Origin of the sequence: Bacillus cereus group sp. BceL062, assembly GCF_051780025.1 — a bacterium.
Lineage (GTDB): Bacteria > Bacillota > Bacilli > Bacillales > Bacillaceae_G > Bacillus_A > Bacillus_A toyonensis.
Map to the genome: position 1 here is coordinate 57672 of NZ_JBPWGY010000013.1, position 57671 is coordinate 115342.

Sequence of the window (57671 nt, forward strand, 5' to 3'; positions counted from 1 at the left end):
TATAAGTCTTAGATAATATGTTATGCTCTTTTTTATTCAACTAACGCACCCGTTAACATAATAAAACCACTACGTCTATTACTTCAAATCAGAGGATAACATTCCATATACAAGACTATCTGTCCATTCATTTTTACTCCAAAAATCTTGTATAAAATGGGCTTCTTGTCTCATGCCTATTCGTTCACACAATTTTTGTGAAGCTGTATTACGTGCATCAAGATTAGCTTGTATACGATGTACATTAAATTCATCAAATAATTTAAATACCAAACTACTTACTGCTTCTGTTGCCAAACCTCTCCCAGCTACTTCATTTGAAAAACTATAACCAATCTCAACAGTGTCTTTCATATCTGTGTACCATACTGATAGATCACCAACTACTTTAGTCCTGTATATGACTGCCAAACTTAATATTGATTCTGTAGTGAGTACATTGTTTGCTAGCTTCTGATCGAATCTTTTCTGCATATCTTCATGAGTCCACTTATTATGTAAAAGGTACTTACATGTGTCATCTTTATTATAAATAGCAAATACATCCTGTAAATCAGTACCCTTAAACGGTCTAATTATTAATCTTTCTGTTGTGATTTCCAAGTTAGCTTTCCTCCCTTACATTCATTCTACAAAACATTTTTTATAGTATTGAAACCTCCTTCTCAGATTTCATCTAGATTACATATTTCATCATAGTAAATTAAAATCCTTCTTCCACTAACTGCACCGTTAGCTGGATAAGAAAAAGAGCTACAATCGTAGCTCTTAAATTACTATTGCATCAATGTGCTTATACTCAATAATCAACAATAATGTAACTTAATTTGGACTCCATACCTTCTATCTATTGGTAATAAGAAGGTAGTAATACTGTATTAATCCTCATGTCTTTCATGCATCTCTATTTTTTTATTTAGTAAATCTTTACCCCAAACTTGCATTGCTTCTAATACAGGTATAAACTTTTTACCTTGCTCTGTTAGTGAATATTCTACTTTGGGTGGAACAACATTATAAACTTCTGTGAGTACTAGCTCGTCCTCTTCAAGCTCTCTTAATTGTCTAGTTAAGATTCCTTTTGAGATACCAGGTAACATCCTTAATAATTCATTAAACCTAATAACTCCATTCTTGCTTAAGTACCACAAAGTCACAATTTTCCATCTGCATGCAATTGCATTTTGGGTAACTATTAATGGACAAATCTCTTGCTGTATTTCTTTAGAAATCAATTCATCTTGATAACGAAAGTTTGCTAACTTCACTCGAAACGTATCACCGTCGATATGATCCAGTATCGTAGCTTTGATGATTCTATTAGCATTTTGTTTCTTACTCTCCCCAGGTACTGGGTTCATTGCCTGCTCGACCAATTCTGGTTACTGCAGTTTACCCGTAAACTCTTCTTTTTTACAGGTACGGACGCTGCTGCCTCATAACTATCCTCTTCTTTCTTATTTTGCTTTGTTTCGCTTCCTTTCTGCTGGTCTTTCTCCGCTACATTTCTTGTAACGGAAATTCCAGTATCATCTTTGCTACTACACCCTGTTACCACTCCTAAAATCATGCACAATATAGAAATGAACCATAAAATTTTTTTCATCGTATACCTCCTCTCTTCTTATTTTTCTTCCCTTACATCATAACGAGATTGGAATCCTTGTTGGAAAAACTATTGATTTCTATGATTTAGCAAAGGTTTATGTATAAATCCATTGTTTAACTCCTCTACTCTTTCAAATGGACTTTTTATGATATGTATGCAGGATTCCCCCATACATGTACCGAAACCCCAATAGGAAAACATTCCACTAATTACCATTCCTATTTCATACCATTACATTTTGGAGGTTAAACAGGATGAAAAAGATGAAAAAAAAGAAGTTACAAAAATCAGCACTTTCTTTTACTCTACTCTTTTCTTTAGGTGTTTCTTCTTTTCCGCTTACAACAACGATTCATGCGGATACACAAGTGACACAAACTGCAGAAAAGAAACCAGTCTCTTTAACGGAGCGTACGTCTTTATTTTTTGAATATCTCCAGCAAGGCAAATATGCAGAGGCACTTCAATTGACGTCTGCAGCTTTTCAAACCAAGTTTACGGCAAACATATTACAAAGCTGGTGGACACAAAGTGGCGGGAGCAGAATTACAAGCATGGGAACACCTGTTATAAAGGAACGAAACTTGGTCCATCAAACGGTTGAAATTCCAGGAGCTATCGAAGGAACTACTATTCCACTACTCATTAAATTCACGCCTGGCGGCAAAGTTGATGAAGTTGGCGTAAGGACGACGCCACAGAAATCTTATACCATCCCGCATCCTAGCTATGACCAACCTGATTCCTACCAAGAACGCGAAATCATCATTGGAAATGCTACATACCCTTTACCAGCCACATTAACGGTTCCAAAACATAAACCTGGCGAAAAAGTGCCTGTTGTTGTTCTTGTTCACGGTTCGGGTCCGCAAGATCGTGACAGTACAATTATGGGAGCTAAAATCTTTAGAGACCTTGCAGCCGGTCTTTCATCAAGCGGTATCGCAGTGTTACGTTACGAGAAACGTTCCTTAGAACACGGTTTTAAAATGAGTGCAGAATCTGCTACATTAGACCAAGATACTACAGATGATGCCATATATGCAGCGAAATCAGCAGCGCAGCAGGAAGGTATTGACCCAGGTAACATTTTCATTCTCGGACATAGCCAAGGAGCTGGCACCATGCCGCGTATACTAAGCAAAGCACCTTCATCACTTGTAAGAGGAAGTATTTTAATGGCACCTCCTGCACGTCCTTTTACTGACATGCTTCTTGATCAGTATCAGTACCTCGGGGCACCTAAGGAATTTATTGATGAACTAAAAAAACAATTCGCTTATATTAAGGATCCTACTTTTGATCCAGATCACCCACCAGCTGGTTATAATTATCCTTCTCCACATTTCATGTATGATGTGACTCGTTGGCGTCCAGTTGAGGAAGCGAAATCACGAAAAGAGCCATTACTGATTCTGCAAGGCGCACGTGATTATCAAGTAACTGTAAAAGACGAGTTTACGAGATGGCAAGAAGGGCTTTCAAGCCGCAGTAATGTTCAGTTCAAAGAATATCCGAAATTGAATCACATCTTCACGGAGGGCGACGGGGAATTCAGTCATCCTAGTGAATACGAAGTCCCTTCCAATGTTCCTACGTATGTCATCCAGGACATCGTTACATGGGTCAATGAGACAAAGAAATAAGAAAACAACAAAAGCCATCATGCAATCATCATTTCGTGATGGCTTTTATGATATTAAAACATGTCATATCAGAAATTAATCGCTTCTATGAATTGATATTTTTACAGCGCTTATTTGCTTCATATCTTGCTATTCCTGGTCCGTCAGTGCAAGAATACAAAATTTATTTCGATATGTAAGAATGCATATTATTTCTCTTGGATGTTATGATATACTCTCTTTGTGAGCTGATACAATATTTCTTTAGATTGGAAAACTAAACCTCATTAACCCAAGTTGGGGGCGCCATTTGGCGTCTTTTTTTAGTTTTGCTCCATAGGCATTTAGCTTAGATATTGAAGTAACCCCAAAACAAAAAATAAGCTGCCCATTTGGAAAACTTATGTACATCATTTTCGAATGCGGGAGTTCCATCTTTCAAAACTAACCTATTAAATATGGTTAGATGTATAAACTATATTAGTATCGGAATACTCTCGACTTGGGGTTACCGTAAATGCTTTCTCCTAATCATCCATATCGATAAATGACTTACTTCTGATCAATTTGCCTTTGTTGTTCTTCGTTTAAAAGGAGCTAGTTTTACATACGATAAAGCACTAAAAAAACTGTGCACAAAAACCTGCATGGTAACAAGTTTTTGGCACAGTTCTATTATTTAATCCCTTTCATAAGTACCTGAATCTTTGGAGCCATGAAATATAAAATAACACTTAAAACAATGGATATTCCGCCAATTACACCGAAATAAATAATCTCTGTTTCAGGATTATATAATCGAACAAGCTGCGCATTGATAGCTTGTGCAGATGCACTCGTTAAGAACCATAAACTCATTGTTTGAGCAGAGAACGCTGCTGGTGCTAGTTTTGTAGTAATAGATAAGCCGACAGGTGATAAACAAAGTTCCCCGATTACGACTAAAAGGAAGCTAATGATTAACCAAATTGGGCTAACAAGAGATTCGGTACCATGGATATATGCAGGAATAATCATCACTAAGAATGATAAACCAGCAAATAATAAACCGATGGCAAATTTATTTGCTGTACTTGGTTGGCGTGAATTCAGCTTTACCCAAAGCCAAGCAAATACTGGTGCTAGTAAAACAATATAAATAGGGTTTAAAGATTGGAACCATGAAGATTGAACCTCAAATCCTGCAAAGTTTAACTGCGTACGTTGATCAGCATAACTAGCTAAGATGATTGCTCCCTGCTCTTGAATCGCCCAAAACATTGTAGCAGCGATAAATAGTGGTATGTAAGCAATTAAGCGAGATTTTTCAACTTTTGTCGTCTTTGGACTACGGTACATAAAGACAAAGTAGCCTGTTGGAATTAGAATACCTAAGATACTTACAAGTAAAGTAAATCGATCAATCGTTAAAATACCTGTTGGAATTGTTAACACACAAACTAGTGCAATTGCGATAATACCAATACTAAACTGTATAAGAACCTTTTTTCTTTCCTTGTCTGTTAAAGGATTTGGTACTTGCGTTCCTGCTAATCCTAGATTTTTCTTTTTCGTAAGAACATACATAATTAATCCAAATAGCATACCAATTGCTGCCACACCAAAACCTAAGTGGAAGTTATACTTTTGACCAAGTGTTCCAATCACAAACGGAGATAATAGTGCTCCTAAATTAATACCCATATAGAAAATACTGAAACCTGAATCACGACGAGTATCTGTTTCACTATATAAATCACCAACAATACTAGATACATTCGGTTTTAATAACCCTGTTCCAAGTACTAAAAATACCATTGAGATAAATAGTGTACTAACCGTTCCTGGTAGAGCTAATATGAGATGACCGATCATTATTAAAACGCCACCCCAAAATATTGTTCTACTTGAACCTAATAGGCGGTCAGCAATCCACCCACCAATAATGCCTGACATGTAAACTAACGAACCATAGATAGCCATAATGGATGCAGCTGTGGCATGATCCATCCCTAAGCCACCTTTTGAAATGGAATAGTACATATAGTAAAGTAATATTGCTCTCATTCCGTAGTAAGAAAACCGCTCCCAAAATTCTGTAAAGAATAAAGTAAATAGTCCTTTTGGATGTCCAAAGAAACCATTTTGCGGAACGGTACGAATAATATCGCTTTTGTTAAGCTTCTCCATAAAAATACACTCCTAATATACAGATATAATGATTCTAATTAAGTATATAACAAAAAATAGAAAATTTATACAAATATTAATTCGTTAAATGATTAGATTTTTCAGAAAGAATAAATTATATATTGTTTTTAATGATGATTTCATTTAGATTATATAATATAGATATATTAATTCGAATGTTAATACTGTATAAATATAAATACAAATGTAGGAGGATTTATATATTGTCAATGAAAGTCGTTGCGATTGAAGATATTTATCAAGAAATATTGGATGGAAAAAGGAAACGATTCCCTCCGAATACTTGGAAAGAAGATATGGATAATAAGCTCGCCCGCAGAGTAATCACATATTTATTACACAGTATCTTAAAATGGGATAAGGAAGACATCAGAAAAAAATGGAACACTCAATTACTTGTAAAGTATAAATTACGAGGATTACTCAAACATAGATACGAAAATAGCCCTTTTAAAGCAATAAATGATTTATACCCAAGTGAATTTAAAGAATGGGAGTTTGGTATGACTCCTTTAAATTTTTGGACGAAAGAAAAGGCATTAACGATTTTGAGATGGATGATTGAAGAAAAAAAGGGTTATCGAACGAAAAGCTCTTACGCTTATACGGCAAAAAATGGTTGGAGAAAAACAAACTTAGTGCCCCTCTGGCTATGTACTGGAATAGTAGTCCGTTTGCAATGATTAACGACTTGTACCCTAGTCGTTTTAAAGAATGGGAATTTCTCATGACGCCCAATAACTTCTGGACAAAAGAAAAAGCATTAGAAGCATTGAAATGGACCATTGAAGAAAAAGAAAAATTAACGCCCGAACAAATAATGGATGTATACAGTATAAAGTGGCTAAAGACTCACAGATTAGCATCTCCATGTCAATTAATGTGAGGAAATAGTCCATTTAAAATGATAAACGACTTATATCCAGGTCGCTTTAAAGAATGGGAATTTAAAGTTACACCAGTTGGCTTTTGGTCCAAATGTAAAGCACTAGAAGCATTAAGGTGGACTATTGAAGAGAAAGAAAAACTGGATGAAAAACAGCTATTAAACGTATTTAATCAAAGATGGCTCATAAAACAAAAATTACGGACCCCCTTACAACGCTATTGGAAAGGAAGCCCCTACAGGATGCTTATTGCTTTATATCCAAACCATTTTTCTAAAGGTATGTTAAAAGGGTATTGTAATAATTAAAGTGGAAATATAAGTATGCAGAGACGCCCTTTGGTGTTTCTTTTTGAAATCCTATGTAAGTACATTTTTATGTGCCTATCCCTTTATTTATTGAAGAAAGTGAACCTGTTATATTATTTCCCGATCCATCTCGTCAAAGCCATACCAAGAAACCCAGCGCCCATCCCTATCAGCCACCCAGTTTGGGCGCTCCCAAACATAGATCCCACTCCCGCGCCAAGAAACGTACAGCCCACGAATACTAACCCCTCTATGCCCTAGTTCGGTCGTTACATACTTCATCCCCACCCTTTCTTTAAAACATATGCTATATGCAAGCTAAACTTTCTAGCTTATGAACTGTTCATTTTCTCGACTATAACTATATGTTTCATATCCATTACTTACAGGTCCAAATGTCCTTTTTACATCAATTCGTCACTTAACTTCATTGGTTACTTTTTTCATCTCATAGGAGATTATTTCTCAACACATAACACATGGAATAACATTACCATTAATGGTAATATGAAGGTACCTTCAGTTGTTAACTGTTGTTCCCTTTTTGAAAGTCCTGTCAAAATACAGGACTTTTTAAATTTACTTCCTACTAAATTGGCTTTTTCGTTAATATCCTTTCACCTTTACATTGGACAATTAAACGATATTGGTGGAGATTCATCAGATTTTCAGTTCCTCTTTCCTTATTAAACTACATGCTTAAATATGTGGTTTTCAACTTACATTCGAATAACAAAATGTTCACTTTTTCAATACATTTATGAAACATTCTTATGATATTTAATTATATTCTTTTTATAAATCGTATCGTTCAGTAGAAAAGTCCTAGTCCCCTCTAGGACTTTTTCATCTGCAAATAGCATGTTTGTCAGTTCTTTCGTACATTTCTGTATAGACAACTATACATTTAAGTTTTATAATAAAAAACGATTTTATGTAGTATCATATACGACTTTTTCTTTGCTTTTAGGACTCTTACTCAATTGTAAAAATGTTAGGTACTAAATTTCAATAACGCGTACTGAAAATAATTAAACACTTTTATAAACCAGCGGAACGTTTAAGAAATCGATTTTTCTCTTATCGAAATTTAATTAGCTTACAGTAACACAGTGGTCATATATTTTTATGAATAACGGAAGAATATATAGAAATTACTACAGAAATGTGAAGTTTAATTAATTTAGGAGGAACAGACTTGTTTAATCAGCTTGTAAAATTTATACCGAATTTATTTACGATTGGAAATTTATTATGCGGTGTTTTCTCAATCACCTTGAATATGAGTGAATATTTGGGAGTAGCCTCCATTTTCATTTTCTTTTCAGCTGTTTTAGATTTTCTTGATGGAAGAATTGCGAGAAAATTAAAAGTGAACAGTGAGTTTGGCGTAGAATTGGATTCCTTAGCTGATATTGTTAGTTTCGGCGTCGCTCCTGCGCTTTTATTTCATACGATAGCAACACCTTCTATTTTAACTTCTTTGGCATTTATCCTTTTCCCAACAATGGGTGCTTTAAGATTAGCTAAATTTAGTATTAAACCAACTATTGGATATTTTAAGGGATTACCTATTCCAGCTGCAGGATTATCATTGGCTGGTATGGGATTGTTTTCATATAGCAATGCATGGATTACATTAATCCTGGCTCTCTTAATGGTTAGTCCCATTAGATTTAAAAAATTTTAACTGAGTCACGTCCAACGTCATTAAGGAGCATTTCAAATGGATTTAACACGTCAATAAGTATAAAAAAGCGGGACAATAATATTAAATGAGGCGCCATTCGTAAAAATTAAAACCTTGTATTTATAGCTATTTCGATATGTTGTTCTGGAACGTCAATATACTATTAATAGGAGCTCCCTTTATCAAGAGAGCTCCTGTTATTATTTCTTCTTCTTTTCTGTCGGTTGGCTTTGTTTAGCAAAATTAGATGAATCATCAAAATTCGGTTGCTTTTTCCCAGCATTATTACTTCTACCTTTTCCCATATGTAATGCACCTCCCCTCCCCTTACTATTCCCAATCAAAAATTCTCTTGCATCCAAGAGAATTTTTGATTGGGTACTTATTGATAATACCCAAGTACTTCTAACACTCTCATTCGATAAAAGATGGATCCATTGTCAAATTCTTCAATGCTGAAACAAGCATTATATTTTCATGTTTAACTGGATAATCAATTAATAATCCTAATGTATTTCCGGAAACTGCAACAATTATGATTTCCTTGTCTAACACCTCATCTATTACTTCTTTTATTTATTCTTACCTAATATAATATTTTCCTGCGCATCGAGATTGCTTGTTGTATAAGGAAGCCCTTCTTTTTTCCACGCAAGAAATCCTCCCTTTAAATTCACTACTTCCTTTATACCAGCTCTTTGTAAAATACTAGCTGCTATAGCGGAACGCAATCCGGTTCGACATTGTAAAACGATTGGGCAATCTTTTGGTATGCAATCTAGCTGCTTAAATAGATTTCCTAAAGGGATATGTATTGCATCATGAAGATGTCCTTCCTCCCACTCTTTTTTACTACGCACGTCGATTACCTTAACGCTTCCATCTTTTATATGCGGATATAATTCAATTGGTGTTTTTTCTTTGTAACTTTCAAATCTATCAAGTCTTTGTATAACTTGTAAGGGTGCAAAAGCAATAATATTATCTAGCCCAATAGATTCAAAGTCTCTAATAACCTCTTCCACTCTAACCTTTTCCTCATCTAGAATGATTAAAGTTTTTGTTTTATAATCTAGTAACCATCCACACCAGGTTGTGAAGGAATTGTTATACGGTATGTTAATTGATTTCTCCATGTGACCAGAAGCAAAACTCTCTACATCCCTTATATCAACTATTTGCTGAACGCCCCTCATAACTTCTTGAAGTTCTTCTACTGTTTTAATAGCAAAAACTTCTCTTTTCTTACGAATTGGAGGACCATACTTATTTAAATTCTTCATTAAAGAAAAATACCTTGGAGGCTCTGGCTGTCCCGTCAATAAAGTCGATACAAAATCACTTTCTTCATTACACTGAAATGCCCAATTGAACATCTTTTCATAACCTAATGTAGAAGTTGGAATTGCTCCTAATGCTTTTCCACATGCGCTTCCTGCACCATGTGATGGCCATATTTGCAAATAATCAGGAAATATTTTTATTTTTTGTATAGAATTAAATAATTGTTTCGCTCCTATTTTTGAAGTATCTTTCATACCTACAGCGGTTTCTAATAAGTCCGGCCTTCCTATATCTCCGACAAAAATAAAATCACCTGTGAATATTCCTATCGGCTTATCATTCGTATAATTATTTTGACTTGTATCAGTTACTAAAAAAGAAATACTTTCAGGAGTATGCCCTGGTGTGTGAATTACATTAAATTTTATATGACCTACTTTAAACTCTGTCCCCTCTCTAACCAAATTATATCGACCTTCGTTAAGATATTGATATTTCCAATCACAATCACCTTCATCAGATACATATAAATTGGCATGATAAAGAGTAGAAAGTTCTCTAGACCCAGAAAGAAAATCTGCATGAATGTGAGTTTCAGCCGCAGCAATTACTTCCATCCCCTCTTTTTTAGCAAATTCTATATATTGTTCTATATAGCGACCAGGATCAATTACAATTGCTACGCCTTCTTTCTGACAACCGACTAAATAGGAAGCATGTGCTAATTTTTCATCATAAAAATATTTTAAAAGCATAGCTATTCCCTCCAATTAGTTATTTCAAATTGCTTTTCAATTTTTATAACCACTTTCTCTTTTCTCTTATAGGATCCCTTTCAACATAAAATTCCAATACATATAGGGCAACATATATCTTTTAAGTAAAAACATACTATATCGTTCTTTCGCTTGATTAAACGGAAACGTTTCTTGAGGCTCATGTTCATAGTTAAATTCAGCGAGTATAAGGCTTTTATAACCTGTAACAATCGGACATGATGTATATCCATCATATTTAGCCTGTAAATCTCTTCCGCTAAGTACGTCCATAATATTTTGTTTTAAGACGGGTATTTGTTTTCGAATTGCTGCTCCAGTTTTAGAGGTAGGTAAATTGGTACAATCTCCAAGTCCAAAAATATTTTTATATTGCACATGCTGCAAAGTATAAGGGTTTATATATACCCACCCCTGAGAATCACTTATTTCACTCTCTTTAATAAAATTAGGTGGCCCCATTGGTGGAACAACATGGATCATACTGTATGGTACAGTTTCTCTTTTCAGTGTTTGCGTATCTTCAAAAATTGCTTCTCTCTTTTCGGAAATAATTTCTACTAAGTTTTTATTATAATTCGTTATAATTTGCTTTCTTTCTAGTACTTGTTCCAATGTATTAGCATAACGTGGAACCTGAAATATGTTAGTGTTCGCAGTATAAAACATTACTTCACTTTTGTTTCTTACACCGCTATTAGAAAAATACTCTTCTGCTAAATACATAATCTTTTGTGGAGCACCACCGCATTTAATAGGAGTATTGGGGTGGGTAAAAACCGCATTTCCTCCTTTAAATTTTTCAATTTCTCTCCAAGTTGAATCAACATATTTATAGGAGTAATTACTACAAACGCCATTAGTCCCGATAGATTCCTTTAAACCTTTAATACCGTCCCAATTTATTTGTATACCGGCTGCTACAATAAGAATTTCATACTGAAGCAGCAGTCCATCATCTAAAAGTATCTTATTTTCAGTTGGAAATAACTTAACAACACTTTTAGGAATCCACGTTGCTCCTTTTGGAATAAGCGATTCTTGATCACGCATCGTACTTTCCTTTGAAACAATGCCTCCCCCCACTAAACTCCATAGTGGCTGAAAGTAATGTTTTTTTGACGAATCAATAATCGCTATACTTTCTTTCAATAGGGGGACATTTCGTAATAAATGTGCAGTAGAAGATAGTCCTGCAGTCCCAGCACCAATCACAATAATTTTATAACTATCTCTGGTCTTCATTATCCTCCTCCTATCTGAAATTAATTTTTAAATTAACTCATTGTTAGCCTTATTTCATTGTAGTAACAATATTATAAGTTATAAACACTATTATTTTTTCTGGTTTAAATGAATATTTCGTTAATATTACCCATTGAGATTACTATATGCGTAAATCTCTTATGTTACTTCTTTAATTTGTTTCAAACACTACAATCTTTACATTTTTCAATGTTATCCGTATACTATGTCACTTTATTAACATTAAATTTCTAAAGATAATGTTAATAAAGTGCCTATGGTATGGTTTGTCCATCCTCCTTTTCAGGGGAAGTACAAAAACAAACTTATTCCAATAGCTCTAATTTTCCGAACGGGAAAGCCCACTACGTTGCGATAGCACCCAATTTAGGGGTGGGATAAGCGTGAGGTCAAATGCGATGTACAGATAAAATATTAGAAATAGTATAATTTTCATAATAGACAAGTAAAAGTCTCTAAAACAAACTTGTTCTCTGAAAACAGAATACATATGAGGTTGGAGTAACAAATTCTTCTACTCCGTAAAATGTATTGAGTCGTCAAGCACAAGACGCTAAAACACATTTGAGAACTCACAATCTGACTCGTTTGGCAATAAAACGAGTGCCGTGTCTGCTATATGCACTGGACACGGAGTGGTGATGGCACACTGCAATCTTGCACGTCAACGATACTAGAAATAGACTTCGCCTTTGGTAGCAAGAATCCCACTGAAGTTACTCAGCTTGTGGCTTTGGCCGTGGGAGTGTCAAATATATGTGCTTTATTCTTTCATTTTGTTTACACACTTAAACGAAACGAGCATATGATATTATATACTAATCCAAAAACCATATTGTCTACTTTCTAAGAGCACTGATCTGTGTTCTTTTTTTTGTTCTCAAATTACTCTAGATTTCCATCGATACTACTAAAAACTTAAGCCTTGTATCTCATCCTACTCAAATACCATTCAGAATAGCTCCATGTACTTGTTATCTCCTACCTCATAATTCCGATCCATATCAATTGAATCTTGCAATAGCTGATCACTAGATCATACAATATCTCTGTCATATATCTCCTTACCATTTTTTATCTTTTAAACTTTTGTATCTTAGTATTTTATAATTATCATATTGATCATGAAGGGATAAAACCGGAAAGTGACTTCTATTAGTCCAAGCACTTCATATTTCAACCACATACACTATAAAATGTTTGGAGTTTAATACATTATTATAACTTAAAGTTAGGAGGGTTTAATATGGCAGCATGTAAAGGTTTAGCTTGTGTTATATTCTCTATATGGCCAGTGGGAACAATTGTTACAGTTACTACTAGATCAGGCCAAATTATTGGTCCTGCTACTTTTTCTCAATTTATTCCGAATACTTGTGCGGTGATTTTAGTTGAAGAAGATGTGATTACCCCCTCTTCTACCAATACTATATTCTTAAGTTGTGAGGATATAGAAAGTGTGACTTTAACCACTCCTTAAAATGATTCATATGGTTCTAGCTTAATCCATATTTAAGCCAATCTAATGAATGTCTTTTTTCATGAAAGATCTAATCTGTATGCTCTAAAGTGCTCCCTTCTAATGTATCTATTATTTCAATAAATTGCTTTAATTTAAATTTTTTCTCTTTTAAAGGTTACTTGTCTACACATCGTTCTACAAACTTTCATATGATATAGTATATTGTTTAAAGGAGGGATAAATTTGTTCTTATGCAATTTATTTGGTTGTTCAGGTGGAGTATGTAGTATTTTTAAAGATTTACAACCAGGCGAAGTCGTTACTGTGACTGGGAAATCTGGAAATATTATTGGACCTGCTATTTTTACAAATTTTAATCCTAATACTTGTATCGTCACATTAGAAGAGGAAAATTCAATTACTCCTCCTACCACAAGTATTACTAAGATTAGTTGTAAAGAAATAGAAAGTGTTACATTTTTCTCATAATATATTTTAAACCTAAAGCAGGGATTGAAATATGAAACTCTTATACATTACTTCTGGTTACTCAAAAATCTATCAATATTTAGATCAAAGCATACAGGGAACACTTATCGATCAAAATTTCGAATGGCTAGCAGTAGAGCCGAGTGAATTAATACAGCAATTGGATTTCATTACAACAACGTTTCATCCCGATATTGTTTTCACCTTATTAGGTAATCATCTACCACAAAAAGCAATCCAATATTTTAAAAAAAGGAAAATTAAATTAGCTGTCTGGTTAACTGAGGATCCATTTTATATAGATACCTCTCTTCTTCTATTAAATAACTTCGATTTTATATTTACTATTGACAGTGAAGCACTTAAATATTACACAGCTTTAGGATATACCAATGTATATCACTTACCTTTAGCAACTAATATAGATGTATTTAAACCTAATCTAAAAATTCCAAAATATAAAAGTGAAATATTGTTTATTGGATATCCTTATCCACTCCGGGTAAAATTGATACATTTTCTTTTGGAAAAAACCCCTTATCACTATACTATTATTGGTCAACACTGGAGAAATAAGTTATTAAAAAAATGGAAGAATCACCGAAGAATTAAGATTATAGAAGAATGGGTTCCACCTCAAGAAGTTGCACTCTATTATAATAACGCTAGTCTCATTTTAAATCCTCATCGTAGTCATCTATTTCCACAAAATAAAAATAATAATAAAGTAAAAAATAATACCATTAATAACCGTACCTTTGATATTGCCGCTTGCCAAGGCTTTCAAATTATTGAAGAAAAATATGACCTTTCATCTTTCTTCAATAAAGATGAAATTATATCCTATAACAGCTTTGAGGACTGTTTAAATAAAATATCCCTTCATTTGAATGATACGATTTTAAAAAAGTTAATGGTCGAAAAAATTTATACAAAAGTTATTACACAGCATACTTTTCATGAGAGAATCCATTTTATAACGACTATTTTACAATCACACCTTCATTAATTTAAAAAGATTCCCTTCTGCATATAGGTGCACAAGGGGATCTTTTTAAATTAATCTATTCGTTCTACAGATAATGCCCATAGATAATTAAAAAACGGTGTAAATCCACACTAACATCTATAATCATCCCCCTTTTTATCGAAAAAGAAGACCTGCATTAACGCAGGTCAAATATAAATTAGGGATTGTTCTTAGATAAAATTATTGACGATCACTTATTCTTGTGGAGACGGGAATCTTGCAGCTTCAAAATGCGTACTATTTTCTACATTTGAAATAACTCCAGCTACGCTACTTTGTGCAAAAACCTCAACTACATCCCCTGCATTCAATTGAATTATTGATGAAACCGCTACAACATTAGCAAAGTTTATTGGACCAAAAAAATCATTATCTATTGCAATTGCCGGATTTCCATTAACTCGAATTTCTACCCGCGCTCTATAGTTTGCGTTTAGATTATTGGGAATGAACGCAATTGTTCCAATAACAGAGTAAACGCCTCTTGTCTTTGGTATAAAAATGGATGTTGCAGGGTTATATTCATTTGCTAAATCAAATTGTTCATTTTGGAATAAAACTTTAACAAATGTATTTGCTGGCACATTCTGATTAACTGTGCTCACAGCTCTAAAAGCAGATGCTCTTACAAGATTGTATCCGTTATCATCAGGACAACAATTTACTTTTACATTAAACCACGGTTTTTCATCACATTTTTCATAACTCTTACTACTTCTATGACAATCATGATATTTCTTTTTGTAATCCTTGCAATGATCACTGTAGTAATAAGACATACTAGATTCCTCCTTTTAATTTATTACTACATACTATGTAAGGTAGATTAGAAAAGTTTGGACAAACTATTACTATTTTTAATAGAATTAAAAAAGCCCCACCAACAAGCGGGGCAAGGAGACAATACAACATCTAAATTAGAACAACCACATCATTTACTATCTATATCAATAGTATAAAATACTAGAATTTCATTTTCACTATTATAAAATCTATTTTTTAAAATCCAACTCTCCTAAAATCTGATTTCAACCTCCACTTGCATAAAAAATCATTTCACTTAATCATTCATTTTTCGAAAAATCATTTCAAATACCTTTATCAACTCGTTTTTGAATATTTCAACAATAAATTAATATACAAACCTTGCATAAACTATTCGTTTCTTTCTCTAAGGAAACACTTTTAAATTTTGACAACTATTTGAACGACGAATTATTATACATTATTTAAAATAATTGTATAATTTTGTCTAAACAAACGTATTTACACTTCATTATGCCAAATATAGACTGGAAAGCGTAAGGGAAAGATATATTCCTAAAAAAACATAGGGAGGCTTTATAGAATGGGAAAAATAAAAAAGTTTGCGGGAATGGCCTTAGCAGGCACAATTGGATTAAGTGGTTTAAATTTATTTGGTACAACAACTGCCAGCGCTGCAGAGTACAAGTCATCTTTAAATTCAAAGCAATTCATAAACATTTCTAGTCCCCAGTTACAAATCAACAACTTACAAGAAAACATTAATGCTCGGACTAGCGCTAAAATTGTAGGGAAAAATATTCAACTTGAAATTTATAATTTGGAAAACCCCTTTAATACACAGTTCTACAAAAAAGTGTTATGGTCTTTTGATGCGGATCATCCATTTGGATCAGGAGAATCACCTTCATACTTTCATTATGTAAATACAAAATCAAGCAGTTCAAAACTTAATTATACTAAAGCTAGCTTACCATTATGGAAGTATCCAGAAATAAAAGAAGATACAACAATTTACGGCTATGTTCAAGCAAAAAATGGACTCTATTATCCAGCTGGATCAACACAAGTTACTAAATAAAATAATGGTAACGCTAAACTAATACTCTAACATTCCTTTCCCAAAGTTAACATAGAGTAAAAGTTTAAAAAAAGACACTCTTATAGTGTCTTTTTTTATATAATACCCAAAGCTGTAACTATCAACCAAATAGTACTTTTTTTATTTTCATAGAAATTATCGCGCCTCATCATCAACCAGTTATAAACATAGGAATCTTTGATTTTCTCATTCCCCAAATACTTCAATTCAATAATCTGCTGCTGATCTTTATCAAACGCATTTTGCAATGTCCGTTCAATTTGTTTGAAACATATCACATGATTCTTATCATCTTTTATTTTAGGAAAAAGAACGATGCCCCCGCTTGAGCCTGTTCTTCTTGATTTTTCATCCGAACGCACAATGCCTTGTAGTTTTTCAGCTCCTTCACCACAAGACTACGCATTTCCTTTTCATCGATGTCCTCAAAAAATGACAATTGATTCATACGATACGGTTCCCCTCCGTTCGATCTACTTACTTGAATGGTTAGCCTTTTTCTTATCCATACTATATTTATGCATCTAGATTGTCACTTTTAGAACGAGCAGTTAGATTTTGCTAGCTGCTCGTTTATTTACACTTATTGTAAGACTTCGAATACATAATGTTTGAAGTTGCTCTGTTTTATCAAATGGCGATTCACTACGATTTCCTTTTTTATTTCTCAACATCCAAAATATGGTATCGACATTCAAGTAATGGTAATATAAAGGTACCTTCAGTTGTTAACTGTCATGCCCTTTTCAAAGGCCCTGTCTAAAAACAGGGCCTTTGAAATTTATTCTCTACTAAAATATTTTTGTTATAAGTCTCTCTATAAACACTTTAATTTTCTCAGTATCAAATTAAATCCCACGAAATAGGTGTTCCTTTTTTAATATCCTTACTCGCTTTCTTTCCGATAAATTTGGATAAGTGTTTTGATAATAAGCCATTCCCTGGTCTAATGGCTTTAACATTTTCATTTGTAAAGACTTCTCCCGCTTTTATGTTTTCTACTACATATAATGATCTTCTAAATTTTAAAGAATCTTTTTCTATATCAGTAGGGCCATAATATACATTCCCCAAAGATTCCCATGCTTTTTCAGTTTCGCTTACTAATAATTTAAATTCAGCTGGTTCCATTGAGAATTTAGCGTCAACTCCTCCATCCGATCTTGAGAGCGTTAAATGTTTCTCAATTACTGTGGCTCCCAAAGCAACACTCGCTACAGATACACCTACTCCCAGTGTATGATCAGATAAACCTACCTCACATTTAAATAACTCCTTCATATGAGGTATGGTAACTATATTTGTAGATTTTGGAGATGCAGGATACGTACTTGTACATTTTAATAGAATTAATTCTTTACACCCCGCTTCTCTCGCAGCTCTTACTGTTTCATCTAGTTCAGCAATCGAAGCCATACCTGTCGAAATGATTATTGGTTTTCCTGTTGCAGCTACTTTACGTATGAGAGGAATATCAGTATTTTCAAAAGATGCGATTTTATAACAAGAAACATTTAATGTCTCCAGAAAGTCTACAGCGGTTTCATCAAATGGCGTACTAAATGGTATCATTCCTAACTCTATGCAGCGATCAAAAATTGGTTTATGCCACTCCCATGGTGTATAAGCTTCTTTATATAAATTATAAAGTGATTTACCTTTCCATAAGCTTTTTGTATCGTGAATTAAAAAATCACCATTTTCTATATTTAAAGTCATTGTATCTGGTGTATATGTTTGAATTTTAAAACCTTGTACCCCAGCCTCCGCAGCTGCCTCTACAATTTGCAACGCCCTATCTAATGATTGATTATGATTCCCCGACATTTCTGCAATAATAAATGGTGGCGAGCTATTGCCAATCTCTCTACCTCCGATATATACATTACTCAATTTTTTCACCTTCAAGTTCTTTTTTTATAGCTTCTTTCTTTTCCATCCATTGTTCATGAGACAGGGTCATTATAATAACATCAATATAATCATTATTCCTATAAATATAGTTTTCATATCTTCCATCTTCTTGGAACCCAAGTTTCTGATGAAAGTTTAAACTAATACGGTTTGATTCTATTATTTCTGCGCACACTTTGTGTATGTCTTTCGTTTCAAAAATATAGTCTAATGCTAATAAACCTAATACAGTTCCAGCACGTTTTGCGCTTTGTTTTTCACCTATATAAAATCCCCAATAACACGTCTGATTCATTTCATCTATTTTTGTAAAATTAACAAATCCAATTGGTTTTTCTTTATATGTTAATAATCTTGCAACCTTTGTATCATCTATTATTAGTTTTTCATACCATTTTACATGCTCGTCTATTGTAATTTGATGGTCGTCATACATAACTGATCGTATTTCTTTTGTATTCCGCCACTTTAAAATAAGTTCTAAATCTTTCTTTTCTAAACTTTCCAATTGAAAATCCCCAATACCTAACATACTATCCTCCTAAAATAATTTTTTCTATTTCCTTTGAATTACTGGCACACTGTATAGAAAGAGCTTTATTAGACATTTCTTTCACTATTTTAGAATCTGATAAAAATTTGTTTAGACATTTCGTAATTGTTTTATCCGATACACTTTCAGCTGTACCGATATTCCATGTAGCTCCAGCCTTCGCTACAGCCTTGGTTACTTCAATTTGATTATCGGCAGTTGTAATTGTTATAGAAGGTAACCCAAGAAAGCAGCGTTCCCATGTGGTTGTACCCCCAGCTCCTATCCCTAAATCGGCTCGTACGAGAAACTCTTCCATGTTCTCTATTTGACAATAAAATGAAGCGTTAGAAACACTCTTGCAATAAGTTTGAATCTCCTCTTTATGCGGATTTTGGCTCCCTACGACAACGTCTATTTTTAAGTTATCTTTATTTATATTTTGTAAGGCTCTTAACGTTTTTAATGTCTCATTTGTTACATCATGTCCTCCAAAAAAAATAAAAATCCTTTCAATTTCTCCTGTTCTTTTTCGTGAAAATTTATTAGCGGCATGAAATTCTGGCCGTAATATAGCATATTTAGGTCCCAGTTTTACTAATGAATGCTCTGGTATTAAATCTTTATAGCGACCATTAAGGTTATCGTATAAATTTTGGTCTAGTAACAAATCACAGTCGTGCATTCGATTGGCAAGATCATCGATTACCATGATTTTTCTTACATTTTTTCTTAAAGCAGACTCCCACTTATTATCTAATCCATAATGATCAACAATTAACCAATCAAAGTTGGGAAGTTGTGACAAGATATCATTGGTCTGTTTTGCATCAACAAACCAATGATGTTTTAACCAGTTTAAATAACTCCCGTGTACTGTACTTAAGAAATTCGTATTTTCACCATCTGCATCTAATAAAAACACATGAAATCCTTTATTTAAAATATATTGATACAAATCACCTTGCAGCTTACGACATATGAAATAAACTTGAGCACCTTTATTCCGTAATTCATTGGCCAGTGTTAAACAACGCATAATATGACCAGTACCTATTTCAATAGATGCGTCGGCACGAAAGGCAATTTTTTTCTCAAGCAAGATACTCCCTCCTCACTAAAAGCACTACAATTTATTAATTTATAATTTTGTTTCTTTATTTAGCTCATCTACTAATGACTGTTGATTTGCCCATTTCAATTTCACATGACTATTAATTTGAATAATTTCAGGATTTCTAAGGATGTAATCTTTTATTTGATGAAAAAATAAAGGCTTAGATTTTACATTCAAACTTTTATAAAGTTCATTGAACATATCTAAATCTGGTTTTTCGTCTAATGTTAACCTCCAAGTAGGGTAACAAAATGATGGAGGGAGTTTCACTATATTGACCCGAAATAAATGTGGATTATTAATAAAATAAAACGGAAGATATTCTGCATAGGTTAAAGGTTTTGGGGTTTGTAGTAGTCGTTCGATTGCCTCTAATGTAAAAACATCGCCTGCTGTTCCGACAGGTAACGTACTTAGCTCTGCCTGTGTATAATCTGCACCGCTTTTCAGATGTTCATCTAGTAAAAAATTATTAATTTCTGGTGACACAGCGGGACAATCCCCGGTAATCCGTATGACAATGTTTGCATTTTCTTGTTTTGCAGCTTGGAACATGCGATCAGCGGTATTTTCTGAATCACCTCTAAAAATCTTAACTTTTCCATCTAAATCAAATTTTTCCAAAGGATCATCTTGTTCAATATCTGAAGTAGCAAGTATGACCTGGTGTTTTCCTGGAATAGCTAATGTATTTATAAGACATCGTTCAATGGAAGACACTCCGTGTATTGGCAATATTGCTTTTAAAGGTAACCTAGTAGATTTTAAGCGGCAAAGTACAATTATTACTACCTTAGGAGGTTCAATAACCTCTTTTGTTAATGGGGTACCTGCAGACAAATTATATACAGCTACCTGAGGTAATAATTCCTCTGCTTCAAGCTCGTTCAGCGCATTTTCTACAACATTTAATTCCATTGTTACTTTATTAGCTGTAATAATCTCTCCCTTTTTAATATCAACTTTTGTAACTGCTCTTAACAATTTCTGATTTTGCAATTTTATTAACACCCCTTTCATTTAATTTTTAGCAACACTATAAAACGAAAGAACTTTTCTCACAGCTTGTATTACATCCCACACATCAGCTTCTGTCATTTTAGGAAATAGAGGCAGTGTAATAATTTCCTCATATACGTTTTCTGCTTGCGGACAAATACCTTTTTCAAAACCTAATTTTTGATAAAACGGTTGTAAATGTACGGGTATATAGTGCACATTCACACCGATATTTTCTCTTTGTAACGCTTCGTAAACTTCTTTTCGATTACATTTTAATAACTTAGTATTTAAACGAATGATATAAAGGTGCCAGCTCGAACTGGTTTGAGGCAATTGCTTTGGTATGATGATTTCAGATAAAGAACTAAATTCTTTATTATAGATGTCTACATATTTCTTTCGAATCTTAACAAAAGAGTCTAACTTACTTAACTGTGATATACCAAGAGCAGCTTGTATATCCGTAATTCTATAGTTGTAACCTAAGAATTGCATTTCATAATACCAAGGCCCATGATTTTCAAAAAGTTTATGGGGATTCCTTTCAATTCCATGTGTACGGAATTGAACAAGTTTTTCATAAAAAAGAGGATTATTTGTGGTAATTACTCCGCCCTCTCCGGTAGTAATATGTTTTACTGGATGAAAGCTAAACATTGTCATATCACCAATTGAACCAATCTTTTTATTTTTATATGTGGCTCCTAATGCGTGGGCTGCATCTTCAATGATAATCAAATTATTTTCTTTTGCTATTTTTTGTATTGCTTCTAACTCTACAGGCTGCCCAGTAAAGTGTACGGGAATAATGGCTTTTGTTTTGTTTGTAATCATTTCCTCTATAGATTTAGGACTAATGTTATATGTTTCATTGTCAATATCGGCAAATACCGGCTGTCCTCCCTGATATAAAATACAATTTGCACTTGCTACAAATGTCATTGGAGTTGTAATTACCTCATCTCCCTCAGTTATACCAGCTGCATAGCAGGCAGCATGCAATGCAGCTGTACCATTTGAAAAGGAAACAGCGTATTTTGCTCCCACATATTTCGCTATAGCCTCCTCAAACTGTTGAACCATAGGTCCTGTTGTTAAAAAGTTCCCTTTTAATACGTCTACAACAGCCTGAATGTCATATTCATCAATTTGTTGCTGACCATATGGTAAATAAGTTTCTCTAACAGGCTTTCCTCCATGAATACCGAGAATTCCCCTTACCATTACTCTTTCTCCTTAGGGTTAATTTTTAAAGATTTAATCCACTCTTCTGTTTTAATAACTCCATCTTCTAAAGAAACTTTCGGTTCCCAGTTTAATATTGTTTTTGCTTTTTCATAGTTACATAATAATTTTTGGATTTCACTTTGCGGATGGATATGAGTTACATGTTGAATACTTACTTTATTTCCTGAAATCAATTCTGCTAATTTATTAATGGATATATCTTGTCCTGTTCCAGCGTTGATAATATGACCATTTGCTTTTTCAGAGTATCCTGCTGCCACAACAAAATCTGCACAATCTTCAACGTATAAAAGGTCTCTCGTTTGTTTTCCATCCCCATATATATTCAGTGGTACATTATCTAATTTATTATTTATAAAAATGGCAACAACCCCACCTTCCCCACCTGTTTTCTGGAATGGACCATACGTATTAAATGGGCGAATAACCACTACAGGTAGCTTATAAGCATAATAGTAAGATAAAACCATGTTTTCAGCAGCAATTTTTGATCCAGCATATGGAGAAGCTGGTTTAATTGGGTCTAATTCTGATATCCCTTGTATATTAGTAGCTTTATCATATACCATACAAGTACTCATAAAGACCATTTTGACATCATACTTAAGACATTGTTCTAACAAATTAAAAGTACCTATTGTATCATTTTCAAAAGTTGATCTAGCATCATCTATACTATCTTGAACATTAATACTCGCTGCTAAATGATAACAAAGGTCAAATGAATTATTTTTAAATAATTCAGCAACTAATTTTTTATCTTTAATATCCCCTTGAATGCATTGTTTTAAATTTAAATCGTGTACAAATTCGGTAATATTTGCAGTAGTTGAATTTGCTAAGTTGTCTAATATCCATACTTCATGCTTATCCTGCAATAATCTCTTTACAACCCACCTACCAATAAAACCTGCACCACCAGTTACTAATATTTTCATAGTTTCTCCCCTCCTGTTAATAGTTGCTGGTTTAATATTAAATTTCTAAGCTCTTCTTTTGAAATCGCATTTTGATTATCAGAACGGTAAAACCCTGCTTTCGCCCTTTTTGCATTTTCATATTGTGTACCCTTTTTTAATGGACTAGGAATGATAAACATATCTGGTAATTCAAAAGCCTGTAAAGACTCATCATGTGTCATAAGTTCTTCATACATTTTTTCACCAGGTTTTAATCCAATTTCTTCAATTTTTATATTCTTCTTAGGCAACCCATATAACTTTGTAACTTCTTCTATCATCACTTCACTTAAATCTTTTAATGAAATAACCGGCATTTTTAATATAAAAGTTTCACCACCCTTTGCTATTTTCATTGCTTCAATTGTTAACATAGTTGCTTGATTCAGTGTCATCATAAATCTACTCATACTAAGATCCGTTACAGTTATTTTTTGGTTTTCTTTAATTTGATTTTCAAATAAAGGAATGACAGAGCCTCTTGACCCCATCACATTTCCGAAACGAACACTTGCAAATATTGTTTCACTTGAACCTTTTGAATATTCCGCTGATGTAATCAATCTTTCAGCAGTTAATTTTGTTGCACCGTAATTATTTGTTGGTGAAATTGCTTTATCAGAGCTTGTAAAAACTACCTTTTTTACTTTCTGAGCAATTGCTGCTTTTATTACATTTTGTGTCCCAAAAATATTGGTCAAAACTGCTTCAAACGGATTATATTCACAAAAAGAAACATGCTTCATTGCGGCCACATGAAACACATAATCAATATTTTCCATCGCACTAAACACTCGATCATAATTGCGAACATCCCCAATTAAATAACGAATATTTTGACTCTTATCCCTGAATTCTTCTTGTAATAAAAATTGATTATATTCACTTCTACTAAAAATCCTTACCACTTTTGGCTTTTCCTGTAGAACATTAGAAAGAATACTTTTTCCAATTGTTCCTGTTCCACCAATAATTAAAACGTTTTTATCTTTAAAAAACATGAACATATATACCTCCTCATATTGAAATTACTTTTAGCTAAGAAAAACCTCTCTTCAAATTGTGTGTAGTCCCATAGGCAAGCCATTTGTCGAGAGATAAACTAGCTTGAAGGATATTGAAACATACGTTTCTATTGCAAATTTATGATACATTTTAATCATAGAAAACTTAGGAAATGATGTTGCTTTAGTAATCCTTTACTTCAAACATTAGTAAGTGGTGATTAGTTTAATCTTTTTCACTTTGAATTAATTTTATCAATCTTTTCGTGCATGCTTCTTGCGGATAGTTTTCAGTAATAAATTTTCTTCTTAATTCTTTCGCTAGATTTGATTGTAAAGAATCATTTAGAACTTTTTTAATCGTGCTAATCATATCTTCCATAGAATGATTTACAAGCCAATCTAATGTATTGTAATATTTATAATCCCTTTCCTCTAATAAAGATTTATAAACAACTACAGGTATATCTAATAACATTGCCTCTAACCCTACTGTTGAATTCGAGATAACCACAAGATTTGCATGTAAAATAACATCATACATGTTCACTTCATTTGTTATATATTTAACATTAGGATATACGTTACTTAACCTAATATATTCTCCTACTAAGTTACGCCCTTTTTCCCAAGGGTGAGGCTTTATAATAACCGTAATATTTTTGTCTTTCACTAACTTTTCTGTCAGTTCAATATAAAATGAAGTTTTAAATGGCTGGGTTGCAATAAAAACCACTTTTGTAGAGGGGTCTATTTTTAATTTATTAAAAATAGTTTTTTTATCCACATATGCTCTATTGAAGATCTCATCATATCTGGGGTGCCCTATTATCTTAATTTGAGATTCACAGCCCCCTTTTTGAAGGTACCAATCTTGCTCATATTTTCCATATACGACCTGCTTTGTTGCAAAAACCGGAAAGTATGCTTCCTCTCCCATTATTGCACCATGCTGAAGACAATAACTTGGTATCCCCTCACTTCTAGAAAGAAAAGTAAGAGCTCTACTTGTTATATCTTCCGTAGTACCAACAATCACACCAGAAATATCTTGTTCTTTAAAAATAAAATGGGTCATATTAAGTTTCTCAATCATGATAGGGAGGTCGCTGAGTAATTTTTTTTGAAAAAACATGTTTGATAATAGTGGGTGTTTATTAAACTTTAAAAAGAGTTCTTTAGCTTTTTCTATGAAAACATGTGCGGTATTAGAGGCTTTATTTATATAATCTGGTGCACAAATTGTAGGAAGACCGTAAAGTTCTGTCTTTTTTGATCTTGTTAGTATCTTTGTTTGATTTGGATTAAAGTGGGTAAAGTTACTTACTGAAAAACGGAGATAATCTGAATTTAGGAGGATTGCTCCATTTTGATTTTTTCTTTTTATTTTTGATTGAAATACAGAAATTATTTTTTCAAACTCTAACTGTAACTGAGTTTCCTCTATAGGCTCAATTGAAAGCTGCTTGTAAAAATTATGATCTTTCATTTTATTTTTTATATCTTCATCTAAATATTGATAAAAATTACTTAGTAATGGTAAAGGAATGTTATAATGCTTTAACTCTGAAAAAATATTTATATATTCTAGATTTAATAACCAGTAATTTTTCAAATAAATGTCACTCAATATTTCACCCTCTTTTTCTTCTTAAGTCTTCTCTTAATTCTTTACATGTTCTTTGTGGTGGTAATAGTTGTACAAATTCATTTTTTTCTTCGGCAAATAACTGCGCATGTATTGAATGAGGAGTAATATAATTAATATCTAAAACTTCATCTAAGGGATAAAAATCCCAATAGTGATTTAACCTCCAAAAGAAGCGTGCATCTCCTATCCGATAAAACTGTGGATCTTCATCCCAGTAAGAATTCCACCTTTTTTCAAGAATTGGTAAAACAGAGGCTCTATGCATAATAGAACAATGATCAATGGTACATGGAGCATTATTCGTAATTTTTTTTGCAGGTCTTTCAACCGTTTTAGTGGGCATATCTGATTCATCTATATGAATCGTTTTTGATGCAGAATAAATAATTTGAACATCTTTATTCTCATCAAGATAACTAGACATCTTTTTAAGGCGTTCTTCTTCATATTGATTATCATCTGTAATATAAGTTATATATTCCCCTTTAGCATGCTTAAGTGCCTCATTAATTAAAGCGGCATATCTTACTTTTTTTGTCCTTTCAGAAATATGAGCTACATTACTTTTATAAAAATGTACATTTTCCTTATTTATGAATGGTTGAATCACCTTCTGGGTCATTTCATCTGAATCATCATCCATTATAAAAAGCTCGAAATCTTGAAATGTTTGGTTTAATACACTTAATATTGATTTTTCAACAAACATAGGTTTATTGTAACTTGTCATTATAACTGAAATTTTAGGCAAATATTCCTCTCCTCCTTATCAATAAATACAAAAACAGTTACGTTATTATATAAATAGAAAGGACAAACCGTTCCGATAATTTTAAAATAAGTTTATTTATCTATAAAAAATTAATAGCAGTATTTATATTCACCCCTGTCCCTTTTTTCCTCCACAATAGTCCATACCATATCTATGAAAAGGTAATAAACTATTCAAGTATAAAAAAGAAAGTGTCGATAAAGCTTTAATTATTAGATTTCACTAGAAAAACACATTCAACATTCTAAATAGAGGTGAAAAATTTGCAACCCAAAATATCAATTATCCTTACTAGTTATAATAAGCCGTCATTAATTAATCAAGTTATTGAAAGTGTTCTAATGCAAACTTATAAAGAATGGGAACTTTTTATTATGGATGATAACTCTTGTCCAGAAACTATAAATGTCATAAAAAATTATCTAGAGGATCCTCGAATTACTTATAAGAATAGTTTTATACAAGATGAAGAACGATATAAAACTACAAGATATGCAACACTTATCAATGAGGCACTTCCATTAACATGTGGGGATTATATTTGCTATCTAACGGATGATACTATTTACCTTCCAAACAGATTAGCTGAAATGTTATCTTTCTTAGAAAAACATCCTGAAATTGATGTAGTGTACTCTTCCCAATACGTAAAACATGTTGATTATAACTTACAACCTACAAATGAATTTGTGAGAGAAGCTTCGAAAATTTTATATACAGCTGCTAATGTTGTAGATCACTGTTCAGTTATGCATACTAAAAGAATATTAGTAAAAGTCTATGAAAAGTACCGTGGATATTGGGATACAAACCCTTTATATTGGTTTGCTGGAGATGCAATGTTTTGGAAACGCCTAAATACATTCCAACCTTTTTATCCCATTAACAAAGTGCTTGATATTACTTTTAAAACACCATTCTCTTTCCAAAACTTGTACGCTAACCTCCCTTCAAAAGATTTAAATGGTATTTTGTTCAGTAATTTACAGGGTGAAGTATTTTTAATTGATAATTTTAAACGCAGGCTCATTTCAAAAGAAATGCTTTCCTATTTCAAATATAATCAAAATGAAATTGTCTTAATTCCCGATCCATTTATCTACAAATATACAGAAGGACCACCCATAAGCCTTACAACATCAATACCAAATCTACGGGTTGTGCAAAATGAAAAAGGAGAATTATTTTATATAGAAAATAATCAAAAACGTCCATTTATTAACACCATAGCATTCCGCAAATTTAAATTTTCAATTCAAGATATTATTAAAGTTTCACAACATAGTTTAGATCAATTTTTAGATGGACCACCTATTTATCCAAATTTATCCAATTATACAATCTTACCGGAAGGAAAGGTATTTATCTATCATCACAATTATTTCATCATGACAGATTATATGCTTCATCCCATAGATAAAGATATATTGCAAAAACTATATTTATTAAAGAACTGTATACCGATTTCAAAGGCTAATTTATCCTACTTTAGGATGGGCCCTCCTATTTCAACATACCCATCTTATCTAGCCGAAAAATACTTAGAATAGTACCAAGAAGGAGTATTATCAATAAAACAATAGAAAAAGGTCCTGAACTAAGTACCATGCTTGCCTACAGTATTATTAAAGGATTAAACGGATTGATAGAAAATGAACTAAATAAAAGTCCACATTTTTCTATTATTATCTCCTAATAGAGTGATAGAATTTATTTAGGTGATTAAAGATTCTTCTGAACTTGTAAAATAAATTATTATAAAAAGAGGATGCAAATAAAAATGCTTCCTCTTTTTATATCAAATCAAACTAATACATTAAAATACTTTTCATTAATCCGGATAAGTAATGTTTTTAAGCAAAATATTATCTAACATCTTAGCTGTTACAATAAGTAGATTCACATAATTCACAACTATGACAAGTATTAAATATCGCTTAAGTTTCGTTACCTTTTTCTGTATATAATGATGAAAAATTGTGAAATTTTATCGCATTACGCAAGACATTTAATATCAAATATATTACTTTTACTATGAACTAAATGTGTTTATAGGACTTTTCTAGATAAACAAGTTGCTAAATTAACTCTCAAGAAGTCATTACCATTACATTTATCTAAAAATTGAAAAAATATGTGTAGATATATATCATCTTAAATACATATATAATTAATTTTAATTCTCTGACATAATTCCACATCATTCTTAAACCCGTTTTTTGTGCATTATGAAATAAAATATTACACAATGTCAGTCTTTAAAAGATTATATATCAAAACTTTTAGAGAGGAAGAAAAACTATGAAGATGAAAAGGAAAATCATGATGACAACAGCACTTGCAGCAACATTAGCTACAGGTACACTACCTACCACATCAGTGTTTGCTGCAGAAAAAGAGGCTCCTATCCAACAAAACGAAGCACAAATGAGTATTCAACCATTAGCACAAAATAATTTAGAAACAGCTGTTAATGCTGCCTTAAATGGTCCAGAAGTCAAAAAAATAAAAGTATTTGAGCATGAATTTAACGTGAAAGAAATAGAAGTAGTAAATCTAGGTGCAGGAAAAAAATATGTTAAGGGACAAATTTCTCATCATTTAAGTTTCCGTCCAGATGATCAATTTTATTATGAGTTTACTGTGCAAGATGGAAAAGTAGTAGATAAGCCTGTATTTAGTATTGATAGAGGTGGTTGGACACCATTTGCTGCTCCACTTTTATCAATTCTTGCTGCTTATAATGGAATTCCAGTTAATCCAAATGATTTAAATGCACTTGGTCAGCAGATTGGTAAAGTTATAGATGGAAGCTGGGAACATGCAGCCCAATCAATCGCAACTGTAGTTAGTCTAAGTTTTAATGAGTAGAATTTTTCAATTTTTATTAGCATTGTAGGGATTCACTTTTTGTAATCAGCCTTGTTATAAGAGATTCTAAAACAGCTATTAATAAATTTTTACCACTCATTCACATTATCTTGATTAGTTTACCACCTTATCATTCATTATATGTCACAAAATAGAAGTCTTTTTTAGGACTTCTGTTTTGTTTGTATACAATACAATGAACAGTTGTTTTTTGGAGGCTATACTTCGATTTTTCAAGAATCCGTTTGGCTATTAGGTACAATTCATTAAAACAAATTATTAAAGTCTCAAATAACTTACTCCCCCTATTTTTAATTATTTTTAAATACAAAAATTTATTATCTTAAGAATGAAAAACAATAAATATAGGAAAAAATCATCTAGCAATTGTTTAAAGGTCAGGAGAGATAAAATGAAGAAAATAAAAATGAGAAATTTCATTAAAATTAGCATCCTCACTTGTATTACACTAGCAAGTTTAAGTACACCATCTACTATTTTAGCTGATAGTCATTCAGGTTATTCCTATGAATCCAATATAGGATATCAAAATCCAGCGTGGATGTCGAAAATAGAAGATTCTACAAAATTAAGTGAAATATCTATTCCAGGGACTCACGGTACAATGGCTTTACATGGAGCAAGCTTTCTTGATGAAAATTTGACAAGAAATCAAACTATGAGTCTATCCCAACAATTAAATTCTGGAATCCGATATGTAGATATGCGTGTTAAACGTGTAAAAGATTCTTTTGCAATGTATCATGGGATTGTAAATCAAAAAGCTGTGTTTGAAGATGTATTAAAAGAGACAATTCAATTTTTAAAAGATCATCCAACAGAAACAATATTAATGCGCCTAAAAGAAGAAACTACTCCTGAGAGTGGATCTCTATCATTTGAGGAGATATTTTTAAAATATAAAAACGTTAATGCTTCATATTTTTGGAACCCTAACTCCGTACCAACTTCAGATAGAAATAACCCTACTTTAGGAGATACCCGCGGGAAAATTGTAATCTTACAAAACTTTACATCCACTCAATTGTACGGTATTGATTACGAAGGTTTGAATATACAAGATAAATTTGAAATTGGAGGCGGACCAGACGAAATATATGCAAAATGGATTGCGATAAAAACCCATCTACAAAATGCAAATACTAACTTTAATAATGGAAAAATTTATCTCAACCATTTTAGTGGTACGGGGGGCGCAGCGGCATTTTTAAATAATGTATATCCTTGGTTTATTGCAAGCGGAAAAGAGAGCAGAAATACTGATAGTAGTCCTAAATTGATTCAAACGAATTCCACAAATGCATGGAGTGATTTCCCTCGCGATAGAAACGGACAAGTATACTATGGGGGAATGAATACACTTGGGACCGAAATCTTACAACAAGGCGTAATTAAACATTCTGGTATCATCGCAGCTGATTTTCCTGGTCCAGGTTTAATTGATAGTATCATTAAATTAAATGGTATACATTCTAATGAAAAAGAAATATTAATTTCGCAAATATCATCTGAATCTAGTCCTTTATCCGGGCAACAAAATCGATCCAGTCAAAATTTTAAAATTGATAGTTTACCTGTAGGTACCAAAGAATTAAAATGGGTTATTGAGCCTTCAGAAAAAGATTATTCTTCTACTATCTCTTTCAATGTAATGATTGATGTTTCCCTAGGAATAGATTCTACTCGTTGGAAAAACATTTCACATGGATCTAGGACTGAAGCTTACACAAATACTAAATACTATATTGCAAGTCCAACGGGTGCCACTAACAAATTCACAGTGAAAATATACGCTATTACAAATTAGAAAATAAAAAATCCCAATGAAATTCCATTGGGATTCTTTTTTAATTTCATTTCGTAAACATTAGGATGGGGTTTAAATCTTATTGATTTATCATTTAAATCATAAAATAATTCATATTTGGAACAGCCTTTAATTTTTAAAAGAAAACCCAAAAATGTTAACTACCTTTTCCCACCTGTCACTTATTCAAAACTGGCTTCCAAAGCGATAAGGCAAAAATCCAATTTGAGTCGCCATTTCCTTGATGATCTTGAACTGCTTCATACACTTTTCCCTCATGTACTACTCTATCGCCTTTAGTATATGCTTTTCTTGCATCCCATTTTTCATATGTTGAATCCTCTGACTTTGTTGTTACATTCAAAACATCACTTCTACTAGATTCATTTCCAGCTAAATCAACCGCCGTCACTACATATTTATACGATGTATTAGCCTTCAAATCTTTATCCATAAAGGATGTATTAGCCGCTGTCCCAATTTTATTCATAACCCCAGCGCTTTCTCTATATACAATATAATGGTCAACACCTACATTATCTTCAGACGGACTCCACATCAAATCAACAGTTGTCGCTGTTGTACCCATACTATGTAATCCTTTTGGTTGAGTTGGAGCCTCTATATCTGGGATTGCATGTGTTGTCTTAACCTTTAGTTTTTCACTTTCTTTTGATATGTTTCCAGCAGAGTCTAATGCCTTTATTGTATAGGTATATTCCGTATCTGCTTTTAGTTTTTTATCAATAAAAGTTGTACCTGGTACCGTATCAATTATTTCGCCATTACGTAACACTTGATATTCTTTTACACCTATATTATCAGTAGAGGCCTTCCATGTTATTTCAACACTATTGGCAGAAACTTTAGAGGCATTTAATTCAGTTGGTTGACTTGGAGCTACTGTATCAGGAGTTTCATTATTTACTAAATTTACATCAATTACATTATAAAACGCATTTGACGTATCTGCTACATCCCATACAGCTAAAATAACATGATAACCATTGCGATCAGTTGGTACATTAATTGTATGTGTTAAATTATTTGATGCGGCCGAACCGTCATGTTTCACAGTTCCAATTGGTTCTAATTCAGCACGTGTTAATGGTTTATTAGGATCCCATCCCTTTTTTGTAATGTAATAATGCCATTTACTTGTAGAATGTGCTGCTGTATATTTCCATGTAAATGTATTTGCTCCACCCTTAATTGTGTTTTTGAACCAACGATTTGTTGTTTGTTGGTCAAGAGTTCCTCCAAATAGTCCTCCTGCCGAAGCGATTTTACCATCAATCGGTCCACCTTCTGGAAACCCTTTAGGTGCTTCTAGACTTTGAGGTTCATACATTACATTCCCACAATTTAAATTTAATGCCCCATAATTCTGACTACATAAAGCAGCACGACTACTCGGTTTTTCAACAAACCCATGTGCATACGCACTTTGAGGAATCATTGTAATTGCCGTCACCCCTGCAGCCAGAACACAAGCACCAATTCCTTTTTTACTTTTTCTTAATCTTTCCAATTTAGATGTTAATTTCAAATTCATTCTTGTCCCCCCAATATATTGTTTTCGCTAATATAATAGCAATATAGGGATAAACGAACAAATCACCAATTAATATATTAATATCTCTCATAAATTGGTACATTTATTATTATTTTTAATCTCCTATAAGAATAAAGTAAATACAATTACGCTATTTTGTAACATTATGTATTTAAAGAAGAATAAAAACCTCATTTTATTTCACAAAAAATTCAAATATTAAAACGGATAATTAAATCATGTAGGAAAAATAAATTTTTTATATTACAAAAAAGCAAAAAAAGTCTGGAAGAAACCGATTATATCCGTTTCTTTCAGACATTCACTTCTTTTATATCACTCACAAATCCTTTAACCTTAAACATATACACTTGAAGTTGAAACCCACATATCTAATATAACCTATATGTTGACTAGCTTCTAAATGTTAAAATTCATAAATTAATAGTAACAGACCCATTAAAACAAGCCATTTAGCAAACACATATTATATTCTTACTAATTCAATCTAACGCTTAATTACTTATAAAATAACTTAAGGTATCTAGCTTAACTGTATTTTCTTTATTAATACCATTGTCTACCCTGCATTTCCTTACTTTAAACAGATCCTCAAGAGATTGCTAATGTTTAAGAAAAAGGAAAAGATTTGAAAACCCATTTATCATTATCATATTCTAAAAATTTATTATGTTATTTTTATCTAATAAGGCACAGAAACAAAGGGTAAACTTCAGCGTGCTTGAGAAACGTTTAAAGGGTACTTTAGTACTGAGTTTTTATTAAATGTTCCTGTACCTAATATTTAAATTAACGTATGTCAAAATATTTTACAATACGAGTGCGAAACGTTACATATTTCTATATAAAATGATACATTTCATCAGCACGCCTCTTCTAATATTTATGCTAAATATAGAAAATTCAGCCGTTAGGATTTAATTTTAGAATTCTCATAAAAGCATATGATAGATTAGTCACGTAATTGTCACAAGTTAATAGTCTATATACTTTTTAATTACCTATGAAAACTCTATTACCACTTTATTATTTACTCCTAAACTAAGGCACATCTATACCTACAATTTCTTAAAACTCTTTTAGATAATATTTCAAAAGAGTCGATAGTTTTATTTTTTTTATTTTTTTATTGTACATTTGTGCATTTGATGTTAGGATTATGCCTATTAAAATTGAATCCTAACGATTCTTCTTTATAATTTCTATATTTTAATTGTTAAATAAAAATATAGATTCTGATATATATATATTCAAAATCAGACCTAAAATGTTTTTATTTTACAATAATGTCGTGGCATACCTTTAGAATGGAAAGATATATGCAACAACGTGTTAAGGGGTTACAGGAGGAACAAAAATGAGAGACTTTTTTGATGATAAGTACAAAAATATTGAATTAAAAAGGAGGTTAATAAATTTAATAAGTGAAATTAGCGAATTCAAAGGAAAATTAGCTGCTTATCAGGAACAAAACCCTGACATATTTAATAGTTTAGAAAAAACTATACCACTACATTACATAAAAAATTTCACAACTATTTATGAGGATATAAAAGTTCCTAATAAAAGATTAAAAGAACTTATTTTAGATGATATAGTACCTCAAAATATTTCTGAAGATGCTATTTTTTGCTATTATCAAACACTTTCTTTTGTACATAAAAACTCCTGTACTTTATTAATTAATCCAGCAACTATACAGGAATTACATTTTCAACTAATACATTACATTACCTCTGACAGTGCCAAATGGCGTGAAAAACCTTTTATTATTCCAGGAATTCCAGAACATGGAATGCACTTGAATAGTTACCGCATTCTTCCGCATGAACTTATCCCACAGTTTATGGAGCAATTATGTGATCAATACAACTCATTAAATACTAGTAAGGGGCTACATTCACTTTTATTAATAGCTCGTTTTATTTTAAATTTTTATTGCATAGTCCCTTTCAATCAAGGTAATAACAGGCTGGCATTTATGTTAATGCAATTGCTGTTAATTAAGAGTGGACATACATTTGTAAAATATGTATGTTTGGATAAATATATTAAGAAAAATGAATCTGATTATTACAATTCGATTTATAAATCTTCCGTGAATTGGTACTGCGAGGAACATAATAATAGTTTTTGGTTAAAAACGTTTTTAACAATTATATTAGAGGCTTACAAAGATCTTCATAACACAGTTCTAGATTCTATATGTAAACATACTAAAGTTGAGAGAATTCAGGATTTTATACTTAAACAAAAACAACCTTTTACTAAGGAAAGTATTCGTAACACTTATCCAGACATTGCTGAAAGTACAATCAGTAAGGCTTTAAATTCCTTGCAAGTGTTTGGCCATATTAAGCTAGTTACAAAAGGAAGAAACGCCACATGGATTAAAATTTGACCATACTTTCAAGACACCTGAGATTCAAAAATTCAATTATAACTTTATCAATGAATTTCATGACTTTGAGCTCTTACTTATTGAATTTTATTTTAATTTTAAGCAATTAATACTTTTTTAGTTCTTTCTAATTCCAACAAAACATTTTATAGGAAAAGGTCCGCTTCCCTCCGCCTTTTCCTATAATAAAATGAAATATAAATATAATATAATTGTCGAAAAAAGTCGCATTTTAATATTTTTTCTTTATTTTCTGGTTGTAAACGTTTCATTTTCATGTTACCATCTTAATCAAACAATAGATGGTAATAAAAATGAAAGTATTTCTTTCCCTTAGAAACATATAAACGTACGGTAATATCAAGAAAATAAGGCCAAAGAAATATTTGATACCTACCAAAATAATTAATAAGAATTTTGTTGCGTTATTTTTTCTGATAATTAAGAAAATACATTTTGTCCCTAAACAAAATTTATTAGTGCGCAAAATTCAAATACACTAGAACACCCAAATAAATGAAATATCCTTTTTCATTGAGTGTTAAGGTATGAAAAAAGAATTCTTCCTACAAAATTCAGCTGATTAACTTAAAGGCATCTAAATTAATACCTTAATCGCCATCTATTGTTGATAACATATTTACCAACTATGAAAAAGAGCCTATCAAGGGTTCTTTTTTATTTCTTATCTTGATACTTAGATTTCCACACAATTTACCTCTATTTTTTGCTCTCAATTATTGAATTAATAATATAGCACATCAAATTTTATGAATTCTTAGCTCCAATTTGTTTAAATTAGTGAATAAAATTCAATCATATAAAAATAATAACTACAACTAATCGTTATATATTAAAGAGGTGTCAATTTTGTCCTTAAATGAAGAGACCTTAGAAACTAAGACAGATAAAACCATCGAAAAGATCCAAACAAGTAACTTAAAACAACTTAAACATACACTAGATGATATCTTTGATATTAGTGCAGATTTGATTGAACATCCTTTGCAATTAAAAACAAACACGAATATTTTACTATATTATTTTGAAGGCCTTACAGATGGTATTGCATTAAAAGCCAATGTTGTTACACCATTATTACAAGAAGTAAAGGAAGACAGTCAAATATTTAATTCTAATATTATTGCTACTCATACCAAAATAGTATATACATGGAATGAAATTAAAGAGGGATTACTTGAGGGTCAATGTGTACTGTTTATGGAGGGAGAAAAGCGGTCACTTCTAATAAATACAAAAGGCTGGGCAGAGAGAGCCATTCAAGAACCAATTTCAGAAGTTACTATTAAAGGATCACATGATGGATTTATTGAAAATGCCACAAAAAACATAGGACTTATTCGTCGATATATTCCTTCTACAGAGTTAAAAATCAAAAAGCTGACGATTGGAGAACGGGCCACTTCTTTAGTCTATTTAATTTACTTAGGTGATGTAGCAAACACAGATGTAGTCCAAGAAGTAGAAACTAGAATCTGTAAAATCAAAACGGATGCGGTATTGAGCATCGGAGAACTATCTAATTATACAAAGGATCAAAATTGGACTCCTTTTCCACAGGCTTATTTAAGCGAACGCCCAGACGCCATTTCAAATCATATCCTTGATGGAAAAATAGCAGTATTAGTTGATAGATCTCCTGGCGCGATGATTGTCCCAATGAATTTAATTGGATTTTTTCAGACTCCGGATGACTATAATATACATTGGCTCATTGCATCGTTTTTTCGTTTATTACGATTTGCAGGATTTATTATAGCTATTTTTTTACCCGCAATTTATATTGCTATCGTCTCTTTTCACTTTGAAATCATTCCTTTAGATTTATACACTTCTATTGCAACGTCAAGAGTCAAAGTCCCTTTCTCTCCCTTACTGGAAGCTTTTATAATGGAAATCACACTAGAAATGCTACGTGAAGCTGGTATTCGCTTACCACAGCCAATAGGACAAACAATTGGAATTGTTGGAGGGATTGTAATTGGGCAGGCGGCTGTTCAGGCTGGTCTTGTGAGTAACGTTATGGTTATTATCGTATCTATTACTGCCATTGCATCATTTATTGTTTCTAATTACGATTTATCAAGTTCTATACGCCTTATTCGTTTTCCAATGATGTTATTGGCATATTTTTATGGCATTGTAGGTATTGTTAGTGGATTAATGCTCTTATTTGCTCATTTTGTTTCGCTAACTTCCTATGGTTCACCATACGGATTGCCAATCGCACCATTTCGTCTACAAGAGCTAAAAGATTCATTTGTAAGATTTCCTATTTCTATGATTACCACCCGCTCGAGTACAGGGCAGCCGAAACAAAAAAAGAAAAAAGAAGGTAGTTCGCATGGGGAATCTTAAATTCCAAAACATAACTTTATTTGAATTTATTGTTTTCATTCATTCACTGCAACTAGCCTCAGGTATGTTAATTATGCCAAGCCCACTTGCTACTACCGCTGGCACAGATGGCTGGATTTCTATCATTTTGGGTTGGATAACCACTTCTATAATTGGCGTATTTATTATATTAATGTTACAAAAAAACCCTAACAAAAATTTCTCACAGATTTTAAAAACATACTTTGGTAAATGGCTAGGTACAATTCTTTCTCTTTTATATGCTTTTTATCTATTTTTTGCTGGTTTTAATACTTTATTAAAGGCAACTGATATTGTAAAAGTGTGGATATTCCCTTCCACTCCTGCTTATCAAATCACCATATTATTACTATTGCCTTTTATTATTTTAGTCCTGAGTGGGTTAAGGGCTCTTATTAGTTATTCTATGCTTGTTTTCTTCTTCACTACTTGGATGCCACTATTTCTTCTTTTTTCATTAAAGAGTATGTATGCTCCTTTACACCTACTTCCTATTTTTAAAGATGGCTTATACCCTATTGTAAAGGCAACGAAAGAAACCATTACCCCTTATGCCGGCTTAGAAATTGCATATTATATATATCCGTTCTTACAAAAAAAACAACAAGCTATAAAGGGAATACTAATTGCGAATACTGGAACCATGTTTTTCTATCTATATGTGACTATTCTTTCTTATATATACTTTAGTCCGGAGGGGATAAAAGACGTAATTTGGCCAGTATTTCATCTGCTAAAAGGAGTTCGTTTTTCTTTCATAGAACGATTAGAAATTATATATATTGCTTACTATTTAATTGTATTTTCCACTACAATATATCCATATTTATTTTTCAGTTTTGAGTCTGTGACTATTTCACTTCAAAAAAACGCTCGCAATTGGGCGCTGGTTGGTTTTATGGTATTAATAGTCGGCTTATTTATTTTTCTAAATCCCAATGTGGATCAATATTTATTTATATATTCTCTTATGGATATCTTAAATATCATTTTCTTTATTCTATTACCAATCTTATTTTTCGCTTACAGCATTCTTTTTGCTTGGGTTACTAGGAGGAAACAACTTTGATTCGAAAATGGATATGGATTGTAATTTGTTGTATATGTTTAATTGGTTGTAGTCAGAGAATTCCTCTTGAGAAGGTTTCATTAATCCTATTAATTGGCTTGGATAGAGCCCCTAATGGAGACATAAAAGTTGGCACAAGCATCCCACTCTTTCATCATAAACAGCCAAAAAGTACTACAGAGCATTGGACACAAGCATCAACTGTATATAATGGCTTCAGTAAGATAGATACAAAGTTAACGGGCTATATGACAGCCTCCAAAGCTGAAATCATTTTAATTGGGAAAAAATTGGCGCGAGAATCAAATTGGTTGCAGGAACTTGATTCTTCTTACCGTGATCCTTACGCTACCATTAATGCTAAAGTAGTACTTGTAGATGGACCTGTAGTAGAAATTTTTACAATTAATAAGCCAGATAAACCATCACTACCATCTTATATAAGTAGTGTAATCGAATCCTCCATTCAAAATAATCAATCCGTTTCTTCTACGATTCAACAATTAACGAGAGAACAAAATGAAGAAGGAATGACACAAATTGTTCCAGTTATCAAAAAAACAAAGAATGAAATTGACACGATAGGAATTGCACTTTTAGATCGACAAGGAAAATATTTAACTCGTATCCCTAAAAAAGATGTTAAGTTCTTCAATCTTATAAATAAGTCAAAAAATACAGGCCGGATGATACTACACTTTGCGCTTCCTCCTAAAAAGTCCAACAAAAAAACAAACACTTCTATCTTCGTACAGAATGCGAAAAGGAAGATAGATGTTAATTTTAAAAACGGAAAGTTTGTATTTAATCTCCAAATAAATGCTAATGTAGCTTTAATAGAAAAAACCAATGCGAATTTAATTAAGGAGCATTATGATAATAAAAAAAATATAAATAATTTAGAAAACGCTATCGAAAAAGAAATTAATAAGAAATTACAAAATATGTTAGATGAAATACAGCAGAATAAAATTGATCCAATCGGATTATCCCTATATGCTAGAGCTTTTCAATATAAACAGTGGAAAAAACGAAAAGAAGATTGGTTGCAAGCGTTAGCAGAGGCTAAAATAAATGTAAAGACACATGTCAAAATAAAGGATACTGGGACCATTAGAAATTAAACTACTCTATTCTTCTGCTTAAAAGTATTTCTAAGTGGAATTTCCCTCTTCAATAATTATTAGTAAAAGATGCTAACTTGAAAAACTCTTTCCGTGCTTTTAAAAAGGCAATAATTTCACTACGCTAATCAAGTACCAGTTTCTAATTTAAAGAGCTGAAGAAATTATAACTATGGTGCAGTAGATATACCAGATTCCAATCCAATTGCAATTCCATGATATAACGTCAAAGCCGAAATTCCTAAGTTAAGGAATTTCGGCTTTTTGAGTTCACAGAAATATCTTATTTTTAGTTCTATGTACCTAGCTACAATAAATACATATCAACATTTTCGTTTATTATTTCACATTAGATTGATGACTTATACCGAGCAGATAACTTAAATTATAAGTACATTCGACAACAATTGAGTATTTTCTGAATTTTCTTGAAAAAATTGTAAAATCACTCCATTTTTACTTCTATTTTGCTATGATAGTTACAATTAAATTGGATTAGGATATTCCTATAAGATGGGGGCGTATATTATGAGTGTCTCAGTAAAAGGAAATGAGCAGTTAACCTCTCTATTGAACGACTGGTATCGATCTATGCTATCTCAACAAGTTATAAAAGCTACTAATCTAAAAAAGAAAATTGATGAAAAAATTAATCAGTTAAGCATTGAACCGAATCAAGAGCATCAAGATCAAAATTTATTACTATATTACTCACTACTTGAATTTCGTTACACTGTCTTAACAGATAGCCTTGGTATTCAACAAAATAGCTTTGATGCTATTAGCGACTATGATATGCCTACAGACCATTTCCTACGCTTCTACTATCACTTTTTCAAATCCATTCATTCCACTTTTATATCAAATTATACTGAAGCAGAGGAACATTATAAACTGGCAGAAAAGATATTAATAGACATACCAGATGAAATTGAACACGCTGAATTCTACTATAGAATTGCTACTTTTTATCACCATACCTATAACATGCTCGCTTCTATCGAATACGCAAATAAATCGAGAACAATTTTTTCAAAGTATGAAGGTTATGAAGTAAAAACAGCCTTTTGTAATAGTTTGTTAGGTGGTTGCTGCATCTATTTAAAACAGTACGAACAAGCTGAAGAATATCTAAAATGTGCAATTGATTTACTACAAAAGAATAAGGTAGAAGATTCCTTGTTATACGTAAAAAGTACTATGGGGTGGCTGTATTCTGATCAAAGTATGTCTACTTTAGCTATTCGCAACCTTTCAGAAGTAACAGAGAAAATCCCTACACACTTCAAGGCTTTCTTCCTACAAGCTAAGGAACATTATAAGTTAGGAGAACAATCGACGGCTAGCAAACTCATTGTTAAGGGATTAAAAATCTGCAGAGAAATCCATAACGAAGAATATATGCATCACTTCTTTATTTTAAAAAGATTAAACGAAAACATTCCATTGGAAGAATTAGAAAAAATCATTCAAGAAGGAATCTTATACTTTGAGAAAGAAGAGTTATGGGAATATGTTGTCGAATACGCTGAATTATTTGCCACAAAATGTAGACAATTAGAGAACCACAAAAAGGTAAGTGACTATTTCCATATTTGTTATCAAGCAAGACTAAAATTAATTGAAAAAGGAGTCTTAAAATAATGAAAAAAATCAGCTTATTATTATCTGGCATTGCTTTCATTGGTGTGTTAACGGTGGGAATTTCTCAGTTTTCTAAAACAGATCAACTTGCTACCCATGGACATTATCCTGCTCCTTCATATAGTGATGGTGGTGCACCACAACAAATTTAATGTAAATGTATTTAAAAACCCTCCAAATGGAGGGTTTTTAAATGGCTTATCTGCCTGTTCAATACGTGTAGAGAGTACGTATTATACTTATATACTATGTTATAAGATTTTTCATTTCCACTCTGTAACAAGATTCTAGCATTCTCTCCTAGAATCTCAACTTAAATCTTAAATCCACCAATTAACTCTTGAAGTTCTTCCGCCATCTGTGCTAATTGTATTGCTGAAGAATTTATCTCTTCCATAGAAGCATGTTGTTCCTCAGATGAACCAGCTATCGTTTGCATACTTGAAGAATTCTCTTTTACAGCCATAGCAATTTGATCAATCGATGTATCAACTTTCATTGCATCAGTTGTCATTTTATTTGATAGTTCTACCATACCATGCACTTTTGATACAATATCATTTGCAGATTTTGAAATCTCATAAAAACTTTGTTTTGTATCATTCGCAACCTTAATTCCCGACTGTACTTCTACTCCTACTTCATTCATAGCTTTTACAGTCTCATGTACGTCTGCTTGTATTTCCTTAATTAAACTTCCAATTTCCATCGAAGAATCGGATGATTGCTCTGCTAGCTTTCTAACTTCATCGGCAACAATTGCAAATCCTCGCCCCTGTTCTCCTGCTCTAGCTGCTTCAATTGCTGCATTCAATGCTAATAAATTTGTTTGTTCCGCAATATTTTGAATCGCTTCTAATATACTGCCAATTTGTTGCGATTTCTTATCTAATAATTTTATTACATTATCGGATTGAGAAACAGAGTGATGGATAGACTGCATTTGTGTTACAGTTTGTTCTACTAATTGTTCACCTTCATTGGCTTTTTGTTTTGTGTATATGGATGAAGCCGATACTTCAGATGCATTCTCAGCTACATATTGAATATTTCGTGTTACCTCACCAATTAATTCAGCCCCAGACTCAACTTCATTATTTTGAACCTCTGCACTGTTCGAGATTTCTTCCATCTCTTTTGTAATTTGTTCCGTCGCAACACTTGCTTGTTCTACACTAGCAGTTAGTTCCTCAGAAGACGCAGCTACATGTCCTGCAGATGTGTTAATTTGAGAAATAATATTACGTAACGACTCTGCCATTGTATTGAAACTTCCGCCTAATTGACCAAGTTCATCCTTTGAACGAATATCTATTTTCTCGGTTAAATCTCCCTGACTAATTCTTTGGGCCGAAATAACTAATTGTCTTAGTGGATTAATAATAGATCTAAGTATGAATAAAATTACAATTCCACCTAACAATAATGAAGCCCCTATTATAGTGAGCGTTTTATAAAAAATAGGATTGGTAGCTTCTTCAATTTCTTTCGTAGGCATTACGCCAGCTATTTTCCAACCTGTTTTTTTATTTGTCTTAAAGCTTATGTTTCGATCTTCCCCGTTAAGGCTATAAGTAATTACGTCATCTTCTTTTTTGTACAGTTCATCCGCTAAAGTTTTCTCTAATTTCTCTCCTGGCTTTAGTGATGGATGAACAACTATTGTTTTATCTTGACTGACTATAGATACAAATCCTTGCTTTCCAATTTTAATCATTTTGGATGTTTTTACTATATCTTTAATATTCAAATCTACGCCAATGACACCACTTTTATCTGCATTTTGCTTTGCAATTGCTATTACCATATTTCCTGTAGACTTTGATTTATATGGAGATGAAACAATAATCTCTCCATTTGCTTTTACTGCATCCTTATACCAACTGCTTTCTAACGGATTAAACCCTTCTGGTATTTTTCCAACAGGTGCATGAATAAATTGATTGTTACTAGATGCGGTATAAATCGTTTCTATCTCTGGATGTAACTGTATATATTGATCAAATTTACTCTGTACATTTTGCGATTGTTCAGGGTTATAATTACCTTGTGTGAGTACCTTTGCAAAATGAGTGACATCTGTTTGCTTATTTTCTAATTCATTATCAACAATCTTATCTAAAATACTTATATTATCTTGTGCTGATTGTAAAATTGTTTCATTAAGATCTGTTTTTGCTTTATTATAAGATGATATTCCTACGATTAGACTTGGTATAATTAATATTGCAATAAATGCCATAGACAACTTCGTTTTAAGCTTTATTAGTCCCAAACGTTCTTTTATATTAAACACTAGATACTTCTCCCTTTCACTTTTACTACTGATATAGTTTATTTAAATTTTTCTCCTTTATTTTTTCTACATATATTTACAGTACCATTCGAAATGAAACCCCTATTAAATCCTATTATCTGAAATTCCTTATTTTGCGATTTAAATTTCACAGGCTGCGTTTTATCTATCCTCCTTTCGAATATGTTATCTTTTCATATTCAGCAATTCTAAAACTACGAATTGTTCCCAATAAAATGGATGAAACATAACCTTCATTTAACAGATATTATTTGACCTTAATTGGATAAAAATTTTAATTTAGCGCTATTCAAATCGGATGAAGTCTTTACCATAATAAATTCTCTAAAAAATAACTACGTAAATTTATCCTTTGTATGATTATGTTTAACAGCCTTTGAACCATTCTATATGCATCACACTATTCATGAATCATTTACTACGGCCGATTTTGTTGTAAGAGATAACTAAACCATAAATTCTATATAGGAGAATAAAATAAATTGAAGAAGTTTATTGTAACACGTATACATAAGTAATAGATATAAAATCCGATAATATATTATTATTTTATAATAAATCAATAATTCGGTATAAACTGTATTTTATTTCTATAGAAGAATCTTTCCCTATATGCAATATTACATATAATCTACATTATGTAGTTTGTTATACTATGCATGTGGATTTTTCATCCAAAATTCCACCCTAATGCATATTGATGAATATGCCACCCTAATTGCTGAAAGTGAGAAGAATGTTATTCATTCTTCTCACTTTTTTATTTAGACTCTGTTACTATTGATTATTGATAAAAAATATTAAATATGGGAAGACACCTTAGAGTTTGTGCTTCCCTTAGTTGTTGATTATTCACATTCAAATCTAAAATAGGTATTTTCTAAGCCTATTCTTTGCTTTAATGTTTTACCCAAAGCATAATTATTTGGTAATTCTTTTTCAATGATACAAATAATATAACCTGCTTTTCCTGTTGTTAAAATGTGTGCTTGTACTTAATTCTTTAGTTATTTTTACATTTTAAATCTACGAAAATGGATTGCCTTATAAAAACTCTAACAGAGAATCTTCCTTCCAAATTTCACCTAGGGAATCATTTGTTTTCCCAAAAACATACCAACATCTTTATCAACTCATTTTAGAATATTTAAACAATAATTCCATATACAAACTCTGCATAAATTATTCATTTTCTTTTATATAAGACCTACCTTTTTACTTTTGATAGATTATTAGACATTGGATTATTATACATAAAAGCCAAAACATGAGTTATTTTGTAGAAATTTGTCTATCAATATGTATGTACACCCTTTTGTAGTGGATATAGACTGTGAGGTGTAAGGAGATACCTTACAAAATAATAAAAAGGAGATTATAAAATGAGTAGATTAACAAAATTCTCAAAGTTAGTATTTGCAACTTTAATCGCGGGAAGTAGTTTAAGCGTCTTTGTTTCGTCACACAGTGTACAAGCTGACACCTTAGATCCTAATTACCAAGACACTGTAAAATTCATACCACCTTCTAGTGCTAGGCCAACATTGGAACAAAAAAACACTATTGTTCCAGAATCAAAGGTTATTAAAAACCATTATGTAAAGTACTCTAAAGCACATTTCCAATCTAAAGAAAGTATACCAAAAGAAATTTATTATTCTTCAGATGGCTTTAAGGGCTATATACAGGCTAGTACCGTTTGGGATATGGGAGATCATTTCGCAACGCTATATTCCGGAACCGTTATTCGATGTTAGACTTTTAATCCCTTGTCTCCTAATGTTTATAATGGTCAATAGCTCACTGCCAATACTGTAATATCTATTGTTCAAAAAATAAACCACAAAATCTTTCGATTTCATGGATTATCAAATATAAAGATAATGTTAAACGAATACTCTAACATTACCTTCCCCAAAGTTAATTATAGAGTATTTTCAAAAAAAAGACACTCTTGTAGTGTCTTTTTTATAAGTATTTAAACTTACACCCATCATACTTTATTTTTGAATTTGATTATTATCTAGCGTCCTTCCATTCAGACTTTAATAATGAATATTGATATTCATCAATCCATTGCCCTTTTAGCATATAATTCTGTAATAAATGCCCCTCTCTCCTCATACCCACACGTTCTAGCACAGAAATAGACTTGTTATTTCGAACATCCGAAAAGGCAATCACTTTATGTTTCCGTAATGAATGAAATATGTAATTCAATAAAGCACAAATAGCTTCAGTCGCATATCCATTTCCCTGATATTCTGGAGAAAGAGTAAATCCAATTTCTACGATGCGAGAATCACTTAAAAGTGTGTGAAGCGCACAATCTCCAATTATTTTGTTATTTTCAGCCAAAGCAATTGCGAATTGGAACCAAGTACCTGGTTGATTAGGATTATTTTTAATTTGTTCATTTACAAACGTTTTTGCTTCATGATATTGATAGTTTTCCCATGACTGAAATTTAGCCACTACTGGATTAGAACGATAAAAATGAAAGTAATTTGTGTCATCAATACTAAACCTTCTCAAAATAATTCGATCTGTTTTCTCAAAAACTTGATTATGTTTCCCCATAACCTTTTCCTCTTTTCTCTACATTTTCTGTGATCTAGATTTCGTTACATCTGGAACTACCCCCACTTCCACTTCGTTTAGAAGTGAGGGATTCCTAAGTAAAGAGTTCTATTGAACTCTAATTGATTAGGCTAACCCCGCAGCCCTTGCGGTTAGAAGCCTTATCGCTTCATTTTTTATATTGATACTTGCGTTAATATCCCTATCATGGTGTGTACAACAAGAAGTACAGTCCCATTTACGTAGGTTTAGATTTTTAACGTCTTTGTTTTGATATCCACAACAAGAATATACTTGGCTGGAAGCAAATGTTTTCGATACGACAATGACTTGTTTGCCGTACCATTTTGCTTTGTATTCTAACATGGATCGAAATTGCGACCAAGATACTTCACTAATTACTTTTGCTAACTTATGCATGTACCATAGGTCAAGCCTTTTCCTGTTTCTTTGTATGCGTGATCCCATAAGGATAGGAAATAATTAAATACAAAGCGAGAACAACCAATCGTTTTGTTGATTAGAATTGCTTATGCTTTATTTGGATAGATACGAAACTTATAGGCTTTATTAATCGTCATTTAATTCACCTCCACTTCGGTATATGACTACCATACACCGAACGTATATTCCGTAGATAGTGGAGTAACACTTTATGTATGTCGAACAATTAAGATGGCTTCCTGCCACCCCTTGTTCGAAGTCAATTCATCTCCCACCTACTCAATCACTGGACTGTGATCCTTCACGCTCCTTGAGGAAAGAGTCTTCTTGGCTAAAATGATAAATTTTTTAAGTTTTATTTTTTCATTACATATTCGTATTTTATTTACATACACAAAAGTTAATTCCCCATCATTATTGTATATTTAAAAAGAATTCCGCCTACTAACAGCTTATTGTTGTGGCTATTCATTTATTTCAATATCATACTTTTCCATCTCGAATATGCAATAGGCAATGATAGCCAAACTCCAACTGACACCATAATAATTATGTGTGTAGAAATCATATCCCGCCTTAATACCTTTCTCTATTACAACCAATGTAAATCCTAAAGCCACCCATTTGTTAATTTTCATTTTAATAAACGTTAAAGAGATAATTATTAAAAATAAAATATTTGTAAGATGATTTATCATTTGCTCATATTTTTGAATGTATACTGCCATTATACAAGCAACGATATTAGTCGCAATGCCAAAGGCAACCACCGCTCCCCAAATCCTGTCCGAAAGTCCCACTCCTGAGTCAGTCCCTTCCTAAATAAATATCCTTTTCTTTAATTCGTTTCTACACCCTATTCAAGGTATGCTAAATTATCCTTGTCTGATGAATATCTATTTATCTTTTCATATAGAGCAAACAAAATCTTTAATCATAATTTTTTCTTTATTAGGCAAACTATGTCTAAGCCGTTTGAACTAGCGGCTTCACTCTTCTGGTAATGGGATAGCACAATTTATTGAATTGACTAACTCATTCAACCCATTGGCACCGGCAGGCAACAAAATAGTTGTCTGCCATTTCCATGTATACTTTTTCTAATTTCATTACAAATCAAGTTTGTACTGTACTGATTTCAAAAAGGACGGTATTTCATTTTTGAAAATGTAAAAAAGATAAGGTCCTGTCTACTTTTGGTATAGAACTTTTTCTTTTCACATATACTATTTTTAAACCTGTTTACCAATACGTGTCCTATTGGTGTCTTGAATTCCTCCTAAAAAGGGTGGCAGATACAACTTCATGCCCTTTTTATTTACGTTGCTGTTCTTTATTCAATAAAACAGTTAAAAACTAAAAATGTAATATTACATATTTTTTCAGTTCAAATTATGTTAAGATTTACTTCGTAGTCGAATTATGGTTTCGTATCTAATTCATTAATATGTGAACTGTTTACCTAAAGAAAAGACACCTAAAAGGTGTCTTTTCTTCTTTTAATCTAAAAAATATTTTCCTCTTCAGTAAGATCTAATTATCCCTCTAATCTAAACCTCATATTTAGAAGCAATTTAATCAAGTTATTCAAGAGTTTTCACCTATTTCAATATGCCTATAGTTTAATTTCAAATCACATTTCCAACACTATATTTACTTTCTTACAGATTTTCTACCTTGTTCTTAATTCTGTCAAGATCCTCATGTAGCTATACAAAGAATATATGCTATTATGATTCTAAGAAACTATGCGTTCCCTTAACCCTGAATTTTTACAGAGTCTTTGTTTATTTTATTTACTTTTATTGACTTTTAAGATTTAATACACAACCAATTTCAATTAAAACCATTTAAATGTTAGTTAGAATTTGAAATAATATATCTATTAGCTTTTTTAACAAATAAAATCTAATTTTAAATTTCTAAATGTATACTGTACTAAATGCCAGTTAACACTATATGTATAGTGTTAACTATATTAATTGAATATTAGTAATAGTAAGTATAAATATTATCAATTTACTATATTTTACATTTGTGTAAAAATAGATGTATGTTAAGCTTATTCAAAATCTTTCCCCTAATAAAGATTTGAAGTAGCATTTCATGATTCTCCTTACTGTTAATATGCCTTGAAAAAGAACCCTATAGGGTTCTTTTTCTTTTCATTATAACCTCAGTAAGTCCTTATTTAACATGCAAAAAGGACTGCTAATTACTTGCAGCCCTTTTTGCATGTTAATATACACTTGTATTAAATACTTAACACTTTCTTATATTAGGCATTTATACAAACTAAACATGCCATTATTATTTAGATATATAACACTTCAAAGTTTAGAAGTATACTATAACAAATCTTTCCCAGCTTCCAGCTACATAACTAGTAGCTGTTAATTCTCTACCACCATTTGCTGATATATATCTACCATTACTTAGTGCTTGTAATACATATATCCTATTATCCCCACCATTATATAAGATAAATTTTTCCCATGCCCCAATTGATGTACGATCTGCTACTACTCTACCATTAGGCTCAAACGAAACATACTTCCCATTACTTTTAGCTTTTAAAGCGTACGTATATAATTCCCCAGTCGGAATTAATTCAAATTTCTCCCATTCATTAACTGCATTACGATTTGCTATTACATTTCCCAAAGGCTCAGCAGAAACATATTGTAAATTTGCTGCCTGTATAGCAACTGTCCAACTTCCATTAAATAAATTCACGCCTTTTAGTGAACCTGCTTTTGATAGATTGGCTGCCGATACATCATTCGATGGTGTAATCATCAATATCATTAAAACCATCGGCAACATCATTAAAACTAACTTTTTTGAGATTGTATTACCACTTGCACATGTTATGAACCTCTTCATTCTCATTCCTCCCTTAATATACATAGAACTCATATACACCATACTAAATATGTAAAATATTGTAATAAAAGAGAGGGTTTATCAATAAATACCTTACTATTCTGTTTCTTTTTTCTCAAATCTATAGCACTTAAACATTTATCAATTCTCAAGCACATTTTTAAAATCCCCCCCTGATAAACAAATGTAGCAGTTGATGGCAAGGAGAGTATATACAAAAGAGAGAGTATTTACATTTCACTTTTCTTTAAATAATAGCCAAATAGCCGTTCATAATGAACGACTATTTGCATCTAACTAATAATGAGAAGGTTCTTCATGTTAATCTATTTTGTTTAATCCCGTTGAAGTAACTTGATAGGTTCTTTTTTTGCCTATATATTCTTGTTTATTATTCTCAAGGTTAATAAGTGTAGCGCGTGTCTTTTCCTTTACTGCTTCCCCTTCTATATGGGTAAACTCAATGTAATCTCCCACTTTTACGGGCACCGTTTGGATTTCAGCAGTTTGTTGTCTATTTCCCACTATTTCCTTATTATACACAACACTACCGGTTGAATTCTTTACTGTAATACTTGCATACGTATTATTAAAGTAAGAATGTGGTACGCCTGCTTCTAAATTCACCTGCATTTTCTCTGTTGTCCTATTATAATCAACTTTTGCGATTTCTCTATCACTATATCCTTTTAAAGACCACCCAAAATGATTTCCATCTAAAACCGTTGTTTCTGGCATTTTTTCTACTTTCTTCAAGCCTTCTTTTGTAACTTCGTACATGACTTTTTTTCCAAAGCTTTCTTGTTTACTGCTGTCTACATTTATTAAAGTAGCTCTATGCACACCTTCTAGGTGTGTCAACTCAATATAATCCCCTACTTTAACTGGTACCTTTTGTGATTCAGCATTTTGCTGTTTGTTTCCATAAATGTCTTTCTTGTATACTACTTTCCCCGATGCATTTTGTACTTTAATACTCGCGTATGTTTCATTAAAATAATGATGCGGTATGCCTGCTTTTAAGTCCACTTGCATTTCTTCAGTCGACTTATTGAAATTAATTTTTGCAAACTCGAAATTACTGATTCCTTTTAGCGACCATGCAAATTGATTTCCATGCAAAATTGTTGCTTCTGGCATTTTTTCTACTTTCTTCAGACCTTCTTTTGTAATTTCGTATATGGCTTTTTTTCCAAAGCTCTCTTGTTTACTATTATCAACATTTGTGAGAGTAGCTCTATGCACACCTTCTAGATGTGTTAACTCGATATAATCTCCTACTTTGGCTGGAACCTTTTTCGATTCAGCATTTTGTTGTTTGTTTCCATAAATGTCTTTCTTGTATACTACTTTCCCTGATGCATTTTGTACTTTAATACTCGCGTATGTTTCATTAAAATAATGATGTGGTATGCCTGCCTTTAAATCAACTTGCACTTCTTCTGCCGATTTATTGAGATTGATTTTAGCAAACTCGAAATCGCTAATCCCTTTTAGTGACCATGTAAACTGCTTTCCTTCTAAAATATTAGAAGAGTTCGGTATATCTGGATTAAAACCTAAGTTATCTAATATAGATTTGAGATCAGGTAAAACACCTATTCTATCATTCCACGGATCTTGAGATTTTGTTCCTGTATTTGGATTACTTAAGATATTTCTTAGTTCGGCTGGTGTATAAGGAGAACCTCGATGTTCTTTAGCAATACCTTGAATCGAAGTTGCTGCCCCAGCAATAATTGGTGAAGCACTTGATGTTCCACTAAATGTTGATGTATATAAATTTGTAGTATTTTGACTTGGATTTGCTGATGTTGTATCAACATTTTCTCCCCATCCATATACATCTAATCGACTTCCATAATTTGAAAACCATAAACGTTTATGTGGAACAGTTGATGATCCCGCCCCAACCATAATAGCACCTGAATCCTTGAAGTCTGGACTATTTCGATTTAAGATCTTTTTTCCATTACGATCTTTAAAATTATCTAAGTCGTTTGAACCATTTGCGCCAGCTTCTATAATAATAATCCCTTTATCTGCACCAACACGAATTGCATCAAAAATATCTGGATGTACTTCTACAGGTAAATATTTATCCCCATACCCATCATACGAAGCTTGTGCCTCTAATAAAAGAATATCTCCCGCTTGTAAATTATGTACAGCACTTAAAATAGCATCCGCTGTATTATAAATTCCATTATCCCTAATTTGGGATATTACTTTTACATTCGCTTTTGGTGCAATTCCAATATTTCCAATTTGATTATCTTCGGATGAAACAATTCCTAATACAGAAGTACCATGAGCTCTATGCTGGCTTATATTTTGTCCAGACATAAGCTTTATATTTTTATTGACTAAATCCTCATGATTCAATAACCATCCATATTCCATATCCACAAAAGTTGTACCCTTCCCGTCACCACCTTTAATGCTCCAAGCATGCGAGGCATTAATTCCCTTTGGTGCCGCTTCAAGGTATCCTTGATTTTTAAATCTAGGATCATCGTATGGATTAACAGATAAACCTGGTAATTGTACTTCAGGGGGTGTTAAGATTTGTTTTTCTTGTATATAGGCCTCCTCTACAAGAGGTGATGTTTCAAATTTTTTCAGCAATAATTCTATTTCTATATTATTAGGAGCTTGTACAATATAATAATTTAATAAATTTTCAGCTGATTGATTAGCAAATGATTTAGAATGTAATGATAACTTTTCAATCTCTATCGGATTTACAGATGAAAACAGGCGATTCAAAGTAAGTTCCGTATTTTCGGAAAATAACTTCTTTAAATTATTATCATAATTACCATTTTTTATTCGTTTCTCAATGCCATCTTCATAAGGTAAGTCCATTTCATTTTTAAACTTTACAATTAATTGTCCCTCCTGTGAATCTCTTTTATTAGAATCAGTTTCTTTGTTTGTAGCATTATAGGACTCCGCATAAACTTTATTATGAATACTATCATCTGATAGTATTTGATCTGTTCCTAAGAATGTTGTCATTGCAATTGATGAAATTAGAAACCCTTTGAATATGTTCATACTATACCCGCCAATCTATTTTCTCTTGAGCATTTTTTAATACGCATAATAGTTAAGATTTTTATATAATATATAAATCAATAATATGAGTTTTGTAGTGAAACCTATGACTTTATTAATAATCCCGTAGAAGTAACTTGATATGTTTTTTTCTTACCCACAAATTCCTGTTTACTATTCTCAAGATTAGTAAGTGTGGCGCGTGTCTTTTCCATTTGAGCTTCTCCCTCTATATGAGTAAACTCAATATAATCCCCTACTTTTACTGAAACGGTTTGGCTTTCAGCAGCTTGTTGTCTATTTCCTACAATTGCTTTATTGTACAAAATATTGCCCGATGAGTTTTGAACTTTAATGCTTGCATACGTACTAGTAAAATAGGAATGGGGTACTCCCGCTTCTAATTTAATCTGCATTTTTTCTGTTGCTTTGTTATACTCTACTTTTACAATTTCTCGATCATTATATCCCTTTAAAGACCATGCAAATTGATTTCCATCTAAAACTGTTGTTTCTGGCATTTTCTCTACTTTCTTCAGGCCTTCTTTTGTAACTTGATACCTTGCTGTCTTTCCAATGGTTTCATTTTTGTTATTTTCAAGGTTAGTTAAAGTTGCTCGCGTTTTCTCCTTTGTTGCTTCTCCTTCTATATGGGTAAATTCAATGTAATCCCCTACCTTGACTGGCACAGTTTGGCTTTCAGCATTTTGTTGTTTATTTCCCACGATTTCCTTATTGTACAGAACGTTTCCAGAAGAATTCTGAACCTTAATACTCGCATACGTACTAGCAAAGTAGGAATGTGGTACACCTGCTTCTAGTTTTATCTTCATCTCTTCTGCAGTTTTATCGTAATCTACTTTTGCAATTTCTCTATCACTATATCCTTTTAATGACCATCCAAATTGATTTCCATCTAAGATTGTTGATTCTGGCATTTTTTCTACTTTCTTCAGACCTTCTTTTGTAACTTCGTATATGGCTTTTTTTCCAAAACTCTCTTGCTTACTATTATCGACATTTGTGAAAGTAGCTCTATGCACACCTTCTAAATGTGTTAACTCGATATAATCTCCTACTTTGACTGGTACCTTTTGTGATTCAGCATTTTGCTGTTTGTTTCCATAAATCTCTTTGTTATAGATCACTTTACCTGATGTATTTTGAACTTTAATACTTGCATATGTACTATCAAAGTAGTCATGTGGTACACCTGCTTTTAGATCAATTTGCATTTCTTCTGTTGATTTATTTAAATTTACTTTCGCAAATTCAAAATCGCCAATCCCTTTCAGCGACCATGCAAATCCTTTACCTTCAAAAATGTTTGGAGATTCATTTTTGATTTGTACCTTTTTCTCAACAGTTTGATCAAATAAATCCGTTAATACAATTTTTGCATAAGCATTTGTTGGTAATGATATAGATTGACTGATTCCATTTTGATAAGATTTAATATCATCAATTACGTTAATAGGTTGGCCCGTCATATTTTCATTGTTATAAATTTCAATTTTCCCCTTAAATTGCGGTGTACTATTTTCTTTTAGTTTCCAAGATACATTTATTTTTTCATCATCATAATATATAGATTGAATATCAAAATCTAGCTTTCCTATTTCAGGTTGAGTAGGTTGATTTAGCGTGAATATTTTTCCTGATCCAATGGTAGACTGCGTATTACCTCCTGCTTTGACCCATACATATTCTGAAGTGGCTCCTCCATCATATTGATAAGTATTATCATGCGTCCCTGAGATATTTTGATTATTCCAAGAACTCCATTGTTTATCTACTAACTTTCGGCTATAACCATTTTTCAGGCGCGCTTCTCGAACATTCTGTCCACTATCAGCCCAGTCTTCTTGAAACATTCCTAATCCATGATTAAATGCAACATTAGCAACAGGAAAATCCATAATTGCAATTTGATGCCATTTATTATTTGTTACATCTTTCAGCCATTGTCCAAATTTAGTATGACCATTTTCTTGCCATGAACGCATTGTCATTCTGTACCAATTGGAGTCTTTCCAACCATAAGTTGTTTGAACCTTCATTCCTGTTCCTTCTCCTCCAAAGGGTCCAGCTTGCGAATTCGGAGATAAGTATTCGGCCTTTATTGCTTCTTTAGAGGAAATTGGATCCCATAAAGCAAAATGTAAAGTACGTTTTCCATTTTCATCAAACCCACTTTGTTGTTGAAAACCAGCATATCCTCCAGCTTCACCACCTGCATTCCAGTTGTGTACAGCCCAGTACGTATAAGGTGGAGTCTGAACTGGTGACCAGTCTATACTAATAATATCTGAGGCAGGTATATTTTGGGGACTGACATAAACTGCTGGAGCAGCTGAATGTGTTGCAGCTTTAGTGTGCGAAATAGACGTTCCAAACATAGAAAACATGCTACATGCTGTGGTAATTATAATAACTTTATTAAACCTTTTCTTTGTTTTCTGACTAATCACTAATCTACTTCCTTTTCTCATTTTTATTTTTGAATACTAACTTAATAGAGAAATCTATCAAAATTCAAGCAACATCCAGTAATTCTTCAAAATACTGGATGTTGTTCTATCTTCACATCTGATTCTTACATATTACTTGATTGTAATTGGTTTCCATAACGATAAAGCAAATATCCAATTCGTGTCACCATTTCCTTGATGATTTTGAACAGCTTCATACACTTTCCCTTGATGTTCTACTTTGTCACCCTTTGTATATGCCTTCTTCGGATCCCATTTTTCATAAGATACATTTTGATCTTTTGTTTTTATCGGAAGAATGTTACTTTGAATTGATGTATTTCCAGCTGCATCTACAGCCTTCACTGCATATTTATATTCCTTATTAGCTGTTAAGTTTTGATCAGTAAACGTCGTTCCTTGTACCGTTTGAATCAATTGTCCATCGCGTAGTACCTGATATTCTTTTACACCTACATTATCTGTAGAAGGGTTCCATTTTAGCTCTACACTGTTAGAAGAAACGTTGCTTGCATATAATCCTTGTGGCTGTGTCGGAGCCTCTGTATCTGGTTTCGGATTAACAATTTGATTTACTGTTTTCAGGCCATCCTTTGTAACTTCGTATATGGCTTTTTTTCCAAAGCTCTCTTGTTTACTATTATCGACATTCATAAAAGTTGCTCTATGCACACCTTCTAGATGTGTTAACTCAATATAATCTCCTACTTTGACTGGAACTTTTTGCAGTTCAGCATTTTGTTGCTTGTTTCCATAAATGTCTTTCTTATATACTACTTTTCCTGATGCATTTTGTACTTTAATACTCGCATATGTTTCATTAAAATAATGATGCGGTATGCCTTCTTTTAAGTCGATTTGCATTTCTTCTGTCGACTTATTGAAATTGACTTTAGCAAACTCAAAATCACTAATTCCTTTTAATGACCATGCAAACTTGTTTCCTTCTAAAATATTATTTCCATTAGGCATATCTGGTTTAATTGGATTAGAATCCGTACCCTTCCAAATCTCTGCTGTTAAAATTGGATATCCTAATGCAGCCACTTTTTGGATGGTATCGTTATTTGGACGTAATCCCCACTTCTCAAAGAAAGGAATCAAATTTTGTTTGGCTACTTTTGATGCTGAAATCATAAATAATTGTTTTTTCGTTTCATCAGTTTGTGGAAGTTCACTTGAAGGCATGTCTCTATACAATTGATGTAATTTAGGATGGAAATCCTCTCCATATGCTAACTGTAGTTGCCAAAGCATAACAAGCTTAACAAAAACATCACTAATTTCGTCATAATTTTTATTCGTTTGTTCTAGATATTGAAACGCTTTTGGATAAATTCCACTTTTCTCTAAATTGGATGGTTGATTAAATGCTTTTTCTACAGAAAGGCTGTATATATTATTTTGTACTTCTGTCATATTATAAAAATTCCAGGGCCATTGTTGTCTCAAATGTCCTGCCTCATGCCATGGACCCCAGCCATCTTTTATAAATTTATTAATATCTAACACGTATTGGATTGCATCTCCTACATAAGCGGTTCGATAAGGATACGCATACATATAATAATCGGGCGAATGATTTTCTTCTACGTAATGAATATAATGTTTATCTGCTTGTTCCTCGGATAATCCAGCTACTTTGTCCTGAATTCGAGTAGCTTCATCCAACTTTTTTAAGAGTTGTACAGGATCTGTATTAGAACCCAACAAATATTTCTTAACACGTGCAGGGCTAGCCGTAATTAATACACGTTCTCCCTTTAACTCCACTGCATGTGCATCTGGATATTGGTCCAGCATGTTTATTAAATCTTGTTTCGTATGCTTTCCTAGTTCAAAGAAAGGAGTAGTCGTCCCACCTGTTGTGACTGTTGTTCGAATGGTACCACCTTGTTGTTTATTATAAAAATAAATCATTCCCCCATTTGGAGATTGGATTGTGTTTATACCCGGTTTTAATGTAAATGATTTTATTTTAGAATCTTCTCTCCAAGAAGCATCATACGAATACGTTCCAATGTATGCTTGAATATCTTGATTTCCTTCTACATTAATTGTTATTTGTTCATTTGGCTTTGCATATAAACCAGTTGGTTCATATGGACTAAATGCCATACTTTTTCTTTCCTGTTGTTTCAGTACTTCAACATCCCCTTTTCCTGGGACTGTATATGTTCTATTTTCTGATTTAACTGACTTTTCTTCTTGCAATGATGTTGATAATTTTTTTTGCTGCTCCTTTTGCTCCGCAAAGACATCTGATGAAGAAATCATTCCAGTCGCAAGCATAGTTA

Annotated in this window: 43 protein-coding genes and 4 pseudogenes (1 of these 47 only partly in view); 18 read left to right on the forward strand and 29 right to left on the reverse strand. The window is 32.3% G+C overall.

What is annotated here, in order from left to right; all coding sequences use genetic code 11:
- Window positions 1–78 precede the first annotated feature (78 nt).
- From ACS2MN_RS25095 to ACS2MN_RS25105, 3 genes are all read right to left on the reverse strand, one after another.
- Complete coding sequence (locus ACS2MN_RS25095) at window positions 79–603, reverse strand: GNAT family N-acetyltransferase (RefSeq protein ID WP_098806070.1); 525 nt, start codon at window positions 601–603, stop codon at window positions 79–81.
- Window positions 604–878: 275 nt separating this feature from the next.
- A complete protein-coding gene (locus tag ACS2MN_RS25100; RefSeq protein ID WP_346994700.1) occupies window positions 879–1268 on the reverse strand; it encodes a winged helix-turn-helix transcriptional regulator in 390 nt (129 codons plus the stop codon).
- Between the two features lie 89 nt (window positions 1269–1357).
- Window positions 1358–1606 (reverse strand): hypothetical protein, encoded by a 249-nt coding sequence (locus tag ACS2MN_RS25105; RefSeq protein ID WP_085451199.1) that lies wholly within the window; start codon window positions 1604–1606, stop codon window positions 1358–1360.
- A gap of 266 nt (window positions 1607–1872) precedes the next feature.
- Here ACS2MN_RS25105 and ACS2MN_RS25110 point away from each other — a divergent pair, with 266 nt between their 5' ends.
- On the forward strand, window positions 1873–3255 hold the full coding sequence (locus ACS2MN_RS25110; protein WP_346994701.1) for an alpha/beta hydrolase family protein: 1383 nt from the start codon (window positions 1873–1875) through the stop codon (window positions 3253–3255).
- Window positions 3256–3909: 654 nt separating this feature from the next.
- On the opposite strand, the gene ACS2MN_RS25115 is transcribed toward ACS2MN_RS25110, so the two are convergent.
- The gene (locus tag ACS2MN_RS25115; protein WP_000413415.1) at window positions 3910–5403 is read right to left on the reverse strand and encodes a peptide MFS transporter; all 1494 of its coding nucleotides are present in this window, start codon (window positions 5401–5403) and stop codon (window positions 3910–3912) included.
- 176 nt (window positions 5404–5579) lie between these two features.
- Between ACS2MN_RS25115 and ACS2MN_RS25120 the strand changes: the two are divergent.
- A pseudogene (locus ACS2MN_RS25120) lies at window positions 5580–6619 on the forward strand (DUF4046 domain-containing protein).
- A gap of 113 nt (window positions 6620–6732) precedes the next feature.
- On the opposite strand, the gene ACS2MN_RS25125 reads toward ACS2MN_RS25120, so the two are convergent.
- The gene (locus ACS2MN_RS25125) at window positions 6733–6855 is read right to left on the reverse strand and encodes a hypothetical protein (protein ID WP_255256300.1); all 123 of its coding nucleotides are present in this window, start codon (window positions 6853–6855) and stop codon (window positions 6733–6735) included.
- Window positions 6856–7817: 962 nt separating this feature from the next.
- Here ACS2MN_RS25125 and pssA point away from each other — a divergent pair.
- Window positions 7818–8309, forward strand: coding sequence for a CDP-diacylglycerol--serine O-phosphatidyltransferase (gene pssA / locus ACS2MN_RS25130; protein ID WP_198130856.1), 492 nt, complete (start codon window positions 7818–7820; stop codon window positions 8307–8309).
- 414 nt (window positions 8310–8723) lie between these two features.
- On the opposite strand, the gene ACS2MN_RS25135 is transcribed toward pssA, so the two are convergent.
- The 3 genes from ACS2MN_RS25135 to ACS2MN_RS25145 form a co-directional block, all read right to left on the reverse strand.
- The gene (locus tag ACS2MN_RS25135; protein ID WP_346994562.1) at window positions 8724–8864 is read right to left on the reverse strand and encodes a hypothetical protein; all 141 of its coding nucleotides are present in this window, start codon (window positions 8862–8864) and stop codon (window positions 8724–8726) included.
- 17 nt (window positions 8865–8881) lie between these two features.
- Complete coding sequence (locus ACS2MN_RS25140) at window positions 8882–10348, reverse strand: MBL fold metallo-hydrolase (RefSeq protein ID WP_346994563.1); 1467 nt, start codon at window positions 10346–10348, stop codon at window positions 8882–8884.
- Between the two features lie 66 nt (window positions 10349–10414).
- Window positions 10415–11614: an NAD(P)/FAD-dependent oxidoreductase gene (locus tag ACS2MN_RS25145; protein ID WP_098806075.1), complete on the reverse strand. Its 1200-nt coding sequence runs from the start codon at window positions 11612–11614 to the stop codon at window positions 10415–10417.
- 1267 nt (window positions 11615–12881) lie between these two features.
- On the opposite strand from ACS2MN_RS25145, the gene ACS2MN_RS25150 reads away from it, so the two are divergent.
- The 3 genes from ACS2MN_RS25150 to ACS2MN_RS25160 all read left to right on the forward strand — a co-directional run bounded on the left by ACS2MN_RS25150 (window position 12882) and on the right by ACS2MN_RS25160 (window position 14595).
- The gene (locus tag ACS2MN_RS25150; protein ID WP_098806077.1) at window positions 12882–13115 is read left to right on the forward strand and encodes a CGEA protein; all 234 of its coding nucleotides are present in this window, start codon (window positions 12882–12884) and stop codon (window positions 13113–13115) included.
- A 225-nt stretch (window positions 13116–13340) separates the two neighbouring features.
- Complete coding sequence (locus ACS2MN_RS25155) at window positions 13341–13586, forward strand: CGEA protein (RefSeq protein WP_097957441.1); 246 nt, start codon at window positions 13341–13343, stop codon at window positions 13584–13586.
- Window positions 13587–13617: 31 nt separating this feature from the next.
- The gene (locus tag ACS2MN_RS25160) at window positions 13618–14595 is read left to right on the forward strand and encodes a CgeB family protein (protein WP_098806078.1); all 978 of its coding nucleotides are present in this window, start codon (window positions 13618–13620) and stop codon (window positions 14593–14595) included.
- Between the two features lie 215 nt (window positions 14596–14810).
- Here ACS2MN_RS25160 and ACS2MN_RS25165 read toward each other — a convergent pair whose 3' ends face one another.
- Window positions 14811–15395 (reverse strand): ABC transporter permease, encoded by a 585-nt coding sequence (locus ACS2MN_RS25165; protein ID WP_098071210.1) that lies wholly within the window; start codon window positions 15393–15395, stop codon window positions 14811–14813.
- Window positions 15396–15964: 569 nt separating this feature from the next.
- On the opposite strand from ACS2MN_RS25165, the pseudogene ACS2MN_RS25170 reads away from it, so the two are divergent.
- Together ACS2MN_RS25170 and ACS2MN_RS25175 are read left to right on the forward strand one after the other, a co-directional pair.
- Window positions 15965–16037 (forward strand): annotated as a pseudogene (locus tag ACS2MN_RS25170) (enoyl-CoA hydratase); the annotation flags it as partial.
- Window positions 16010–16462 carry an enoyl-CoA hydratase gene (locus tag ACS2MN_RS25175; protein WP_371411031.1) on the forward strand — a complete coding sequence of 151 codons (453 nt, stop codon included), beginning with the start codon at window positions 16010–16012 and terminating at the stop codon, window positions 16460–16462. The pseudogene ACS2MN_RS25170 and the gene ACS2MN_RS25175, both read left to right, overlap by 28 nt.
- 316 nt (window positions 16463–16778) lie before the next feature.
- Here the strand turns inward: ACS2MN_RS25175 and ACS2MN_RS25180 are convergent, their stop codons facing one another.
- The 10 genes from ACS2MN_RS25180 to ACS2MN_RS25225 all read right to left on the reverse strand — a co-directional run bounded on the left by ACS2MN_RS25180 (window position 16779) and on the right by ACS2MN_RS25225 (window position 26661).
- Window positions 16779–16931, reverse strand: a complete 153-nt coding sequence (locus ACS2MN_RS25180; protein WP_170958005.1) for a hypothetical protein — start codon at window positions 16929–16931, stop codon at window positions 16779–16781.
- Window positions 16932–17326: 395 nt separating this feature from the next.
- On the reverse strand, window positions 17327–18376 hold the full coding sequence (gene pseI / locus ACS2MN_RS25185) for a pseudaminic acid synthase (RefSeq protein ID WP_098806080.1): 1050 nt from the start codon (window positions 18374–18376) through the stop codon (window positions 17327–17329).
- Window positions 18369–18929: a UDP-4-amino-4,6-dideoxy-N-acetyl-beta-L-altrosamine N-acetyltransferase gene (pseH, locus tag ACS2MN_RS25190; protein WP_061530391.1), complete on the reverse strand. Its 561-nt coding sequence runs from the start codon at window positions 18927–18929 to the stop codon at window positions 18369–18371. The genes pseI and pseH overlap by 8 nt, the downstream gene beginning before the upstream one ends.
- A gap of 1 nt (window position 18930) precedes the next feature.
- Window positions 18931–20031, reverse strand: a complete 1101-nt coding sequence (pseG, locus tag ACS2MN_RS25195; RefSeq protein WP_000890385.1) for a UDP-2,4-diacetamido-2,4,6-trideoxy-beta-L-altropyranose hydrolase — start codon at window positions 20029–20031, stop codon at window positions 18931–18933.
- A 39-nt stretch (window positions 20032–20070) separates the two neighbouring features.
- On the reverse strand, window positions 20071–21066 hold the full coding sequence (locus ACS2MN_RS25200; RefSeq protein ID WP_346994564.1) for a cytidylyltransferase domain-containing protein: 996 nt from the start codon (window positions 21064–21066) through the stop codon (window positions 20071–20073).
- Window positions 21067–22272, reverse strand: a complete 1206-nt coding sequence (pseC, locus tag ACS2MN_RS25205; protein WP_346994565.1) for a UDP-4-amino-4,6-dideoxy-N-acetyl-beta-L-altrosamine transaminase — start codon at window positions 22270–22272, stop codon at window positions 21067–21069.
- The gene (locus ACS2MN_RS25210; RefSeq protein ID WP_098806083.1) at window positions 22272–23234 is read right to left on the reverse strand and encodes a dTDP-glucose 4,6-dehydratase; all 963 of its coding nucleotides are present in this window, start codon (window positions 23232–23234) and stop codon (window positions 22272–22274) included. The genes pseC and ACS2MN_RS25210 overlap by 1 nt, the downstream gene beginning before the upstream one ends.
- Window positions 23231–24256: an SDR family NAD(P)-dependent oxidoreductase gene (locus ACS2MN_RS25215; RefSeq protein WP_198130971.1), complete on the reverse strand. Its 1026-nt coding sequence runs from the start codon at window positions 24254–24256 to the stop codon at window positions 23231–23233. Before ACS2MN_RS25215 ends, ACS2MN_RS25210 begins: the two co-directional genes overlap by 4 nt.
- Window positions 24257–24485: 229 nt before the next feature.
- On the reverse strand, window positions 24486–25889 hold the full coding sequence (locus ACS2MN_RS25220) for a CDP-glycerol glycerophosphotransferase family protein (protein ID WP_346994567.1): 1404 nt from the start codon (window positions 25887–25889) through the stop codon (window positions 24486–24488).
- Window positions 25890–25893: 4 nt separating this feature from the next.
- On the reverse strand, window positions 25894–26661 hold the full coding sequence (locus tag ACS2MN_RS25225; protein WP_346994568.1) for a glycosyltransferase family 2 protein: 768 nt from the start codon (window positions 26659–26661) through the stop codon (window positions 25894–25896).
- A 284-nt stretch (window positions 26662–26945) separates the two neighbouring features.
- On the opposite strand from ACS2MN_RS25225, the gene ACS2MN_RS25230 reads away from it, so the two are divergent.
- The 3 genes from ACS2MN_RS25230 to ACS2MN_RS25240 all read left to right on the forward strand — a co-directional run bounded on the left by ACS2MN_RS25230 (window position 26946) and on the right by ACS2MN_RS25240 (window position 31381).
- Window positions 26946–28232: a glycosyltransferase family 2 protein gene (locus tag ACS2MN_RS25230; RefSeq protein ID WP_098806086.1), complete on the forward strand. Its 1287-nt coding sequence runs from the start codon at window positions 26946–26948 to the stop codon at window positions 28230–28232.
- 751 nt (window positions 28233–28983) lie between these two features.
- On the forward strand, window positions 28984–29553 hold the full coding sequence (locus ACS2MN_RS25235) for a methyltransferase (RefSeq protein ID WP_198130848.1): 570 nt from the start codon (window positions 28984–28986) through the stop codon (window positions 29551–29553).
- Between the two features lie 412 nt (window positions 29554–29965).
- The gene (locus tag ACS2MN_RS25240) at window positions 29966–31381 is read left to right on the forward strand and encodes a phosphatidylinositol-specific phospholipase C (protein WP_198130847.1); all 1416 of its coding nucleotides are present in this window, start codon (window positions 29966–29968) and stop codon (window positions 31379–31381) included.
- Window positions 31382–31559: 178 nt separating this feature from the next.
- Here the strand turns inward: ACS2MN_RS25240 and ACS2MN_RS25245 are convergent, their stop codons facing one another.
- Entirely contained in the window at window positions 31560–32936 is a 1377-nt protein-coding gene (locus ACS2MN_RS25245; protein WP_198130846.1) for a lytic polysaccharide monooxygenase, read from the reverse strand.
- Between the two features lie 1378 nt (window positions 32937–34314).
- Between ACS2MN_RS25245 and ACS2MN_RS25250 the strand changes: the two genes are divergently transcribed.
- The 6 genes from ACS2MN_RS25250 to ACS2MN_RS25275 all read left to right on the forward strand — a co-directional run bounded on the left by ACS2MN_RS25250 (window position 34315) and on the right by ACS2MN_RS25275 (window position 41747).
- Window positions 34315–35358 carry a Fic family protein gene (locus ACS2MN_RS25250; RefSeq protein ID WP_098806089.1) on the forward strand — a complete coding sequence of 348 codons (1044 nt, stop codon included), beginning with the start codon at window positions 34315–34317 and terminating at the stop codon, window positions 35356–35358.
- 870 nt (window positions 35359–36228) lie between these two features.
- A complete protein-coding gene (locus ACS2MN_RS25255) occupies window positions 36229–37737 on the forward strand; it encodes a spore germination protein (protein WP_346994569.1) in 1509 nt (502 codons plus the stop codon).
- Window positions 37724–38827 carry a GerAB/ArcD/ProY family transporter gene (locus tag ACS2MN_RS25260; RefSeq protein ID WP_098139920.1) on the forward strand — a complete coding sequence of 368 codons (1104 nt, stop codon included), beginning with the start codon at window positions 37724–37726 and terminating at the stop codon, window positions 38825–38827. The genes ACS2MN_RS25255 and ACS2MN_RS25260 overlap by 14 nt, the downstream gene beginning before the upstream one ends.
- Complete coding sequence (locus ACS2MN_RS25265; RefSeq protein WP_198130844.1) at window positions 38824–39951, forward strand: Ger(x)C family spore germination protein; 1128 nt, start codon at window positions 38824–38826, stop codon at window positions 39949–39951. Before ACS2MN_RS25260 ends, ACS2MN_RS25265 begins: the two co-directional genes overlap by 4 nt.
- A gap of 528 nt (window positions 39952–40479) precedes the next feature.
- A complete protein-coding gene (locus tag ACS2MN_RS25270; RefSeq protein WP_346994570.1) occupies window positions 40480–41595 on the forward strand; it encodes a tetratricopeptide repeat protein in 1116 nt (371 codons plus the stop codon).
- Window positions 41595–41747: a hypothetical protein gene (locus ACS2MN_RS25275; RefSeq protein ID WP_098001428.1), complete on the forward strand. Its 153-nt coding sequence runs from the start codon at window positions 41595–41597 to the stop codon at window positions 41745–41747. Before ACS2MN_RS25270 ends, ACS2MN_RS25275 begins: the two co-directional genes overlap by 1 nt.
- A 161-nt stretch (window positions 41748–41908) precedes the next feature.
- On the opposite strand, the gene ACS2MN_RS25280 is transcribed toward ACS2MN_RS25275, so the two are convergent.
- Window positions 41909–43891, reverse strand: coding sequence for a methyl-accepting chemotaxis protein (locus ACS2MN_RS25280; RefSeq protein WP_346994571.1), 1983 nt, complete (start codon window positions 43889–43891; stop codon window positions 41909–41911).
- A gap of 1403 nt (window positions 43892–45294) precedes the next feature.
- On the opposite strand from ACS2MN_RS25280, the gene ACS2MN_RS25285 reads away from it, so the two are divergent.
- The gene (locus tag ACS2MN_RS25285; protein ID WP_097954837.1) at window positions 45295–45669 is read left to right on the forward strand and encodes a hypothetical protein; all 375 of its coding nucleotides are present in this window, start codon (window positions 45295–45297) and stop codon (window positions 45667–45669) included.
- Between the two features lie 262 nt (window positions 45670–45931).
- On the opposite strand, the gene ACS2MN_RS25290 is transcribed toward ACS2MN_RS25285, so the two are convergent.
- The 8 genes and pseudogenes from ACS2MN_RS25290 to ACS2MN_RS25325 form a co-directional block, all read right to left on the reverse strand.
- A complete protein-coding gene (locus ACS2MN_RS25290; RefSeq protein WP_346994572.1) occupies window positions 45932–46492 on the reverse strand; it encodes a GNAT family N-acetyltransferase in 561 nt (186 codons plus the stop codon).
- 126 nt (window positions 46493–46618) lie between these two features.
- Window positions 46619–46909: pseudogene (locus tag ACS2MN_RS25295) on the reverse strand (zinc ribbon domain-containing protein); the annotation flags it as partial.
- A pseudogene (locus tag ACS2MN_RS25300) lies at window positions 46909–47019 on the reverse strand (helix-turn-helix domain-containing protein); the annotation flags it as partial. The pseudogenes ACS2MN_RS25300 and ACS2MN_RS25295, both read right to left, overlap by 1 nt.
- A 381-nt stretch (window positions 47020–47400) precedes the next feature.
- Window positions 47401–47736 carry a hypothetical protein gene (locus ACS2MN_RS25305; protein ID WP_346994573.1) on the reverse strand — a complete coding sequence of 112 codons (336 nt, stop codon included), beginning with the start codon at window positions 47734–47736 and terminating at the stop codon, window positions 47401–47403.
- Between the two features lie 1537 nt (window positions 47737–49273).
- Entirely contained in the window at window positions 49274–49822 is a 549-nt protein-coding gene (locus ACS2MN_RS25310; protein WP_000819406.1) for a fascin domain-containing protein, read from the reverse strand.
- A 321-nt stretch (window positions 49823–50143) separates the two neighbouring features.
- A complete protein-coding gene (locus ACS2MN_RS25315) occupies window positions 50144–52882 on the reverse strand; it encodes a putative mucin/carbohydrate-binding domain-containing protein (protein ID WP_346994574.1) in 2739 nt (912 codons plus the stop codon).
- A 104-nt stretch (window positions 52883–52986) separates the two neighbouring features.
- Window positions 52987–55353, reverse strand: a complete 2367-nt coding sequence (locus tag ACS2MN_RS25320) for a putative mucin/carbohydrate-binding domain-containing protein (protein WP_346994575.1) — start codon at window positions 55351–55353, stop codon at window positions 52987–52989.
- Between the two features lie 132 nt (window positions 55354–55485).
- On the reverse strand, window positions 55486–57671 hold the 3' portion of the coding sequence (locus ACS2MN_RS25325; protein WP_198130838.1) for a M60 family metallopeptidase. Its footprint extends 55 nt past the window's final position; only the last 2186 of its 2241 coding nucleotides appear in the window; its start codon lies off the right edge, out of view — the gene reads right to left on this strand; its stop codon occupies window positions 55486–55488.

Bases quoted from the DNA above. Each gene is read 5' to 3' on its own strand.
- ACS2MN_RS25285 (WP_097954837.1), top strand. From the start codon at position 45,295: ATGAGTAGATTAACAAAATTCTCAAAGTTAGTATTTGCAACTTTAATC.
- ACS2MN_RS25245 (WP_198130846.1), bottom strand. From the start codon at position 32,936: ATGAATTTGAAATTAACATCTAAATTGGAAAGATTAAGAAAAAGTAAA.
- ACS2MN_RS25240 (WP_198130847.1), top strand. From the start codon at position 29,966: ATGAAGAAAATAAAAATGAGAAATTTCATTAAAATTAGCATCCTCACT.
- ACS2MN_RS25200 (WP_346994564.1), bottom strand. From the start codon at position 21,066: ATGAAAGGGGTGTTAATAAAATTGCAAAATCAGAAATTGTTAAGAGCA.
- ACS2MN_RS25140 (WP_346994563.1), bottom strand. From the start codon at position 10,348: ATGCTTTTAAAATATTTTTATGATGAAAAATTAGCACATGCTTCCTAT.
- ACS2MN_RS25215 (WP_198130971.1), bottom strand. From the start codon at position 24,256: ATGTTTTTTAAAGATAAAAACGTTTTAATTATTGGTGGAACAGGAACA.
- ACS2MN_RS25235 (WP_198130848.1), top strand. From the start codon at position 28,984: ATGAAGATGAAAAGGAAAATCATGATGACAACAGCACTTGCAGCAACA.
- ACS2MN_RS25310 (WP_000819406.1), bottom strand. From the start codon at position 49,822: ATGAAGAGGTTCATAACATGTGCAAGTGGTAATACAATCTCAAAAAAG.
- ACS2MN_RS25275 (WP_098001428.1), top strand. From the start codon at position 41,595: ATGAAAAAAATCAGCTTATTATTATCTGGCATTGCTTTCATTGGTGTG.
- ACS2MN_RS25180 (WP_170958005.1), bottom strand. From the start codon at position 16,931: ATGAATCAATTGTCATTTTTTGAGGACATCGATGAAAAGGAAATGCGT.
- ACS2MN_RS25145 (WP_098806075.1), bottom strand. From the start codon at position 11,614: ATGAAGACCAGAGATAGTTATAAAATTATTGTGATTGGTGCTGGGACT.
- ACS2MN_RS25250 (WP_098806089.1), top strand. From the start codon at position 34,315: ATGAGAGACTTTTTTGATGATAAGTACAAAAATATTGAATTAAAAAGG.
- pseH (WP_061530391.1), bottom strand. From the start codon at position 18,929: ATGTTAGGTATTGGGGATTTTCAATTGGAAAGTTTAGAAAAGAAAGAT.
- ACS2MN_RS25160 (WP_098806078.1), top strand. From the start codon at position 13,618: ATGAAACTCTTATACATTACTTCTGGTTACTCAAAAATCTATCAATAT.
- ACS2MN_RS25315 (WP_346994574.1), bottom strand. From the start codon at position 52,882: ATGAACATATTCAAAGGGTTTCTAATTTCATCAATTGCAATGACAACA.
- ACS2MN_RS25210 (WP_098806083.1), bottom strand. From the start codon at position 23,234: ATGAAAATATTAGTAACTGGTGGTGCAGGTTTTATTGGTAGGTGGGTT.
- ACS2MN_RS25115 (WP_000413415.1), bottom strand. From the start codon at position 5,403: ATGGAGAAGCTTAACAAAAGCGATATTATTCGTACCGTTCCGCAAAAT.
- ACS2MN_RS25150 (WP_098806077.1), top strand. From the start codon at position 12,882: ATGGCAGCATGTAAAGGTTTAGCTTGTGTTATATTCTCTATATGGCCA.
- ACS2MN_RS25270 (WP_346994570.1), top strand. From the start codon at position 40,480: ATGAGTGTCTCAGTAAAAGGAAATGAGCAGTTAACCTCTCTATTGAAC.
- ACS2MN_RS25105 (WP_085451199.1), bottom strand. From the start codon at position 1,606: ATGAAAAAAATTTTATGGTTCATTTCTATATTGTGCATGATTTTAGGA.
- ACS2MN_RS25260 (WP_098139920.1), top strand. From the start codon at position 37,724: ATGGGGAATCTTAAATTCCAAAACATAACTTTATTTGAATTTATTGTT.
- ACS2MN_RS25290 (WP_346994572.1), bottom strand. From the start codon at position 46,492: ATGGGGAAACATAATCAAGTTTTTGAGAAAACAGATCGAATTATTTTG.
- ACS2MN_RS25110 (WP_346994701.1), top strand. From the start codon at position 1,873: ATGAAAAAAAAGAAGTTACAAAAATCAGCACTTTCTTTTACTCTACTC.
- pseC (WP_346994565.1), bottom strand. From the start codon at position 22,272: ATGGTAAGGGGAATTCTCGGTATTCATGGAGGAAAGCCTGTTAGAGAA.
- ACS2MN_RS25165 (WP_098071210.1), bottom strand. From the start codon at position 15,395: ATGTCTTATTACTACAGTGATCATTGCAAGGATTACAAAAAGAAATAT.